This is a genomic window from Haloarchaeobius lipolyticus, from assembly GCF_051208015.1.
In the GTDB taxonomy this organism is placed as follows: domain Archaea; phylum Halobacteriota; class Halobacteria; order Halobacteriales; family Natrialbaceae; genus Haloarchaeobius.
The window spans coordinates 438,133-493,423 of sequence record NZ_JBPKGF010000001.1; the positions used below are offsets into that span (position 1 = coordinate 438,133).

A 55,291-nucleotide genomic window follows, 5' to 3' on the forward strand; every position below is an offset into this window, starting at 1 on the left:
TCGTGGTGGTGGTCGTGTCGTTGGTAGAGCCGTCGACGGTCTCGGTGGTGTCGTCCACCGTCTCGCCGACGGTGGTGGTGGCCGTGTCGTCGGTAGTGGTGGTCGTGTCGTCGGTGGTGGTGTCGACAGTCTGGTCCACAGTATCGGTGGACTCGTCGACGGAATCGGTGCTGTCGGTCGTATCTTCCACGGTGTCAGCCGGTTCGTCTGCCGTTTCGGTGGCACCGTCGGTCGGTTCTTCGGTTGTAGACGTGGTACCGGCCGTCTCGTCGACGGTTTCGTCGGTCTCGTCGACGGTGTTGGCCGTTTCGTCCAGGGTGGTGGAGACCGAGTCGGTGCTATCGTCGACAGTGTCGGTGACCGTATCGGTGCTATCATCGACAGTGTCGGTGACCGTATCGGTGGTCTCTTCAACGGTGTCGGTGGCGTCGTCGGCCGTGTCTCCGAGCGAGTCAGTCGAATCCTCGACCGTCTCGGTTCCCTGGTCGACCGGGTCACCAGTTTCCTCGGCTTCACCGTTCACCGTCTCGTTGACGGTGTCAGTAGTGTCGCCGACGGAGTCGGTGGTGTCGTCCACCGTTTCGTTGACGGTGTCAGTGGTCTTGTCTACCGTCTCGTCAACGGTGTCGGAAACCTCACTCACGGTGTCGTTGACGGTATCAGTGGTGTCGTTGACCGTATCGTCGACGGTGTCAGTGGTGTCGTTGACCGTATCGTCGACGGTGTCAGTGGTGTCGTTGACCGTGTCGTCGAGGTCATCGGTGGCGTTATCGACCTCGTCGGTCGTGTCGTCCACCGTATCCGAGCCGTCGTCCACCACGTCGCCTACCTCGTCCTCAGGGAGCGGTTCCGTGACGTTCTCGGGTTCGTCCGGGAGCGTCTCGTTAGTGTTTCCGGGGAGCGTCTCGTTGACGTCTCCTGGAACGGTGTCGTTGACGTCGCCGGGGAGCGTCTCGTTGACGTCTCCTGGAACGGTGTCGTTGACGTCGCCAGGGAGCGTCTCGTTGACGTCTCCTGGAACGGTGTCATTGACGTCGCCGGGGAGCGTCTCGTTGACGTCGCCGGGGACAGTCTCGTTGACGTCGCCGGGGACAGTCTCGTTCTCGTCCACCGGAAGCGGTTCGTCATCGTCTCCGGGAAGCGGTTCGTCATCGTCTCCGGGAAGCGGTTCGTCATCGTCTCCGGGAAGCGGTTCGGTTCCCTCGCCCGGTGCCGTGACACCGTCACCAGGGAGGGTGGAGTCTCCGTCGTCGCCGTCGCCGTCCGGGATGATGCGAACGCCGGAGTCCCCCCGAACGATGGAGACGGGGAGCTGGGTGGCGAGTCGCGTGGCCGATTCGACCGTGACGACCACGGTCATGCTGTCGGCCGAGGTCTCGTCGAAGCGGAGCCCGTTACCCGGCAGGGCGATGACTGTGTCCCGAAGCGCTGCGCTGGCCGTCTCTACGCGCACAGCATAGGAGTCTCCTACTGTGACGACGGAGAGGCAGAGCTCCGACGTATCGATTCGGGTCGTCTCTATCCGGAACGTATCGTCCGGTGCACCGTCTTCGCTCACGGAACCGACGACCGCGCCGGTTGGCCGCAGGCCGGTGGAGTGTTGTGAATATGCGTCCATGGTCGCCTCCGATAGCGTCACGTCGGCCAGGCAGACCGGTGACCCGTCCGCGGACTGGGTCTGAGTACCGGCGCTACCGGCGCCGCTGGCCCCGCTCGCTGCGGCGACCGGAACCGAGAGCGGCGCGAGGAGGACCACGCCGACGAGGGCGATGGCGACCTGTCGTTCTGTGGGGTGTGATACCATTGATTAGCGGGTGAATCAACAGACGAGGCGATGGCGTGTATGGCTTGACTGATGAATAGCCGGTTCTTTACATACCCTTCCGGACAAACCTATTAGCGTCTAGATAACTAAATGCCTTCAGTGGCTATCACCAATTATGATGCGGTACATCACGTTCACCCTGGACCCTCCCGGACCCAGTGTCCACCCCGCAGGAACTGCCCTCGCCCAGGTCGACGGTGTCAGTCGGAAACGACTCATCCACGTCAACGCCCTCATGGACGGGAACGGTCTCCTGTTCTACCAGCTCGAAGGCGACCCAGATGCCGCTCTCGACGCGCTTGGCGAAGTCGACTCGGTCATCGACCAGGAGCTGATGGACCAGTACGAGGACTGTTTCTACCTCTACGCCTACGTCGAGCCCGGAGAGCCAGCCGGGACGCTGATGTACCTCGCGGAGCGGTACGCCCTCATCGTCGAGACGCCCATCGAGTTCGTCGACGACCGGGCACTCAGGGTGACGGTCGCCGGGAAACAGGCGATGCTCCAGCAGGCGTTCCACGAGTTCCCGGACGAGATCGACGTGACCATCGAACAGGCTGGTCAGTACGGTCCGGAGAACCGCGGGCTGCTCGACTCGTTGACCGACCGACAGCGGGAGGTCCTTGAGACCGCCGCCGAGCTCGGTTACTACGAGGTCCCTCGCGAGGTCACTCGATGCGAAATCGCGGAGGCGCTGGACTGTTCGACGAGTACCGTCGACGAACACATCCGAAAAGCAGAATCCCGACTCCTCTCAGCGCTCGTCGGCTGACGCACCAGAGGACCGCGCCGACACTGCCCGGTCGACGACGGAGTTCGTAGCCCGCTTGACCCGGGTCACGAGACCCGGCCGGTTCTCGCGAACCTCCTCTAACTCCGCGGGCGGTCGCCACGCCACACAGAGCGACCCGCCGAGCGCCCCGAGGAACATCCCGATTAGGAATCCCCCGAGCGCCCCGAATAGGGAGGCGAGCGAGAAGAGGATTCCCGTCGCCCCGGCGGGCGTCGACAGCTCCGGCTTGAACGTCGCGGTCAGCCCACAGATGGTCACGAGGATGGCGAATATCAGCCCGACGAACCCGAAGTGGTTCGGCACGAGCGTGAACCGGAGCGCCAGGTCGAGCGGGATGATGCCGATGATGAGACCGCCCAGGGTGAGGACGGCACCGCCCCAGAACGGCCGCTCAGCTCGCCAGGCCGCGAAGCGTTCGCGTGCGGATGGGTCCCGCGCGTTGGAACCGTCGTCCAGACTGGTCATTGTTCCTCCTCACTGTCGCTGCCGCCAGAGGCGCAGGCCGTCTCCGGGAACTCCGCCTTGTCGTCCGGATTGACCACAGTCTTGACGGTCGAGCCTTCCAGCGTGATGCTGTTGACGAACTGAGACTGGACGTTGATCTCGGCGTTGCTAATGGTGATGCTGTCCGCGTTGATGCCGAAGTCGTTGTCCTTACCGCCGTCGGTGGTGATCTTCTGCCCGTCGTCGAACGCGAGGTCGGCGCGGAGGTGGGTGAACTTCTGGGTCAAACCGCTGAACCTGACCGTCTCGTCCGACGTGATGGCCATCCTGACGGTGTCACCACCACCCGGCATTCCCTCGGGAATCTTCACGTCCTTGTAGAGCTTCAGTCCCTTGATGGTCCCGCTATCGATCTGTGCGACTGCGGAGGGGTAGGCGTCGCATTCGGACGTGTTCTCCACGGTCGCGTACTGCTGGAACCCTTCGCCCTGCAACTCGTTGAACTCGACGGTGAACCCGCCGACGCCGGCGGTGGGGACGGCGACCGCGACGCCGCCGGCGACCACCCCCGCGAGCAGGCCGGTTATCAGTATGTTCGACACGAGGAAGACCGCGATGAATCGGTGTCTATCGATTGCCATCGTTCATCTACAAGAAGTTGGTGGCCATCGGTAACGGTTCTCACGTGAATGCGCGGTCTTTGAAGTGCCCCGAAGAGACGCTCCGAAGATGCCGATATCGATAGTTTTGGCGGCACGAGCGAGGACGAAGCCCTTACCCCGGCACCACCCGTCGGTTTCGGCATGACCGCGGATCTGCACGAGAAGACGAACCGGTACCACGACCTGCTCTCGGAGGCACTGGCCACCTGCGAGGTCGCACCGCCGACGGATACACCGATGGGTGTGGCGGCACTCGACTGTCTGGAGATGGCGCAGTCGTACCTCGACGACGGTGAGCACTTCCGCGAACACGACGACTGGGTGAACGCGCTCGCTGCGTTCTCCTACGGGCACGCGTGGCTCGATGCGGGGGCTCGCGTCGGTCTGTTCGACGTACCCCGCGAAGGTCACCTGTTCACGGTCTAACCCATCAACGACAGAGAATGGACAGAAACCGGCCGTGGTTTCCGGTTCTCTCCCGGTCTGGTCTCACCGCTGTCGATGGAATTACGTTGGGTGGACGTGAGGAGGGAGACGATGGAGGCGGTTCTGTGGTACGTACTGACCGGGACGAGGGGTGGCGAGAACCGCGTCCGCATCTTGAAGACCCTCGACGAACGGCCACGGAACGCGAATCAGCTAGCTGAGGACCTCGACCTTGACTACAAGACGGTGCGACACCACCTAGACGTGCTCGCCGAGAACGGCATCGTCACGGACAGCGGCGACGATTACGGTGCGATATACCTTCCGACCGAGCAGGCACGACACCACTGGGAGACGGTCGAGGACATCATGGAGCGTGTGGAGTGACTATGGTCGAAATTGGGAAAGAGTATATCCACGAAAGCGGCAAAGGAGCGATTAGATGAGCATCTGGGTCTCGCTGGCGAAGGCATCCACCGTCGCCAACGTCGTGCTGTTGTGCGCCCTCGGCTACGTGTGGGGCCGCAACTTCCTGAAGTTCAGGTCGAAGCATACGATGGGCCTGCTCGTCTTCGCGACCCTCTTACTCGCGGAGAACCTGCTCATTCTCTACTACTACCTCATCGACCCGACGCTCTCCGCCTGGTGGCACGACGATAGCTTCGTCCCCCAGGTCGTCTGGCAGTGGCAGATGATACTCCACGCGCTCGAGACGGTCGGGCTCGGGTTCCTCGCGTGGATCACCTGGGATTGACCCCGATAGCGGGCCTTTTCCACCCCATCCTGCCGCACTCACTTCGTCGACTCGTCGCCACTCGTCACCCTCTCCGTCGCCGCTCGTCACCTCCGCGGCTTCCAGTGGTCCGTCCTGGTGCTGCAACCGCGGGAAAGCTACCGCGAGGTATGCGGTATCCTTATATTTCTGCAGTAATCCCCTCGGGTGTCAACTTTTTCAGGCTATCCGAAGTGCTGATAAGCTCTGGTGCGAGAGTATTTAAGCTAATCAATAACTTTAAGTACTTTGCGCCCTTACTTGGAGTGAGTAGTGCCGTCACGTTCGGCCGAGCTTTTCGACCCCACGGGGCGCGACTCACCCACCACGAGGGATACTCCATGAGCGACACGATAACAAAGACATACAGCGGCCAGCGAGAGGCGACCGCGCAGAAGACCGAGACGACTGCCTGCCCCGAGTGTGCGGGGAACCTCATCTACGACGAGGAACACGGTGAGACCACCTGCGCCGAGTGCGGGCTCGTCGTCGAGGACGCGAACATCGACCGCGGCCCAGAGTGGCGAGCGTTCGATTCGAAAGAGAAGGACGAGAAGTCCCGCGTCGGTGCGCCGACGACGAAGATGATGCACGACGACGGTCTCTCGACCAACATCGGCTGGCAGGACAAGGACGCCTACGGCCGTCAGCTCAGCTCACGCCAGCGCCAGAAGATGCAGCGCCTCCGCACCTGGAACGAGCGCTTCCGCACCCGCGACTCCAAAGAGCGCAACCTCAAGCAGGCGCTCGGCGAGATCGACCGCATGGCCAGCTCGCTCGGCCTTCCGAACAACGTCCGCGAGACGGCATCGGTCATCTACCGCCGCGCCCTCGGCGAGGACCTGCTCCCGGGACGCTCCATCGAAGGCGTCGCCACGGCTGCACTGTACGCCTCGGCCCGGCAGGCGGGGACGCCCCGCTCGCTCGACGAGATGGCCATCGTCAGCCGCGTCGACAAGATGGAACTGACCCGGACGTACCGGTACATCGTCCGCGAGCTCAAGCTCGAAATCAAGCCGGCGGACCCCGAGAACTACGTCCCGCGGTTCGCCAGCGAGCTCGGCCTCTCCGACGACGCAGAGCGCCGCGCCCGCCAGCTGCTCGAGAACGCCCGGCAGGCCGGCATCCACTCCGGGAAGTCCCCGGTCGGACTCGCCGCGGCGGCCGTCTACGCAGCCGCCCTGCTCACCAACGAGAAGGTCACCCAGAACCAGGTCTCGGACGTGGCGAACATCTCCGAGGTCACCATCCGCAACCGCTACAAGGAGCTGCTCGACGCGTCCGACCTCGGGCTGACCTCGTAGTCGCAGCCGGTATCCCCCTCCGAGATGGGTGTCGCGCTGTGACGGTTCGATACCGCGATACCTTGCGGCAAAGTTTTTCACGGCTCGCAGTGTTAGAGATTCCCATGGTGGAAACCTACGTCCGCCTTCTGTGTCCAGAGTGCGGGAAAGACTGGGAGTCCCTGCCAGGAGATCTCTCCACCCCGCGCGAGAACTACAGCTGTACGAACTGCCACGCCACCCGACGGCTGGCCGAGTTCATGCGGACAGAGCACGACCTCGAAACGCTCCGCCAGCTCCAGTAACTACGACTGCGGCAGTGCAGTGAGTTCGCCGCACGCGTCACACTTCAGTTCTGTCGTCCCATCGGGACGCAATCGCGTGTCCGGCGAGCCGCAGGCGCCACACCGAACGAACGTCTCGACGTACTCGTCCAGCTCGTCTTCGATTCGGCCGTCGGTGAACGCGCCCGTGAACCGGGCGCCCCCCGCCCCGTCGAGTTCGGCGCTCGTCCCGAACGCGGTCTGTAGTTGTCGAAGGAGGTGCGCCGGCGCACGGTTCAGGGCGTCGACGGTCTCGGCGAAGTTCTCGTAGACGGTAACGCTCCCCTCCTGGCGGACGCTCGGGTCCGGAACGACGAACCGGTCGCCTTCAGCCTGGTCTGCCGACGACGCGTCCATCGCTCTGTCGAGCTGGTCGTCGTAATCCATGTGCGGTCGTTCGTCCGAACCGAGTAAAAGCGTTCATACCTCGATTGGTCCGAGTGCAGCGGGCGCTCTCGGGCCTGACGCGGCCGGTCAGCTCGGTTCGAGTGTCACATATTGACACACCTGGCAAGATATTACATCGTTACCAATAGAGATAAATTCAACAGAATCCATGTATTTCACATGCCCTCTATCTATCTCTACGGGCCATCTATCGACGGAGTGTGCTAACGGGACTCAGGATAATAATATAACCCTTGAACTACAACCCTATTTTGGTTATGAAGAAGCAGGAGCTCATTCACCTTCACGGCCTGCTCGCTGAGGTAAGCAATCACTACGACACACGAACAGACGGCACTCTCTCGCTCGACGAGTACGAGTCGCTCGGAATTCGTCCAACGTCGATTCACAAATCGAAGACTGACCACAAGGCGGCAGTCTTCGCTCTCGCATCGGGCATCACGTCCGACATGCACGGTACGGAAGAAGAGGAGACGGTCGCCGTCTCCGCGGACTGAATCTGCAGGCCGGTTCTACGCTGCAATCTATCTCTCCAGCAGTGACAACCGTCGTCGGCCGTTGACCCAGACTCCGGGACGGGGTATCCTGTCTTCCTCAGCTCGTCCGTAACGCGTTCTCACTCGATGAGGTCTTCGAACTCGGGGAGTATCTCCTCCTCGCTGTTCCCGTCCGCCCGTGCGGCCTCTTCGACGGCGATGGATTCGTCGGACGACTCGTCAGTCGGCGTGTCGGCCGACTCCTCGTCCTCGTCGTCGTCCTCTTCGAGTATCTCGACGTCGAGAATCTCGAGCGGGATGTTCTCGAGCCGCATCCCTATCTCCTTGCGAGCGATACGCGCAGCGTGTTCCTCGCGCTCGACGTTGAACACGGTCATCTCCAGCTCCAGCGCGACGAGCGCCTCGTCCGCCGCGATGAACGCTGGAAGGAGCTCGTCGCCGGAGGGGGACGTACGCGTACCCATGTTTATCTCGACGTAGTTGAGGTCCGGATTCAGCATCTCGCCCGTCTTCGAGATGGCGATGCGGATGGCCTCGTCTTCTGTCGCTACGTCGTAGACCGGCACTGCAGCTTCGACGACTACTCTGCAGTTCATGTGAGCACGTTACACAGGCACGCCCAAAAACCCTCACCTTGAGACGTTGCGACCACCAGGCGGCGCGTCGGTGTGGGCGTCGTCTCTCAACCATCCTACATCGGCTCGTCCGCTTTCCGAAAGCGGGATACGCCGCAGCGCCAACCCTCGGGTGATGGAGTCCGGCACGATACCGCTCTCGTCACTGTCCGGTGGGCTCGACCTGCACGCGACCCTCGAGAGCGGACAGTCCTACCTCTGGCGACGAGAAGACGGCGAGGCCTACACCGCCGGTTCCGACGACGCGGACTCGCCCTGGTACTACACCGTTCTCGACCTCGACGAGAAGGACCGCGACGCCGTCCCCGTCCCCGGCGATTCGCCGGAAGTCGTCCGCGCGCGGGTGAGAGGCGACACGCTCGAATGGGAGGCGACCTGTGACGCACACGACCTGCTCGTCTTCCTGCTGCGGCTCGACGACGACCTCGACGCCATCGTCGCGGACGCCCCCGACGACCAGCTCATCCACGAAGCCTACGACGCCTACCGGGGACTCCGACTGGTGCGCGATCCGCCGTTCGGTTGTCTCGTCTCGTTCATCTGCTCCGCCCAGATGCGCGTCGAGCGCATCCACGAGATGGTCTCGGCGCTCGCGCGCGCCTACGGGACCGAGGTCGAGTTCGACGGCCGGACCTACCACGCGTTCCCCCGCGCCGACCAGCTTGCGGCCACGACCGAATCTGACCTGCGTGACCTGGGCCTCGGCTACCGTGCCCCGTACGTCCAGCGGACGGCCGAGCTGGTCGCGGAGGGAGCTGCGCATCCTGCGGATTTCTTCGACCTGCCATACGAGGAGGCGCGCGACGCGATGACCACCTTCGTCGGCGTCGGCGACAAGGTCGCGGACTGCATCCTGCTGTTCTCGCTCGGCTACCTCGAGGCCATCCCGCTCGATACGTGGATGCAGACCGTCGTCGCCGACTACTACCCCGACTGCGACCGTGGGAGCTACGCCGAGACCTCTCGCGCGCTGCGAGAACGGTTCGGCGGCCGGTACGCCGGCTACGTCCAGACGTACGTGTTCCACCTGCTTCGAACTCGCGACGAGTGAAAGGTTGATAGGGGGTACCGGCGGAACAGTGGTATGCGATACTTCCTCACCGGAGCGACCGGGTTCGTCGGCGGGAGACTCGCTCGACGCTTGCTCGACGAGGGACACGAGGTCGCGGTTCTCGTCAGGCGACCGGAGGACGCTGTCGACCTCGCAGAGCTGGGTGCGGACGTCTACAGCGGTGACATCACCGACAAGGAGAGCATGCGCGAACCGATGTCGGGCACGGACGGCGTGTTCCACCTCGCCGCGTGGTATCGGGTCGGCGCGCACGACTCGACGCTCGCCGAAGCCGTGAACGTCGAGGGGACCAGGAACGTCCTCGAACTGGTGGACGAGCTTGGCATCCCGAAGGCCGTTTACACCAGCACGCTCGCGGTCAACTCCGACACGAAGGGCATCCTCGTCGACGAGGAGTACCGGTTCGACGGCGAGCACCTCTCGGTCTACGACGAGACGAAGTGGCGCGCCCACTACGAGGTCGCCGAACCGATGGCCCAGGAAGGGCTCCCACTCGTGACGGTCATGCCCGGGGTCGTCTACGGCCCCGGCGATACCAGCCAGCTGCGAGAGGTGTGGGTCGACTGGCTCCGCGGCGACCTTCCGGTCGTCCCCCGCGAGACCGCCTACTGCTGGTCGCACGTCGACGACGTCGCCGAAGCGCACGTCCTGGCGATGGTGCGGGGCGACCCGGGTGAGGAGTACATCGTCGCCGGCGAGCCTCACACGTTGGTCGAGGCGTTCGACGTGGCGAGCGAGATAGTCGGACGGAAACCGCCGAGAGCCATCTCACCGCGGTGGTTCCGTGCGCTCTCGCGGGTAGCCAGCGTCGCGGAACGGGTCGTCTCCCTTCCGGAGAACTACAGCTCGGAGGCGCTCCGCGTCCTCGGCGGGACGACCTACCTCGGCGACAACGCGAAGGCGAAGCGCGAGCTGGGGCTCGAGCACCGCCCGTTCGAGACGGGACTCAGAGAGACGCTGGAGCACGAACAGCGGGAGCTGGGCCTGTCGTAGACCCGGGCCGACACTGGCCGATATCGCGGCCACCGCAACCCCCAAGTTCCCGACCGTAGTCCGGTGTGACATGGACGGCCACGGCCGCGCGACCGCCCCCGCCGCGGGCACGGTACTCAACGCCCTCGCGACGGGTCACGGAAGCGCCTTCGCTATCGACCTGGAGACGACCGCCGAGGTCGACCTCGACGGCTCGGGGACGTTCGCGGGCGAGGTCGCGGACCACCCCGACGCCGATACCCGACTGATAGAACGGTGCGCCGAGCTGGCCGTCGACCGCTGGGGCGCCGACCGGGAGGAAGAGACCGGCGCACGCATCCGGACCGAGAGCGAGGTCCCGATGGCCGCCGGCCTCAAGTCCTCGAGCGCGGCCGCGAACGCGACCGTGATGGCGACCGCCGCGGCACTCGGTGTCGACCCGGACCCCGTAGACGCGTGCCGACTCGGGGTCCAGGCCGCGAAAGACGCCGGCGTCACCGTGACCGGCGCGTTCGACGACGCCAGCGCCAGCATGCTGGGCGGCGTCACCGTCACCGACAACTCGCGGGACGAACTGCTCGCCCACGAGGCGCTCGACTCGCACGCGCTCGTCTGGTGGCCCGACCAGCAGGCGTTCAGCGCGGACGCCGACGTCGACCGCTGCAAGCGCGTCGCGCCGATGGCGCAGCTTGTCGAAGAGCTCGCGCTCGACGGCCGCTACGGCGAGGCGATGACGGTCAACGGCTTCGCCTTCTGTGCCGCGCTCGGCTTCCCGACCGACCCGCTCGTCGAGGCGCTGCCCGCCGTCGACGGTGTCTCGCTGTCGGGAACGGGACCGAGCTTCGTCGCGCTCGGCGAGAAGGACGCACTCGAATCGCTCGCAGACATCTGGAACCAGAGAGAAGGTACGACATGGCTCACGACGACACGACAGACCGGCTGCCAGACGACATGACCCTCGACGAGCTCCGCGAGGAGATCGAGGAGATAGACCGCGACATCGTCGAACTCATCGCGAGACGGACGTACGTCGCCGACACCATCGCGCAGGTCAAAGCGGAGCGGAACCTGCCGACCACGGACGAAGCGCAGGAGCAGGCGGTGATGGACCGCGCCGGCGCGAACGCCGAACGGTTCGAGGTCGATTCGAACCTCGTGAAGGCCATCTTCCGGCTGCTCATCGAGTTGAACAAGGTCGAACAACGAAGCGAACGTGGCAACTGAATCTGAAACAGCGGCATCGGTGTGATTTTGGTATCGTACTGAACTGCTGACGTTATGGGGCTAACTGTCGTTCGCGCTGAGCAACAACATGTCGATGGTATATGTCGCGTCTGTGCTGACGGATGGCGTGAGACGTATGCTGGTATCCTCCCTGACGAGGAAATCGAGGCGACTATCGAGGAGTTCTACACTCCCGTGCGAGTCGAACAGGAGGTTCGCTCGCCAGAGGACTGGGACGGCTGGCTCGTCGCGCTTGATGACGAGGAAGTCGTTGGTGCGGGTGGTGGTGGCCTCACTGAACCGACTGTCGGCGAAGTGTTTGTTCTATACGTTGACCCGGCAGAGAAGCGGCGAGGAATCGGTTCACGGTTGCTTGATGTGATGACGGAACAGCATGAACGACGGCATAGTTAGAAGCGGCGAAGTAGCCGAAATCTGTAACGCCAGTCTCAGACCTGAACAGGGTGGAGCAGCGGGAGTCCCGCTGAACCCCCAATCCTACTCCTCGTCGGTCGGTTCCAGCGGCACTCTCGACACCTCGATGGGCTCGTAGTCCTTCTCGGACGAGAGTACGTCCATACTCCGCGTTTCCGCAGTCGCCGCGTGGAACGCATCGAACGGCGTCATCCCTTCGTCGTAGTAGTTGACGGCTTTCAGCACCACCTGTTTCTCTTCTTCGTCTCGCACGGGGACGAGTTCGAGCAGGTTCGCCACGAGCGGCACGTAGTCGAACTCGTAGCGTTCTCGGGCGAGGACGAGTTCGAGATACGAGAACGGCGACGTCTCAACCTCGTACTCGTCGAGCGCTTCCTCCGCCGACCCCTGCAACCAGTCGGAGTCCTTGGCGAGTGCGAGCAGGAAGTCCGTCTCGACGTACACCGTCATTTATCCGCGTCCTTCTCTCGGGCGTCGGCTTTGGCTTCGGCTTCGATGTCCTCTCGAATCTCCTCGATAGACGCATCCCGGAGACCACCTGCCGCCTCCCGAATGGCGGCGAGCGGGTCGTCTGCGACCGGGATGAGTTCGATCCTGTCCTCGTAGGTCACGATGTGATACTTGTCACCGTACTTCTCCCGCACTTCCTTGGGGATGTACAGCCGACCCTGCCGGTCCGTCTCCGCTGACATGGAGTAGACTATGATGGAACAAAATAAGAATCTTACCACTGAAGGAACCTCTATGGCACGACACAGACAATTTCGTAGCAATCCATGGTGGATTTTGTCGAGCTGAACAAGGTGGAGCAACGGGAGAGTAGATAGTCGGAACCGGTGGTTTCCTCGCTTCTATTGTGGGTTGAATGACCAAGTTCCTCTTCCGATACTGGATACCTCTCGCCTTCTTCTTGCAAACCCTGTCAAAATCACCCGAACGGTGAGTCCGTTCACGACCCAACCGTCCTCTTCTCCGACCGACCCCCGAACGGCACCACCAGGCCGCAGTCGAAAGGGTGCTCTCTCACTCTCCTCGTGAGAAGAACAAGGCACGGCGTGGCCGAGCTATAATTTTAACCACATATCGGTAGTATGGCAACAAGAGACTAATCAAACGTGGACCCGTAGGGCTAGGCCCTCGAGAGTCACAATGGACGACCACAACCATCACGACCACGGTAACCGAGACGATGAGAGCTCACGGAACCGGATAGGCGGCGTAGAAGAGGACGTCCGGAATATCGAGCAGCGGAGGGAACAATCAATTTTAGAAGACGAAGCCGGCGCAGCCGTTGCGGAAGACGAGTTCGAGGCCCGGTTCGCGCACGGTGGCCACGGGGGGATGGACCACGGGAGCCACGGAGACCACGGTGACGGCGGAATGCACGAGGGTCACGAACAGATGTTCCGACGGCGCTTTTTCGTCTCGACACTCCTCTCCATCCCGGTACTCCTCTACAGCGAGATGCTTCAGGAGTGGCTCGGGTATTCGGTTCCTGCGTTCCCCGGTAGCGAGTGGATCAGTCCTGTCTTCGCGGTGATCGTGTTCGCCTACGGCGGGGTTCCGTTCCTCGAGATGGCCGTCCCGGAACTCCGGGATCGCTCGCCCGGGATGATGACGCTCATCTCGATGGCGATCACGGTCGCGTTCGTCTATAGCCTGGCGAGCGTCGTCTTCCCGACGACGTCGGAGTTCTTCTGGGAGCTAGTGACGTTGATAGACATCATGCTGCTGGGCCACTGGATCGAGATGCGTAGCGTCCGCCGTGCTTCCAGCGCGCTCGATGAACTCGCCAAGCTGGTCCCGGACACCGCCGAGCGCGTCGTCGACGGCGGTGGAACCGAAGAAGTGCCCGTCAGCGACCTCGAGGAGGGAGATCTCGTTCTCGTCCGGCCCGGTGCGAGCGTCCCAGCGGACGGCGTCGTCGAGGAGGGCGACTCGGACGTCGACGAGGCGATGGTCACCGGCGAGTCGCGGGCCGTCTCGAAAGGGCCCGGAGACGAGGTGATCGGCGGAACGATAAACGGCGACGGGAGCCTCCGCGTCCGGATCAGCGCGACAGGCGAGGAGACGACGTTAGCGGGTATCATGCGGCTCGTAGATGAGGCCCAGCGGAGCAAATCGAAGACGCAGGCGCTCGCGGACCGGGCGGCGGGCTGGCTCTTCTACGTCGCCGTCGCGTCAGCCGCGGTCACCGGCGTCGCGTGGACGGTCGCGACCTCCTTCGGCGCACCGGTCATCGAGCGCGTGGTGACCGTGCTGGTGATCGCTTGCCCCCATGCACTCGGACTCGCAATTCCGCTGGTGGTCGCCATCAACACGTCGCTAGCAGCCCGGAACGGGATGCTCGTCCGCGACCGTATCGCGATGGAGCGAGCGCGCGAACTCGACACGATCATCTTCGACAAAACCGGGACCCTCACGGAGGGTGAACAGGGCGTCGTGGAAGTTGCGACAACGAGCGAAGTCACCGAAGCGGAAGCCCTCGCCCTCGCCGCGGCCGTCGAGAGCGACTCCGAGCACATGATTGCGGAGGCGATCCGGGAGGCAGCTGACGAACGCGGCGTTGCGAGCCCCAGAGCATCGAACTTCGAGGCGCTCAAGGGGCGCGGCGTGAGGGCAGTCGTGGACGATGACACGGTGTACGTCGGCGGACCGAATCTCCTCTCACATCTCGGCAGTGGCGTACCGAACGAACTCGCTACGTTCGCAGACCGGGCCGGTGAGAACGCACGGACAGTCGTGTATCTCGTCCGGAACGACGAACCGGTGGCCGCCTTCGCGCTCGCTGACGTTATCCGCGAGGAGAGCTATCAGGTCGTGAACGCGCTTCACGACCTCGACATCGAGGTCGCGATGCTGACCGGAGACTCAGAGGACGTTGCCCACGCGGTAGCCGACGAGTTAGGAATCGATACGGTGTTCGCCGAGGTCCTCCCGGAGGACAAAGACGAGAAGGTCCGTGAACTCCAGAACCAGGGCAAACTCGTGGGGATGGTGGGTGACGGAGTGAACGACGCTCCAGCGCTCACTCGAGCCGATATCGGTATCGCCATCGGGAGCGGCACGGACGTCGCCGTCCAGTCTGCAGACATCATCCTCGTGCAGAACAACCCACTCGACGTCGTTCGCCTCGTCAAACTGAGCAAGGCGAGTTACCGGAAAATGCAGGAGAACCTCGTCTGGGCAGCCGGGTACAACGTCTTCGCCATTCCGCTCGCCGCGGGCGTTCTCTCGCCGATCGGAATCCTCCTTTCACCCGCTATCGGAGCGATCCTGATGTCGCTCAGCACGGTCATCGTCGCTATCAACGCACAGTTCCTCCGCCGCGTCGATCTGGACCTCCCGTCCCTTCCCGGAGTCCCATTGCCCGGAACCCCCCACTCGGCAGACTGACCGAAGCTCTCTCGCCAACACGTCGTTTTGGCTGTCCCTGTTCAGACCAGGACACGACGGTAAGCGATGGCGAGCGCACATCGCCCGTGGCCGACGAACATCGCGAAACGGAGTTTTCGAAGGTTCTTCACGGGCAGGACGTCCCACACGGGCAGTCACGTTCGCCCAGAGGGACTGACGATGAACCCACGAGCCGAGTCCGAACCGGTCCCTCGAAAGTCCCGCATCGCTCCGGGTCGTGATAGGAACTCGCCTCCGCCTCAATCGACGTGGGGTGCGAACAGGTTCGCATACGTCGTCTCTCGCTCGAGCGCCTCCTTTGCCTTATCTCGTAGCACGGCGAGGCCCATGTCCCACGAACGCGATTCGTCGGGATTCGGCATCTCCCGTAGCGAGTGGCTGGACGCCGCGAACGCATCGGGCGTCCAGAAACGGGCGTCTGTAGCGTCGGAGCCCGCCTGGAGTCGTCCCGTCGTCTCGGAGCGTTCAACTGCGTAATAGATGTGCATCCGGAACATGTCCTCTTTGACTTCCTTTCCGACGTCGTAGAGATAGACGAGGTCGTCCGGGTCGACCGAAATGCCGGTCTCTTCTTCGAGTTCCCGAGCAACACCTTCACGGGGGGACTCCGGTATCTCGGGTACCCCTTCCGGAATCTTCCACGTGCCCCGACCGCGAAAATCCTCGACAAGCAAGAGACTATCGCCGTCTACGACGACGACTCCGCCGCCGAGAACGGCGTTGTGGAACACATAATCCTCGCAGGAGTCGCACCGATAGACGGTGGGACTCTCGACCAGCTCCAGTAGTGAACCGCAGTACGGACAGTGGCGTGGTGGGAAGTTAACCATCGACACGATACAGGCGGCGAAATACTGTAAATCTACCGTCAAATAAAACGTGAGGAACCGGGACCGGAGTACCCGGTCAGTCACTACAAGGGCCCGACTACCGCTCCGAGGAACGCCGGTCGACCGGCCGTCGCGCGCCTCAGTTCCGACGCAGTGCCGCGCGTGCGTTACCGATCCACCACTCCAGTTCCTTGTACGCAGTGGGCCAGCTCGTGAGCAATCGGTCCTCGGCTGCCTCCAGTTCCGAAGGTGTCCAGAACCGAGCCGCGGCGACTTCGTCGTCCGCCTCCGGTGACCCATCAACGTCCGCGAAGTCGACCGCATACGCTAGAACCGTCTTGTGTGTCGTCCCGAACTTCGCGTACGACCGAGCGTCGAACAGAACGAGGTCGTCGGGGTCGACGCCGAGGGTCGTCTCCTCTTTCAGTTCGCGTGCACCCGCCACATCCGGGTCTTCACCGGCTTCGACCATCCCTCCCGGCGTCCCCCACAGCTTTTCGTCGGGGAGATCCACCTTCACGAGTAGAATCGATTCCCCGTCGAGGACGGCGAGGCGTGCAGTGGGTATCGGGTTGTAGAAGACGTAGTCATCACAGGACTTGCAGTGGTGTGTGGTCGGTGGATCGATGGGCGAGAGCCCAGTTCCACAGTACGGACAGAAATCGGGCTGTCTGTTGACCATACGTCCGTGGTCGACCGGCGAGTAGATGAATCCCATATATAATTACACATATTGTATCTCGTATCTTAGTAGCGGTCAACCGGTAGCCGCTGCCCTCACCAGCGACGTCGAACTGTCCCATCTAGATAGTGGTGGGACGGCACCCGTATCCCGGCACTCTTCGTTCGGGTGTGGTACGGATTTTTGTGGACGGGCGGAACGGCGGTTCGAGGGATCGTCCCTCGGGACGTCCCCTCCTCTCGGGCGGCGCTTCCCGAGAGACGGACCTGAACACGGTAACCCGTCGAAAGCCGGACCATCGATTTCCATCGATTCGCTGCAGACGTTCGACGTTCGTCCGATTCACTTTGGGACAGATACCTTACGAGTCCCCCTCCGAGGGTGTGTCTGTGACACCCAACATCACTCGACGACGCGCCCTTTCCAGGTTTGCCGCTGCGGGCCTGGTGGCTGCCGGCGTGAGCGTCACCGACGCGAGCACGGCCGCTGCAGACGCATCCTACACGCGAACGGACTTCACCACCGCATCCTGGGACGGTACCGACCTCGTCGGGTCGCTCTACGTGCCCGATTCGGACGGTCCCCACCCAGTCGTCCTCGGGACGCACGGCTGGGGCGGCGACCACGGGAGTCCCGCGGTCGCACGCCGCGCCGACGTCTTCGCGAGGAACGGCTACGTCTTCTGTGCGTACGACTCGCGCGGGTTCGGCGAGTCGGGCGGCGAGGTCGGCGTCGACGGTCCGAACGAAGTCGCCGACGCGCTCACCCTCCTCGACCAGCTCGCGAAGGGCGACGTGGGTGGCGTCTCTGTCGACGTCGAGCGCTCGACGAACGGCCCGGTCTGTGCAATGGACGGACTCTCCTACGCCGGCGGTATCCAGCTCAACACGATGGCCGTCTCGACACCCGACGCGGCCGACGCGTTGCTCCCCGATTCGGCCACGTTCGACACCATCGACTTCACCGAAGGGAGTCCGCTCGACGCCGCAGTGCCTCGCTGGGCGTGGCACGACCTCCGGTTCTCGCTCGCACCCCGTGATGTCGTGAAGGCCGGCTGGGACTCGCTGTTGTTGGCGACGGGCATCGCCGGCGCTCGCGGTCTCACATCCGGCGACGGCCAGCCGTCCATCTACGACCTCGAGTACGGCGTCACCGAGGACGTACCCGAGGCGTTCGTCAAGTCGACTGCACAGAACGAGTTCGACAGCGAGACGGCGGCGTTCTACGCGTCCCGCTCCCCCGTCTCGAAGACGGACCTGCTCGAGACACCGACGCTGCTCGTCTCGTCGTGGACCGATACGCTGTTCACTCCGAACGAGGCGATCTGGAACTACCACGCCATCCGCGACAACGGCGCGGAGGCGAAGCTACTGCTGTTCCGCGGGGGCCACACGTTCGAGGAGACAGCCGACGCGGAGATGAACGCACGGCTCGATTCCCGGGCGCTCGAGTTCATCGACGCGCATCTCCGGCGCGACGAGGAGTCTGGCTTCCCGCAGGTGGAGTACTACGAGACCCAGACCGGCACGTGGTCGACGACGAACGACATCGACCCACGGAACAGCAAGGAGTGGACCGTGGCGTTCTCGGACGCGAAACTCGACGAAGAGACGGTAGTGTACAACAGCATCGCCCCCAGCTCGACGAGCCAGTTGACGAGCGAGGAGGAGGACCTCCTCGACGGTGTGACGGCTGTCCACTTTGACTACCCCGTCACGGAGGCCCGGGAGCTCCTCGGCGCACCCACCCTCGAACTCGACCTCGAGCCGCTCGGGACCGATCCGCGGCTGTTCGTGAAGGTGTATCATCGTACCGCTGACGGCGAGACGCTCGTCCACGACCAGGTCACGCCGGTTCACCAGACCGGGGATGGACGCCGAACCGTGGAGGTGGAGATGACGGCCCTCCAGCGCCGCCTCGCCGTCGGTGACACGCTCCGGGTGACGGTCGCCGCGACCGACGCAGGGTTCTACTCCTCGCGGAAGGCTGCCGGAGCACGGATCTACCACGGTAGCGACGCCGACTCGCGGGTGACGTTCCCGGTCCAGCCGAACTGACTCCGTCTCGGCGGTCTCCCGCGTGACTGGGACGGGGGTCGGTCGGCTCGACGCTGTTCACGTCGAAGGAGAGTCGTCGTGGGCGGGACCGTCAGTGGCAGGAAGTCACGGTATCGGTCGTCGGGAGGAACTCTTCGAAAAAGGAACCGCGCTCGACCCGCCTCGTCCGAGCGGTCGGGTGTCGAAATCACCCCACGACGACGACTGCACCCTTCATGCCCATGCCCCGGTGCGGCGTACAGTAGTACTTGTAGACACCGGGTGCGTCGAACGTGTGGGTGAACGTCGTCTCCGCACGGTCGGTGAGCGGCGACTCGAACCCACCGTCCAGGGCGACTACATCGTGTGCGCCGCCCTTCCCGGACCATCTCCACGTGACGGACGTGCCAGGGGAGACGGCGACGGCGGCAGGACCGAACTTGAAGTGCCCGAACACGTCCTTCGCGCCGACGGTGACCGTCACCGCGGACTGTTCGCGCAAGTCGTGCGTCGCACGGTACGTGCTCACGTTGTCGAACCAGCCGTCGTAAGCCGGTTCGGTGGGCAGGTACGACACGTCGGTGGGATCCGGGTCGGGATTGGCCAACAAGGTGGTGCATCCCGAGAGCCCGGTCGTTCCGACGAGCGCCAGGCTGCCGGTAGCCAGCAGGTACGCCCGGCGAGTCAGATTCACGTTCTCACCTTCCTACCGACCCGTCGCGACCGATGCGACGGAGCCGGACGGAGCCTGAACCCGGGCGCGCTTCACGCGGCGCTCGGTCACGAACAGGTACGCGAGCGAGGCGATGAGCGCCACCTGGACGGACTTGTCGGCGACGCCCAGGACGAACTCGGGCATGCCCTGGACGACCCAGACTGCGATCTGCGACGCGGTGAACGGGATACCGACCGCGTAGAGCAGTCGGCGGTTCACACCAGCGACGAGCAACGCGACGGCCCCGAGGAACCCGAGGCCTGCGAGCAGGAACGGGATGAACTCCTGCATCCAGTACAGATACAGGTGCACGATGCCCGTCGTTACAGCGAGCACGATGGCGACCCAGTGCAGCCGGGTCAGGGGCTCATCGCGGGACGCGAGTACGATGCCACGTATGTAACTGAATGAAGTTTCCATGATTACTAGAGTGTTTGCTCAGGATATCATCATTCGCGCTGATACGTTATCCAGGCGTGAGTCGGTGCTCACGGCGTGAAACGTCGTTCGAGGAAGGACCTGTCGACGCCCGGTCTCCCGCAGCAGGGAGAACGTCCGTCGAGACTCACTGCGAGACGTCTTCGATTCGCAGTTCCGTGGCCGCTGAACGATATCGCTCGTAGGTCGCGTCGAACCAGGAGGCGATGGCGCTGTCCGCGGTCTCGATGAGGGCGACGGGCGTTCCCTGGTCGTCGACGACGTACATAGCGATCACGTCGTCGTGGGAACCGACTGCGATGGGGACGGATTCCTGGTACCAGAACAGCCGACCCGACGGGTGAGAGACGAACTCACGGAGGAGACTGCCCACGGACTCGTCGCTGAGGAACGGTTCGAGCGCCGGAGTGGTGAACACGAGCTCGAACTCACCGCCATCTTCCAACGCCTCCAGAATCGCCTCCAGTATGACCGAGGAGAACCCCTGTGTCAGCACGTGTCCGGTCTCCGTGGTCCGGTTTCTCCGTACCGCCGCGTCGAAGTGTGCGGTACTGTTCGTCGCGGTGGGGTGGACGATTCGGGCGTCCGCGAGGAGTCGAAGGTCGAAGTCGAGGTAGTCGTCCGGAAGGTGGTCCACGACGCCGGCCAATCGAGACGACATCTCCACGGTCCGGACCAGTCGGGAGAAGTCAGCGGCGACCAGCTTTCCGGTCGCCGTCGCCCGGTACACCCCGCGCTCTTTCCGGATCCAGCTTCGTTCTTCGAGCCCCTCCAGAACGCGACCGAGTGTGGCCCTGGAGGTGCCGAGGGAGTCACGCAGTTCCGCTCGAGACGCAGCCCGCTCGGTGAGGGCCTGAAGGACCGCAACCCGGTTCTCCGAGAGAGCCAGGAATTCGAGGTGTTCGAGCGAGGAACTCATTCACCAGAATATCGACTCGCACACGGATAATACTCCTGTTGTGTCTCGGGTATTGAACTTCGCACGCGGTGGCGAATCGTCGACGTGACGGGAACCGTATCGGTCGGTTGGACCCACCGAGACCCCTCTACGGGTTGAACCGGCTGGGGCGTATTGATGCTCTCTGCCGCCGTCTAGTCACCTGTGCAGACAGTTCCGACCAACGGCATCCTTACCCACTACGAACGGCGGGGCTCCGGACCCGCCGTCGTCTTCGTCCACGCGTCCATCCTCGACCACTCGATGTGGGACGAGCAGGTCGAGGCGCTCGCCGACGATTACACCACCGTCGTGTACGACGTTCGCGGCCACGGCCGCACCGGCGGCTCCGACCTCGACACCTACTCGATTGGTCTCTACGCCGACGACCTCCACGAACTTGTCACGGCGCTCGAGCTCGACCGCCCCGTCATCTGCGGGCTCTCGATGGGCGCCATGGTCGCCATGACCTACGCAGTTCGGTACCCGGACGACCTCTCCGGGCTGGTCCTCGCCGACGCGTTCACCCCGGAGATCGTCTCGAAGAGCGACTGGCTCGTCCGTCGAATCGTCCTGAACGCGCTGATTCCGCCGGTTCGGCTCTTCGGCTACCAGCGTGTCGAGCGGGCGAACGTCTGGCTCACCGAACGGTTCGCCCGCGGCGCTGGCGGGAACTACGAGCGAATCGAGCAGCTCCGTGCCGACGGGCCACCGATGGCCACCGACGAGTTCGTCAAGGTCGTCAGGTCGATGACCCGGTTCCACGACGAACCCGTCGACCTCTCGGCCATCGCGGTTCCGACGCTGGTCATCTACGGTGAGAACGAGCTACCCTCGGTGAAACAACACGCCGCGGAACTGGCGGCCAGGGTTCCGGACGTGACGGTCGACGTGGTTCCGGACGCCGGCCACGCATCGAACCTCGACCAGCCCGCGTACTTCTCGAACGCGGTTCGAAACCTCGTCGAGCGCGCGTATGGCACCGGCGGGCTCGTTCGGGACGTGTCGTCGCCGTGACCGTCAGTACTCCCAGAGCCGGTGGATCCGCGACTCTATCTCGGGATGCGCCGTCCGGAGCGCCTCCGTCTCGCGCTCGCCGTCGACGTTGATGACGTGCACCTCGCCCCGGCGGCCGCCGTAGACGTCCTGGAAGTCGTAGACAGCACCGACGACGGTCACCTCCTCGGGGACCTCGTCGCTGTCGAGCAGGAACTCGACCTGCCGGTCGACGTTGTACTCGACGAGTCTGTTGATCGCGTCCTCACGGTCACAGTCCGCGGGGAGCGACTCGACGCCGGGCTCGAGGTGGGGCTTCAGCAGGCCGATGCAGTGCTCGATACCGGCCGGCTCGGAGAGGCCGTCGGTCAGGTCGTCGTACGTCGCCGTCACCGCGCCACAGCCGGTGTGGCCGACCACGACGACGGTGTCGGTCCCCGTGTGTGCGACCGGATAGAGGACGTCGCCGGAGACGACCTCGCTCCCGCCGGTCTGCTGGACGACGCGGTTGCCGATGTTGCTGCAAGTGAAGATGCTGCCCGGCTCGTCGTTCCCCCACATGTGGTCCTGCAGGACGCGAGAGTCCGAACAGCAGACGGTCACGACGCCCGGATGCTGTGACTCCTGTACATCGTCGAAACGGGACTGGAACTGCTCTGCGTGCTCGGCGTTCCGTTCTAACATATCGACGAACGTCGGGTCCATATCTAGAGTGACAGACCGCCGTCGATATATCTCTTGATGGTCACGACCGCCGACGAGGACGGACGGACACCCTCCACCGGCGCACAGATTGCTGACTGGGAGCCATTTAATAGGCTGATGTCGCTAGTCCCGCTGTGGACTCCCCGTTCGAGATACTGCACGTCGACCCGGACGCCGACGAGGACGAGATTCGTCGAGCCTACCGCCGACGGGCGAAGGAGACGCACCCGGATCAGGGTGGGTCCAGACGGGAGTTCCAGCGAGTCAAGGAAGCCTACGAAGAGCTGACCGCGAGCGGAGGTGGCGGCGATGGCGACCAGTACGGGCCGGAACGGCCGGGGCGGAGTCGTCCGCCGAAGCCGCCCGAACCACCCGAGCCCGAAGGGTCGCTCGTCACGTACCTCGACTACGCCGTGCTGGACGAACGAGGCTGGAACCTGGACGACGAGGACCTGTTCGAGAAGGCGGCCGGCGCGGGACTCTCCAGCGAGCTGTACGGTGAGTTCCGGGTCGCAGGCGACGACTCTCTCCTCGAAGCCGCCGAAGACGAAGGGCTCACGTGGCCCTTCTCCTGTCGTGGCGGCGCGTGTGCGAACTGTGCCGTCGCGGTCGTCGAGGGTGAGCTCGAACACTTCGTCGACCACGTCCTCTCGCCAGAGCTGGAGGAGCGAGGCATCCAGCTATCGTGCATCGGGACGCCGGCGACGGACGAGGTGAAGGTCGTGTTCAACGTCAAGGACCTGCCGGAGCTCGAGGAGTTACAGTTACCGCCGCGGCCGGGATGACGTGGCCGGCCGGCCCGTGGGCGATGCTCAGTCGCGTCGTGCGCAGTAATCAGGTGCGTCGTGCGCAGTAATCAGTCACGTCGTGCGCAGTAATCAGTCACGTCGCGCCCGCCAGATGGCGAAGCTCCCGAGGAAGCCCGCGAATGCTGCCGTCGCGGTGAAGCCGGGAAGCGAACCCTCGCTTCGTCCTCCGTCCCCGGCACCAGATGGTGCCGTGGCAGAATCCGTCGTCGACCCCGAACTCGCCGTTCCGGTCGTCGGCTCCGGCGTGTTGATGAGCGACTCGGTGGTCGCCCGGGCGTCCTCGACCTTCTTCGCCCGGAAGCGCGAACTGACCAGTTCGTCACCGACGCGGACCGGCTCGTCCGGTGGTGCGCCGAACTCGCCGTCGCCGTTCTTCTGGTAGATCACCGCTTCGAGGCTGAACGTCTCACCCGCGTTCACCGCCGTGAAGAAGTCGGACTGGAGCGAGACGCGAACGTCCTCGTGGTGGCCGGGCTGGACGGAGGTCGTCCCGACGACCGGGCCGCGCGACCCGTTCTCCGTTACCTCGTGCAGGACGACGTAGCTCGACTCGGCGGCGTCGACGCGACGGATGGAGACGCTGGCGGAGTCGACTTTCTGGTCGGTGAATCCTGAGGTCAGCACCCGCGTCGACCCGTCGTCCGACTTCCGCACCGTGACGGTCTGGCCGGCGTAGCCGCCTACAATCCCCCGGAGCGGTTCGTCGGTTCCTTCCTCGAACTCGCCGTCGCCGTCGTCGCTGTGGAGGACGAGCCAGTAGCTCTCGTTGCCGGACTGCTTCCGCCAGAACTCGTCGTCGATGGTGACGCCGACGGTCGTGTGGTAGCCCCGCTCGATGGCGACCGAACCGAGGGCACGGCCGGGGCTGCCGCCCTGGTTCTCGTGGACGACGAGATGTCCTCCGCCCATGGTGAACAGGGACTCGACGACGATGGTACCGTCTGCGGAGAGCTGGGCGTCGGCACTGAGGTGGTTCCCGTGCGCGGCGACCGGGTATGCGGCGGGAAGGGTGGCGACCACGACGAGGATGGCCACGAGGAGAGCGGGAGGGCGTCGCATACCGAGTACCTGTGAAGGCGAGGAAAAAAGGCCTGTCGCCTACCGCTGTGCGGGACCTTCGTCGGTTTCAGCGCCGTCTGATGCGTCGGTCTCACCGTCGTCAGATGCGTCGGTCTCACCGTCGTCCGACGCCGCCTACACCGTGAACGAGACAGGTTCGTCCATCTGCAAGAAGGCGGTCTCGTAGCCCTCGTGGCGGGCGACCTGCGGTGGAGTGACGACCGCGAGCGTCACCTCGTCTCCCGAGGCGAGCGCGTCGACGGTCGCGCCGTAGTGGTAGTTCAGTTCGGTATCGATGGCTCTCGATAGCGGGCCCTCGAAGACGGTCTCGCCGTCTCTCGTCACGGTCGCATCGAGCCCCATCATGGGGATGACCAGGTCGTTGTACGGGGTCCGCGCCGAAACGTAGAGGTACGACCTTCCCGAGTCGGCGAACCGCCCGCCGTCGACGTAGCGAGTGACGAGGTCGGCGTCGTCGACCCGCTTCGTCCCGATGGCGGTCCCCGGCATCGACTCCGGCTTCGGGGCGATACCCACCGGGAGCATCCCCATCTCCATGGGCTTGATGGCGCCCTTCGAGCCGGCCGCGTCGAGTTCCTGTACGGTCAGCTTCTCGCGGACCTGGTCGGTGAACTCGAACGGCACCTCCGCCGTCTCCGGTTCGTCGAACAGTCCCTCGAACTCTCCCATTCGTCGGATGGACAGCGCGGCGACGGAGAGCCGGGCGGTGTAGCTCCCGTCGCCGGGGAGCGAGAAGTTGCCGCCGTAGTGAAAGCCCATCCGCTGTGAGAGCATCGGGTAGATGACCTCCTCGCTGACGGTCTCGCCGTCGCGCAGAATCTCGACCGACATGTCCGTGTCCGGGAGAATCTGTCCGGTCGGTTCGTGCCACACCTGCGCCATGAGGTGAACGGACTGCGCGTCGGTCTTCTTCGTCAGCGACCGGTCAGTGCCGGTGACCGTCCAGAAGTCGTGCGGGACGGCGAGCAGGAGGGTGAACGTGTAGTCGCCGACCGTCTTCGGGCCGAACGTGGCCATCCCCTCCAGATAGGACTGGACGTAGACCCCAGCGGGTTCGTCGGAACCGTCGGCGTCATCGGAGCCGGTCGTCTCACCGGAACCGGCCGTCGTTCCGGTTCGGTCGCGTGGGGTGCTGGAATCCTCGCTGCCGCCGAGACAGCCGGCGACGGGGACCAGCGTGGCTGCAGGGAGGGCGCGGAGGAGCTGGCGGCGTTGCATGCTGTCGTGTACCAACATCCTGCAAAAAACGGTTGTGGTTCGACCATCGAATCGACCCGGGAGTCAGCCCGCAATCGGCCGCGAGAGCACCCACAGCGACAGGACCGTGTAGCCGACCATCAGGACGACCAACGGTGCGTGACCGCGACGGGCTGCTGCAGGGCCGTCGAACAGCCGCATCGAGACGGCGTGGGCGGCCAGGACCGCGGCGACGTGGCCGAGGACGATGAGGAGGACCTCGCTCCCCCAGAACGCCGACGCCGACAGCCAGCCGAGTGGAGCCTCCACGAGGGTCGTCCCGGCCGCCAGCTCGACCAGCTCGACCAGGTTCCGCACGACGTAGGGGTAGTTGTGCGCCACGTCGTACCCGACCGCGATGGGGAGCAGGGTCGAACCGAACGCGAGTGCGCACGCCCGCGTCCGGCCGCCGCCCAATCGCGCCGCGAGGTGGACCACGAGCCAGAACGAACCCAGAAACGCGAGGAAACCGCCGACGTACAGGGCGATTCCGGCGTAGGCACCGACGATGGAACGAGCGTCGAACAGGAGCGACTGGAAGGACGACGTCTCGACGAGTCCGTCGAAGCTTACGGTGTAGACTGCGGCGACCGCGAGCGCGGCCGCTCCCGAGTCAGAGAGCGGTCTGCTGCAGGCGTCCCACGGCGAGGTTCGGACGAAGGCGTATCCGGACGGTTCGCTGGTCGGATGGGACGAATCGCTGGTCGGATGGGACGAATCGCTGGTCGGATGGGACGAATCGCTGGTCGGATGGGACGGCTCCCGGGTCCCATCAGCCCGCTCGCGACGGACTCGAAGGGGCGCGACCCGTCCGACCAGTCGGTAGAACGCTCCCAGTGGGTCGGCGCGCTCGAACCACGCACGGCCGAAGACGGCCGCCCCGCCGAGCATTACGACCGCGTAGATGGCGACGAGCGCGGCCGTCAACCGCGGACGGGTCGGGACCACGGTCAGGTTCTCGACGACGCCGACGAGCAGGAGGAACCCGACCGCAGCTGGCCAGGTGCCGAGCCGTTCCGGATAGTCGGCGAGCGAGACGTCCCGACCTTCCAACCACGAGAGCAGGTCGTACGCCGTCGCCCAGGGCGAGAGCCAGCGCCACGGGCTCCCGACGAGCGCGGAGACGACGAGCACGCCCTTGAACCAGACCGGCCAGACGAACACCGTCGCGAACTGGACGGGCTGCTGTGGCCCGGTAAGTCCGGCGACGATGGCCCAGCAGAACCCGAGGAGGAAGCTTCCCCGGGCCAGCCAACCGAGTCCGCGGGCGGTCGAAGCCGGCAGGGCGAACAGGACCGACTCGTCCGCCGTCGGCATCGACTCCATGCGACCCAGTACGGCCGCGGTCAGCGCGACCGTCCCAGCGGCCCCGACCAGCAGCAGCGACGTCGGAATCGGAGGTGCGAACGTCGTCACGCCGTGGGCACTCGCCGTCCCGACCAGCAGGAGCAGGGCGAACGAGGCAGTAGCGAGGGCGCGCCGGAGCCGTCTCATCGGTCTCGACTCGTCCGTCCGGTGCAAAAGCGCCGTTGGTTCGGCGCTCGAAACCGCCGCCCAGACGGGCACCTTTTTTACGGGCTGTCCCTACCTCTCGGCGAGATGCGTCCACGTACCGTCCTCGCTCTGGTCGTCGTCCTCGGCGGACTGGTCGGCGTCGCCTACGTCGGACTCTCCGGCGGGGGCGGCGACCTGTCGGTGACGTGGACGAGCGACACCGCGGTCGCGAAGGGCGGCAACCATCACGAGCCAGCCGTCGCGACGGTCGACGGCCAGGCGCTCGTCTTCGCACCACTCAGCTCCACCCGGGACCTCGACCAGTGCGCGCTGGTGGCCCTCTCCGCCGAGACCGGAGACGAGCGCTGGCGTTACCGGATTCCGCAGGAGCACTGTACCATCCACTCGGTCGCCGACCCCGCAGTCGCGGACGGAGACGGCGACGGTGACACCGAAGTCCTCGCGGCCACGACCGAGCAGGAGGTCGTCGCCTTCACGCCCACGTCGGGCTCGGTCGAGCGACGTTACCCGCTCTCGGCGTACGGCTACACGACGCCCATCGTCGCGGACGTCGCCGGCGGGTCCGAACCGGAACTGCTCGTCGTCGACGTCAACGGCTTCGTCCAGGCGTTCGACCGCGAAGGCGAGGTCGTCTGGTCGGTCAACCGTTCGACCTACGTCTGGGCGACGCCCGCGGTCGCGGACCTCGACGGCGACGGCCAGACAGAGGTCGCCGTCGGCGGCAGGGACGGACTCCTCGCCTCGTACGGAGCGAACGGCTCGGAAGAGTGGGAGACGAGGGTCGACGAGTCGATGACGTGGCTGACGACGGGCCAGCTCGACGAGGACGACGCGCTCGAACTCGTCGCCGGCACGCAGGGCGGTTCCGTCGTCGTCTGGGACGGGGCGGCGGGAGAACGAGAGTGGGTGTACGGGCTGCCGATACTCTCGGCAGTCCACGCAGTCGGCGAGGTCGATGGCCAGCCGACGGTGTTCGCGACGGCCGGTGACGGGTCGCTCGTCGCTCTCGACGGCGAGAGTGGCGGGGTTCGCTGGGAGACGACCGTGACGACCGAGCAGGTCCAGATGATGCCGCCGCCGGTCCTCGGCGACGTGACCGGGGACGGTGACGAGGAGCTGGTCGTCGCCGCCAACGACGGAACCGTCTCCGTGCTCGACCCCGCGACCGGTGACGTCCTCGCCAGTCACGAGCGTGACGTCGACGTGCTGGCCCACCCGGTGCTCGCGGATGCGGATGGAGACGGCACGAAGGAGATATACCTCATCTACGCGGACGGACGAGTCCAGCGGCTGGAGTACGACGCCTGAGAGGAGGGGGCGACGCCTGACCGGGAGGGGCGACGCCTGACAGGGAGGGACGACGCCTGACCGGGAGGGACGACGCCTGACCGGGAGGGGCGACGCCTGACAGGGAGGGACGACGCCTGACCGGGAGGGAAGACGGTAGACGAGCGAGAATCGTCCGTTTCTACTCGTCTGCCAGCGGCTCGTCGGGCCGCGGGAGTTCGTAGGTGTCGCGCATCGTGTCCGCGAGCAGGCCGCCCTTCGCGAGGACGATGTAGACGACGACGAACTCGCCGCCGGCGGGACGGAGGACGAACACCTCGCGCGGGTCGTCTCCCTCGCTCTCGTTCACGCGGGCGACCAGCGGTTCGAGGGGCCGTTCGCCCGAGGCGAACTCCTCGTACAGGTCGCCGGCACCCGGGGCGTTCCCGAAGACGTAGAGCACGCCGTTGACGTCGCCGTCAGTGTTCTGGGTCACGCGAGAGTTCATCGCGTCGCCCTGAAGTTTCGCCTGCTCCCACGATTCCGTGGCCGCCTCGAACAGGTTCGTCACGCCATCGGCGAAGGCGTACAGGGACCGTTGTTCGACCGTGATGGACTCGACGGTCGGCCCCGCGGTCTCCCAGGAGAGGGTGGCGTCGACGACGTAGCCCGGGCGAAGCCCCGCGACGGTCTCGCCGTGGTCGCCGTGACCCGACCGCGGTACGTCGATTCGCTCGTAGGCATCGCTCGTCTCCGGGTCCGCGTCCACTCCGTCGAGAAGCGCGAGGAACGTCCACGCGTCGTCGTCGTGGGCGCTGTCGAGCACGCGGAACCGCCCGCTCGTGGTCGTGTTCACGCCCGTGCGTTGCCGGCCGTGGTAGTTAACGGTCGCGCTCTCGCCCGCACCTCAATCGAGCGTCACGCTGACCCCCGTCGTCCGGGCCGTCCGGTCGGGATTCCGGTCGTTCCACCACGGTTCTGTACTGACGACCATCCCGTTCGTCACGGTCTCGCCGCTCGCACAGGCTCCCGTGTGCAGGTTCAGGAGGAGGTCGTACGCCTCCCCCGGACGGATGGTGGGAATCTCCCAGACGCCGTCGACGGGGTCGTACAGGTCCCCGTAGGTTCGCCCGTCTCTCGCGTGCCACCGCGTCACTTCTGTCAACTGGCCGCCGACCTGCCCCCGCCTGATACGCATCGCGCGGAGCGCGAGCGCGCCGGTACCGTCGCGTGTACAGGCCGCGAACACGGGTTCACTGGCCGTGCCCGTTTTCGTGTCCCGTTGCCACTGAACGGGCTCGACGAGCACGTTCGTCGCCGGGGCGTCCCCATGGTTCTCGACCCGCAGGACGTAGATGAGCCGGTTCCGCCCCTGGGTCCACGCCCTGCTCGTCAGGGACAGGCTCGCCCCGGCCTCCTCGCAGGCGACGGCGACGAACCCGAGGTCGAACGTGACAGGCTCCGTCGAAACACGCCGGCCGGCGCTCCGTGGAAGCGCCCAGTCGAAACGGACGGCGAGGATGTCGGCAGGCGTCGTACACCCGACCGTGGGAGAGGACGGGTCGCCGTCGAGGAGTGCAGGTTGGAGGGCGAGTTCGGTCAGCACCGAACCGAGCGACCCGCTGGCGAGCGGTCGCTCGTCTCGGAACCCGCGCTGGGTTCGGACGAGCTGGACCACGGTGAGTTCGACGGCGTCGGCCAGCGGGACCGTTCCGGCGGCGGTAGTCCGAGCCGCGCCACCCGTCTCCTCCTGGATTGCGCCCGTGACGCCGACGAGCCCCGTTCCTTCGGCGAGGTTCAGATAGACGGTCACCGAACCGCTGTCGCCGGGGCGGACCGCAGAGAGGTCAAGCAGGGGTTCACTCCCGTCGCCCAACAGCGCGTCGATGTCGGTGAACTGGGCGTCGAACCGCGCCTCGATGGCGTCGGCGTCGAGGTCTGGATACCGCGCTTCGAGCTGGTCACGGGACCAGATGACCGCCTGCTCTTCGGGGCGCTCCCCCGGCGGGAACGCGTCGACCGGGAATCCGTTGATCGTCTCGGCCCAGGCGACGCGCAGGTCGAGCTCCGTCTCGGATGCCGTCTCCCCGCGTGGCGGACGACTCCCGTCGTCGACCGCGATGCGGTTGCCGCTGAACGTCTCCCCGTCGTCGCCCATCGGGGCTGCGACGACGCTCGTCGCCGTCAGGGCCGCCCCGGTCCCGCCGGCGACCAGTCCGAGTATCTCTCGTCGCGTCAATGTCTTCGTACGCATGGTTTGTCCCTCGTATCCGCCTGGCGACGTCTCCCGGGCACGAGCGCCGCTCGCGGTGCTGGTCGGCCGTCGTCAGCGGAGTCTAGGTCGGCATCGGTGATATGGGAGACGCGTACCTGCTGAGTCCCGCGAAACGACCGGCGAGAACGGTCCCGGCGGGTACTTCCCAACCGTCGCGGAACCCTCATCGTTCGAGACCGATTCATTCAAAGCCTGAACGACCGTTGTTCGACCGAATGACCATTCCGACCTTCGTCATCGGCATCGCGGGTGGGACGGGGGCGGGCAAGACGACCGTCGCCCGCGAGGTGGCCGACACGGTGGGCGAGGCCGTGACCCGCATCCCGCTCGACAACTACTACGAGGACAACACACATCTCGAGATGGAAGAGCGCGAGCAGGTCAACTACGACCATCCCGACGCGTTCGAGTGGGAGCTGCTCGTCGACCAGCTCGATTCGCTCCTGATGGGCCAGTCGATAGAGATGCCTCAGTACGACTTCTCGATTCACAACCGCAAGGAGGAGACGGTGACCGTCGAACCATCGGACGTCATCGTCGTCGAGGGGATTTTCGCGCTGTACGACCCGGACGTCATCGACATGTGTGACCTCCGCGTCTACGTCGAGACGGATGCCGACGTTCGGATCCTGCGGCGCATCCGCCGGGACGTCATCGAGCGCGGCCGCGAACTCGGCGGCGTCATCGACCAGTACCTCTCGACGGTCAAACCGATGCACGAACAGTTCGTCGCGCCGAGCAAGAAGAACGCCGACGTCATCATCCCGGAAGGGGCCAACCGGATGGCCGTCGACCTGCTCACCGAGAAGGTCGAAGCCGAGACCGGGACCGTCAGCGAGAACTCGACCACGACCGTCGACGGCCACGGCTGGGAGCGAGACGGCGAGGGAGACCGGACGACGGTCGAACCCTCGGAGTCCGCGACGGAGTCGCCCGATTCACCATCTCCCCACTGAGCCGAAGAAACAGGCAATTTTTATCTGCGTGCGGGGTTGTAGTTCGTTCACATGAGCACCACTACGGAACAGGCCGCCGACCGTGGCCGCCCCGAGGAGGTCGAAGACGGTTTCTTCTCCCGGAACGCGTGGATCAAGCCCTTCCTGTTCGTCGAGGGCGCCTTCGTCGCCATGCTGATACTGCTCGACATCGCGAACGACGTGTTCCCGTCGATACGGGGCGGATTCAGTCAAGCCATCTTCGGGATGATACTCGCAATCATCTTTCTCTCGGCCGCCGCCGCCATCGTCACCCTCATCCTCAGCGGTATCAAACAGCTGACCCAGTCGTAATCCCCCGCTTCTTCTGGGAACCATCGCCGCGCGAGAGTCGTCGCTCCAGCGGTCGAATTACTGCGGTGCTCGGAACCATCGGTGTCCAGTCGACTCAGGCGACGCCGGCCAGTAGACTGCCGACCAGGTAGGCGACGCTAGCCGCCAACATCCCGACGACCAGCATCTCTCCCCCGTTCCGATACCACGAACGTTCGGTCACCAGACTTCGGCCCGCCCCGACGGTGAAAAACGCCAGACCGGTCACGACGATGGACAGGGCAAACAGTGGCTCGAACCCGACGATGTACGGGAGCAGCGGGGTCCAGCCAGCAGCGACGAAAGCGAGGAATGTCGCGACCGCCGTCTTCCCTGGTGTCTTCCCGTCACCCGCTGGATCCTCTCCGGCCGCGTCCCGGTAATCGATTTCGGAGCGACGGCTGAGGTAGTTGCTCATGCCCATCGAGAAGCCGTCGGCGAACAGGTTCGCGGAGCCGAGAACGAGGACGATACGTGGGTCGAGCGCCGCCCCGGCAACTCCGGACACGACCGCGAACGTGGTCACGATTCCGTCGTTCGCACCGTAGATGACCTCGGCGATGTACCGACCGGGCTCGTCCAGTTCGTCACCAAGCAGTACGTTCAGCATCGTCTCTCTGTTCGAGTCGATGACAGAAGAGTGATTCCGGTTCCATCTACCTTCCGTCCGTAGAGAGACGCTTTGCTCGTCGGGAGAGTAGTTACTGATATGAGAATCCTCGTGCCACTAGATGGCTCCCCTCTCTCCGAGAGGGCGCTCACGTACGCGATGGACACGCAACCGGAGGCGACCATCGTCCTCTTGCACGTCATCGACCCAGTCGAGGCGATCTACGTGGCCGAGGCGGGGGGCCCCAGGAAGGGACAGTCGTTCGTCGCCGCTGCACGTGAACGCGGAGAGGAGATCTGTAATGCCGCTGCCGACATCGCGACCGACCTGGGCTTCTCGGTGACCACAGCCGTCGAATCCGGGAATCCAGCCCGTGAGATACTCGCCGCCATCGACGACCACGATGTGGACGCCATCGTCATGGGAAGCCACGGCCGGGACCGACTCACGCAGGTCTTCCTCGGGAGCACGGCCGAGACAGTCGTCCACCGCTCGCCCGTGCCAGTGACGGTCGTCCGGTGACTACGTGGCGGACGGAGCCTCGTCTATCAACACGGTCACCTCACCGGTGATGACGAGTTCGCCGTCCGTATCGAACACCTCCGCGGTGAGGCGGTACCGTCCGCGGCCGACGTTCTCGATTACCCGACACACCGCCCGAACGCGGTCGCCGATGTGGACCGGTGCCTGGAAGCTGAGTGTCTGGTTGAGGTAGATGACCAGCCCCGGCAGCCGGGCGAGCGCGGCGCTGACCGAGCTCGACACGAGCGCCCCGTGGACGATCCGTCCCTCGAACCGGGTCTGCGCCGCGTACGTCTCGTCGAGGTGAAGCGGGTTCGTGTCTCCGCTTATCTCCGCGAACCGGCGAACCTCCTCCTCGGAGATGGTCTGGGAGAAGTGGACGACGTCGCCGACGCTGAGGCCGGTGCCGTCTACGTCCTCGTAGCCACCCTCCCACTCCGCCCCCGTGTCGATGACCGACTCCAACAGGAATCGAGGGAGGTAGTACGACAGCTCCCGCGTCGAGAGCACGCCTTCGAGCCGGTCTCCGTCGGTGACGATCACCTGGTCGATGGCGGCGTCGCGAAGCGCCGTCGCAGCCGCTTCGACCGTCACGTCCGGCTGGACGCTCCGAACGGGCGACGACATGAACGACGAGACGGCCGCGCTCTCGAGCGCCACACCGTCGGCGACCAGCCGAACGAGGTCACTCTCGGTCACGATTCCGGTCGGTTCTCCGTCGCGCGTGACGACGATCGACCCCACGTCTGCATCTCGGAACCGCTCCGCGACCGTCCGTGCGGTCGCTCCCTCCGAGACGCTCTCGACGCGCTGGCGCATCACGTCCCGAACGAGTGTCTGTATCTGCATAGCTTCCAGTACAGTCGGGGAGCTGATAGTACTACCCACTGGATTCGGTGAGAAGGGGGGGATTGGGGGGTCCGCTACGAGTGCCCAGTCGCCGTTCGAGAGGGATGATGGGTGTCGTCCCTCCTGTGCGAGTGGCGGTAATCACCATTCGCTCGGACACTCTGTCTGTTCATTGGTGGGGAGTAATATGAACCCCCACCAGCGTTTTCTGAACGTGAGAAAACCCCTTCGGGCCGAAAGAATTCGAGAACAACTACCCCAGAAGTGAATCCGGGAGATCCGAGGCGACGCCACGTACGGGACTCGGCCCGCCGCTTCGCCCATCGAGAGGCTCGCCGCTTCTCGTCGATGGTCCGTAGAGAAGAGCCGGTGGAGGGATTTGAACCCTCGACCTATTCCTTACGAAGGAATCGCTCTAGCCAGTCTGAGCTACACCGGCGCGTACCTGCACGCGTTCGCCCGCTCGAACGCATTTTCACGTAGCGCGATGACTACAATAAGGGTTGCGAATCGAGTCGGCGTCACCGTCTCGTCAGGCGAACGTCGAGGCAGACGTTGTACTCGTGAGGTGCGTACGACCGGACGACCTGACGGTTCTCGACCGACACATCGTACTCGGGTTCGGCGGCGGCTCTGATGGCTGCCTCGCCGGGGCCGAACGGGTCGGATTCGTGCTGGATGTCGTAGAGGTGTATCACGCAGTCGTCGCCCGCGAGGGCGACCGCCGTCTCGACGAACTCGTTCGCGCTGTGAGGAAGATTCATCACGATGCGGTCGGCCCACCCCTCGTAGTCCGCGCTCACCTCGCGTACGTCGCCCTGGAGAACCGTTACCCGGTCAGCTGCGCGGTTGCGTTCTGCGTTCTCCCGACAGTACTCGACCGCGTGTTCGTTCAGGTCGACGGCGACGACCTGTGCTCCGCGCTTCGCGGCCGGGATGGCGAACGGACCGACGCCCGCGAACATGTCGAAGACGTGCTCACCGACCGTGACCTGTTCGACGATGCGGTTCCGCTCTGTCGCGAGCCGCGGCGAGAAGTAGACGTGCGCGATGTCGAGCGCGAATTCACAGCCGTACTCGCGGTGGACCGTCTCGGTCGGAGCCTCATCGCGCTCGGTCGCGAGTACGTCCCAGTCGCGCACCCGCAACTCGCCCTTTATCTCGGAGGCTCGATTGACGACCGTCGAGACCGGCAGGTCCGAGGCGAGCACCGCGTCGGCGATCTCCTGTGCTCGCTCGTCGTCGTCCTCGTCGATGATGACGATGTCGCCGAGCCGCTCGAGGCTCGGCTCGTACCCGAGGATGTCGGCGGGCGTGGTCTGTGTCCGCCGTGGCGATGCGTCCCACTCGACGACTTCGAAGTCGTCCGGGACCGCGTCCGGATTTGACACGGGGATGTACAGCCAGCCGTCGTCGTGGCCGATCTCGAACTCGTCGGTGAGGCAGTCCGCCTCGGCGAGCGCCTGCCGCGTCTCCTCGCCCGCAGACCGCTCGACTCGCACGCAGGGGACGTCCATGCCGCAAGAGAGCGGTTCCCCGGCCCTAACGGCTTCGCTTCACCCGCGACACGCTACCCCCAGCCGACCGCGGCCTACAGTTTCCACGAGGCGCCCGGAACGCGAGTCGCTTATCGGCCCCCGCGTGCGAGTGGGCGTATGCTCACCTTCATCGGTCTCGGCCTGTACGACGAACGCTCCATCACGGTCGAAGGAGCCGACGCGCTTCAGGCGGCCGACCAGGCCTACGCGGAGTTCTACACCAGTAAGCTTCTCGGCGCGGACGTCGACGACCTCCAAGCGTACCACGGCACCGACATCGAGGTCCGCGACCGACCCGGCGTCGAACAGCACCCAGACGACATCCTCGACGCAGCCGAGTCTGACGACGTCGCGTTCCTCACGGCAGGAGACACGATGATATCGACCACCCACGTCGACCTCCGCCTGCGTGCCCACGAGCGCGGCATCGAGACGCGCATCATCCACGGGACCACCGCCCAGACCGCGACCAGTTCGCTCACCGGCCTGCAGAACTACCGCTTCGGCAAGGCGACGACGCTCCCGTTCGAGTACGCCCACGGCGGCGACGACGTGCCCGTCAGCGTCCGCGACACCATCGACGCGAACCGCGAGCGCGGCCTCCACACCGTGGTCTACCTCGACATCAAGGTCGGCCGCGGCCCCGACGGCGACGACCCGGAGCACGAGGAGTACATGACCGCGGACTACGCGGCGAACCTGCTCGCAGCGTACTACCCCGACACCCTCGGTGTCGTCGTCGCTCGTGCGGGCAGCCCGGAGCCACTCGTCGCCGCAGACAGCCTGTCCGAACTCGCGACACGCGACTTCGGCGACCCGCTTCACCTGCTCGTGATTCCCGGCGACCTGCACCTCATCGAGGTCGACGCGCTGCGAGACCTCGCCGGTGCGCCCGCTGCACTGCTCGAAGAATAGACGCGGATCAATTTCAACGTACGACCAGTAAATCGAGGCCGTTCGGGTGGTCCATTGGATCTACGTCGACGACAGTCCGGGAACCGGCCATTTCGTTCAGTTCCTCAACCGTATACCGGAAGTTCACAGTCTGGAACTTCGGTTTATGAACTTCTCCTCGGTAGTAGGAGATCCACGCTTCGCCGTCGTCTGAAAGAAGCTGATCGAGACTGCTGAAGAACTCTCTTGCCTGCTCTCTCGGTAGGTGGGTCACGACACTCTGACTCCATACGATGTCGATTTCTGGCACATCTTGGAATCGAAGGTCTTCGTTCTGCCAGATGCGTCCGGCACGGGCTGGATTGACGCCGTTGTTCTTCAGTCGCTCCCGTCCCGCCTCAAGTGCACGTTCTGAGATATCACACCCATAGTACTTCCCCTCATCGAGGAACTCGAGAAGGGGGAGACCAGCTCTAAAAATCCCACAACCCACATCCAACACTCTATCATCTGGTTTCACCTCGATACGATCGAATAGTTGGGACTTCTGCCATTCGAGGGTCTGTTCCCAGGTGTCGAGCGGCCCGACGAGTGAACGAGGGTCATTTCCTCGTTTGGTATGACGCAGGTAGTACTCGGTGTAATTGTCGGACCGGGCTCGGTCGTAGTGACTCCGACACCACTTCCAGACCAGTCCCATCGTTTGCGACGGGTTCCGAAGACGTGCGCCGACGTCGATTGATTCCGAAGTACTACTCATTGCTGGTGGGCCCTCCAGATTACGTTATACGTTTTGGGACGCATCGGTCTCGTTCAGTGATACTCCCATACAGATATTATCGATTCTGTTCGACTCAGTCCTCGATTCGGGCGGTGAGTCCAGGTCTCCAGGAATAGTAAGAGCTTGGCTAGTTCAAGCTAGTTGGCTGTCGCTGTCTGGTGTTGCGTCCGAAAGAAAGGCGAAATCAGGGACCGGAGCGATTCCGGTTAGTTAGCGATTTAGTTCTGACGGCGGACTGCGAGGAGCGCAGCCGCGACGAGTGCGACGAGAGCGACGCCGATGCCGAAGCCGGGCTGGCCTTCGGACTCGCCACCCTCACCCTCGGTTGCCGTGGCGGTCTCCGTGGCCGTTTCCGTGGCCGTTTCCGTGGAGGTTGCCGTGGCGGTCGACGTTGCCGTCGACGTAGCCGTGGTCGTGGTGGTCGTGGTGGTCGTCGTCGTGGTCGTCGTGGTCGTCGTCGTACCCGAGTCTGCCTCCTGGACCTGACCCGTGACACCGGAGACGAGCGCCGTGTTGCCGTCCTGCGTGTCGCGGACCGTCATCGAGAAGTTCGTGCCTGCGGGCACGTCGCTGAAGTCCATCTGGGCTTCCCACGTACCGTCAGCCTGCACCGTTGCGGTGCCGGTCTTCAGGAACGGGTTGTCGTTGTCCTCGGAGTTGACGCGGACGTTCAGCTTGGAACCGGCGGCGAGCGAGCTCGTACCGGTGACAGACTGGTTGTCAGCTGCGCCAACGTTGACTTCATCGTTCGCGTTCGCGTCGACGGTCGCCGTGCGGGAGACGATGCTCCACGTTGCGGCGACGGACTCGTCTTCAGCAGCGAGCGAGGAGTCACCGTCGACGGTGAAGATCGCCTGGTAGCGCTCGCCGGACTTGACGTTGGAGAGACCCGACGTCGGGGTGACGAGGTAGTAGGTGTCGTTGTCAGCGTCCGAGATGACCTGCGTGTTGCTCGCGCTCAGCGTGATCTGCTTCGGCTGCTGGTTCTGACCGGGGTTCTGCTGCGTGACGGAGAGGGTGACCTCCTGACCAACCATGTTGAAGAACTGGTTGGTGACTGCGGAGCCACTGCCACTCGCGTTCTTCGAGCTGATGACACCCTCGAGGCCGCTGGCGTCGACCTGGTGGACCAGGACGTCGCCTGCCGCGATCGTGGAGTCCTCGGAGATGGTGCCTGCTTCGACTGCAGCAGCGATGTCAGCGGCGGACGAGACGGACGCGCCCTTCGGGGCCGTCCAGGTCTTCAGGTCGTCCGTGCTGCGCGCGTTGATGTCGAGCGTCGCGACGTCCTCGGTGTCGGCGCTCGAGCTGCGTGCGATTGCGAGGTCGTACTGACCCTGGTCGATGAGTGCGCTGAGGTTCGAGCTCTCGGTCGACTCGAAGCCGGTTGCGCTGTCCTTGCCGGCAGCGTCGTACGTGTTGTTGCTCTGCGTACCCATCAGGTACGTGTTGACGAGGAGCGTGACCTTGCCGTCACCGTCGTTGTCCGTGACGGTGCCGTTGGTCACGTAGCCTGCGTCCTCGGAACCGACCGTAACGTAGGCCGAGTTCGTGTTCTGGAGCGCGATGGTCACGGATGCGACGTCACCGATCTCGTCGGACGCGATGTCCTGGGAGAAGGCGACGGCGCCCGCGCCTGCCTCGTTGACGGTGATGTCGACCGTCGAGGAGACGCCGGTGTCGGAGACCGTAACCTTGAGCGTGTAGTTACCGGTGTCGATGTCCGAGAAGTTGGCGGACTTGACCGTGTTCGTGGAGCCACCGCTGAAGGTGACGTAGCTCTCGCCAGACGGAGTCGACGCGCCAGTGAAGATGCTGGCGAGCTCGGACTGCGTCAGACCTTCGGCGGAGATGCGGTAGTTGTAGCCGTCACGGTTGGAGTCCAGCGTGATCTCGGTCGTGTCGGCGGAGCCGCCGTTCTCGACCGTTGCCGGGTCTGCCGTGACTGCGAGCGTCTGTGCGGTGACACGGAACGTCTTGGTGTAGTTCGCTGCACCACCGTCCGTGACACGGTACTTGCCCGTCTCGAGGCCAGACGTGTCGACGGAGATGTTACCGGTGTCGTCCGTGGGGACGTCGGTAACGAACTGGAAGTTACCGCTGCTCGTTTCCTTCTGCAGTTCGACGTCCGAACTGTTGTTGTACGTCGTCGTGTCGGTCAGCGTCTGGCCGGCCCAGTAGCGCTTCCCATCCACGATGTCAGGGGTCGCAGCTGCCCCACCGGAGAACGCGATGACGCCCGCGAACACGGACGTGACCATCAGCGCCGCCAGCAGCAGGCTGCGTGCCTTGTCTTTGTTTCCTGTCATGGTTTGTGTGTTAGGTTCGTTTCGGCGGCAACAGCACCTTTGATTCCCACCGCCTGTGGGGGGCGTGGGGCCCTACTCAGTACTGTCACCATGGGTAGGGGTACATCGAAAGTGAAAGAACCATTGTTATAAATGCTTTGTGGTAGACGGTTCTGTTGTGACGGTATCGCACACGCCCTCTACGGCGAAGATTGCGGGTATCGCTCGATTAGGGTCTACGTCAGACACCGGCACAAAGTACTTAAAGAAACCAGTGATTACGAGTTCCAGAAAACGGACCGAAACGGTGGTAATCGGTGGTTACCGACGGAATCTGTCCGGTTTCGGGAACGCGGTCAGTCGCGCGTGATGAGCTCTATTTCGTGGCCCTCGGAATCCTTGGTGAAGGCGTATCGGTCGTTACAGCTGGCCGGGTCGCGGTAGTCCTCGGCGTCTCGTACCATGAGCGTCTCCCAGGCGTCGTCGAGGTCGTCGACGCGGGCCGCGACGTGTCCCCAGGAGTCGCCCATCTCGTAGCTCCGTCCGTCGTAGTTCCAGGTCAGCTCCATCGTCATCGCCTCCTCGGCGGCGTCTCGCGGCTTCATGAAGTAGAGGGCGAAGCTGTCGTGCTCGGAGCGGCGGACGAGTTCGTAGTCGAGCTTGTGCGCGTACCAGCCGATGGCCTCGTCGACGTCCTCGACGCGAATCATCGTGTGGTCGAGGCTCCAGCGCGCGCCGTAGTCTCGCTCGACGATCTCGACCTCGTGGCCGTCCGGGTCCTTCACGAACGCGTAGGAGCCGCCGCAGGAATCGGGGTCGCGGTAATCCTCGACGCCCTGTTCCATGAGCTCGTCGTACGCCTCGTACACGTCGTCGACGCGCACGGCGATGTGACCCCACGCGTCGCCCTGCTCGTAGGTGCGGTCGTCGTGATTGTGGGTCAGTTCGAGGACGGCGCCCTCGTCGTGGGCGTCCTCCGGACCGAGGTAGACGTTGGTGAAGGTATCGGCCTCCCAACGGCCCTTCTCCTCGTAGTCGAGGTACGTCTGGTACCAGTCGAGCGAAGCCTCCATGTCCTCGACGCGCATCATCACGTGGTCGAGCGTGTAAGACATGGGGGAGCGTACGATCGTAACGGGAAAAGGGATACCGGAAGCGGAACTGGCCGTGTCGGTTTCGCACGCGAGGGTCGCGAGACGACAGGCGGAGCGTCGAACAGAGAGATGACGAACGCTCTCGCGTGCGCGGTGAAAAATATTCTCCGCAGAAGCCATCCCCATCACGATTCAGTCGAGCCGCGCAGTCAGTCGAGCCGCGCAGTCAGTCGAGCCGCGCAGTCAGTCGAGCCGCGCAGTCAGTCGAGCCGCGCAGTCGCTGGAGGATGGTCGAAGAAGTTGGGCGACGACGTGAAACGGTGCAGTCACCGACCGGCCGCGAACAGCGTCACTTCCGAAGAATCAGCTTCAGCACGTCTTCGTCCTGCAGCACGTGGTCGTCGCCGACCTGCTGGCCGTCGTGTTTGGCGCTCGGGCCACGGACTCGGGCGAAGCGGAACCGCTTCTCGATGTCGCCGCCGAGTTTGGGAAGCGCTTCCCCGATGGTCGAGCCTTCGGGCACGACGAGCGGCTCGTCCCAGTCGATGCCGCGGCCAGGCTTGTCCATGTAGACGCGGATGAGGCCCAGGTTGTTCCAGATGCGCTCTTTGAGGGATTCGAGGCCCTTCTCTTCGACGGCAGAGATGAACGTCGCACGCTCGGGGTCGATGTCGCGCTTCTCGAGTTCCTCGTCGACGTGCTCCTTGTAGCTCGGGTCGATGAGGTCAGCCTTGTTCACCGCGACGATGGACGGCACGTAGACCCGGTTGTCCATGATTCCGTCGATGAGCCGGTCGAGGTCGAGCTTCTCGCCGAGGTTGATGTCCGCGTTGACGTACCCGTGTTCGCGGAGAATCTGCTTGATCGTGTCGTCGTCCATGTCCTGGTCGACCGTCGAGGTGACCTTGATGCCGTCTTTGATCTTCTTCCGGATGGTCACCCGCGGGGGCGTCTGGTCGATGCGGATCTTGTTGTTGTACAGCTCCTCGCAGAGCCGGTCGTACTGCTCTATCTCGAAGACGGAGAGAACGAAGACGAGGAGGTCGGCGCTCCGGACGACGGAGAGGACCTCCTTCCCGCCACCGCGACCGTCGGCGGCACCCTCGATGAGGCCGGGAACGTCGAGGAGCTGGATGTTCGCGCCCTTGATGTCGACCATCCCGGGGTTCACCGTCAGTGTCGTGAACTCGTACTCGCCGGTCTCGGACTCGGCGTTGGTCATCGCGTTGATGAGCGTCGACTTGCCGACGCTCGGGAAGCCGACGAGGGCGACCGAGGCGTCCCCGTGCTTCTCCACAGCGTAGCCCTGACCCCCGCTGCCACCGGACTGCTGTTTCTCGAGCTTCTCCTTCTTCTGGGCGAGCTTGGACTTCAGCCGGCCGATGTGCGCCTCCGTCGACTTGTTGTAGGGCGTGTTGGATATCTCCTCCTCGATCGATTCGATCTCCTCTTTCAGCCCCATTGTATCGTTTCACACTCCGCCGTCGGTACCGAAAAACCTGTCCACTCGCGCGCGAGCTCGAGACGGACCCGCCCCCATACAGATACTTCGATACGTTAATACCTGACGGCCGTCACGTGTCGAACGACGAATGCCAGACCCGTCCGTGCTCAGAGACAGCACCCAAATCGTCCTTCCCGAGGGCGCTCTGGATGGGTTACGAGACGAGCTCGACGAACAATTCATGCTTTCTATCAGACACGAAGGAGAGTGCCACCGTCTCGTTGGCAGCCCGGTCGAGATAAAACGGGCGAGCAACTTCCTGGCCCGGAACGGCATCTCCCTGCCGTGAGCCGACCTACCCGTTCCCCACCGCGACTACTGTTTCTTCAGCGAATCGAGTACTGACAGCGTGCCTGCCGCGTGCTCCCCGTCAAGCACCACGTCGGCCGCCGCTTTCGCCGCGTCGTCCGCGTTCGCCGTCGCGTAGCTTCGTCCGACTCGCTCGAACGTGGAGACGTCGTTCTCGGAGTCGCCGACGGCGACGAACTCGGTGACCTCGTAGCCGAGCCGAGGAGCGACCTGCTCCAGCATCGCACCCTTCGAGAACCGGCCGTCCTTGACGTGGAGGGCGTAGCCCGTATCGACGACCTCGACGCCGTGTTCGGCCGCGATTCGCCGGAGCAACGTCTCGTCCACGTCACGCCTGAGAGCGACCTCGGTCTCGCGCCAGCGGTTGACGAGGTCCGACGCGCCCCAGCCGAGGTCACCGCCCGACTCGAGGAACTCGTCGACGGCGTCGAACGCTGCCGTTTCGTCGCCGCTGACGAGTATCTCGTCATCGACGTAGGCGATGCCCCCGTTCTCGGCGATGACGCACTCGTCGATACCGACGAACTGGCAGAGGGCGATCGGATACGGGAAGGCCTTCCCGGTCGCGATGACGACCGGTGCAGGCCACGAGCGGAGCGGGTCGAACACCCGGGGGTCGATGCCGTGATCCGGGCGCGTCAGCGTCCCGTCGATGTCGAGGGCGAGGGGCGGCAGGTCGGTCATTCTCGTTCTCACTTCGGGACAGTGCCGATAAAGGCCTCACGCCTCGACTCGGCAGTCGACGGGGCGGTGAATAGTAACACGCTTACTCGCTCTGGAGTTCGTACAGCCGCCTGAAGACGAGCGTCGGGAACCGCGGCTCCAGGCGACTCGGCGGCCTGCCGGCGCCGTCGGCCGCGTCGGGAGCGGTCACTCGGTCGAGGATACCGACCTCGGACAGTTCGTACAGGAATCGGCGAACGGTGCCGGCCGACAGGTCGACCGCCGGGTCGGCAGCGATGGCCTCGGCGGCCGCACCGACCGACTCCGCCGCCGCTTCGTCTACGTCGAGGAGCGTCCTGAGGACGAGCTGACGGTTCGCCGGGAGCGTCATCACCCTGCCGAGAGCGACCGACGGACGAGGGACGCCCGCCATCCCCGCGTCGAGGTCGCGTTCCTGGATCCGGTCGTGTCGTGCCCGCGAGGCGGTGTCCGCCGCGCCGAACAGGGCCGCGAGGGCATCGTGCGCATCGCCGTCCGCCCAGTCGGCCAGGTGTCGGACCTGTTCGTGAGAGACCCCGTGCTGGGCGAGTCCCTCGGACGCGCGAGCCGTGAGCACGTCCACGAGCGCGTGATGGTCGTACGCCGGGACCTCGATCCGCTCCGGTGGCGCCGACGAGTCGGTCGCGGGGTCGGTACGGCCGACGGCCAGCCAGCTGAGCGCGTCGGAGACGGGGTCGAACGCGTCGGCGAGGTCGTCGAGGCTGGGCGTCTCCGGCTCCCCGACGTGGTCGACAACCACGACCGCAATCTCGCCGGGCGGCCTGAGACGGTCCTGGAGTCGGGACCTGAGCGCCTCGGTCCCGACCCCCTGTTTCGGAATCGACTCCTCCGCGAGTCCGTCGAGGACCGCGTGGTAGAGCGACGTCTCACTCTCGGCCCGCCGTCCGTCGACGTAGACGAAGGCCGGCATCGTATCCGAACGTGCGCGCGTGGTCGTCTGTATCGTGGAACCACTCCGACCACACAGCCGGTCGAGGTGCGTCACGAGCGCGGTCACGACCGCGGATTTTCCCGAACCGGCCGGTCCCCAGAGGGAAGCGTTCGGTGGCAGGGACCCCTGGAACACCGGATCGAGATAGTCGAGTAACCGTTCCAGCACGGGGCCGCGGCCGGTCGGCTCTTCGAGGTGGGCGACCGGACTGATAGCGTCGTAGTCGACGACGAGCGCCGCGGTCGACCCGGGGCGTTGTCTCCGACGAATCCGGGTTTTCAGGTCCATCGTGTACGTGTGTGTATGGAAGTCGCGTCGTATCGAAACGGTGTGGAGAGGCTGACAGGGCTGCGAGCGGGGTTCACCGGGGTGCGGTCACAGGTCTTCCCGACCGGGTCTACGCGACCCAGCCAGCGGACGGCAGGATGCCCACGAAGTAGCACACCGCGATGAGCAACGTCCCGAAGACGATCGCCGCGGCGGGCGGGTCCACGTGGGTGTCACCGTGCGCGTAGAAGATACGCTGGAAGACCTCACCGAACAGTGCACAGAGCATCCCGAACAGGCCGCCGACGATGAGCGCCAGCACGGGCATCTCCGCGGCCGGGAGACCACCCGCGACGGGGGCGGCACCGACCGCAGACAGCAGCGCACCGGAGTTCAGCGCCGACCCGCTCGCACCGACGCCCAGCACGGCGAGTGCGCTGGTACTCGCGGGGAGTGAGATGTGGTGCGTGACAGGGATGTTCTCGACGCCACAGTTGAGGAACACGAGGCTCGCCGCGCTGATACCGAACGCGAGGAAGAAGCTCCCCGTCCGAAGTGCGACGAACGCCGCGAGGATACCGACGAACAGGCCGATGGCCGCGACGTTCACCCACTTGTACTGGTGGGGGAGCCACGGTTCGACGACGAAACGGTTGGACTGTGCCGTCCCACCGTCGGTGGCAGCGTCACCACTTCCACCGGCCGTCCCCGCGTCGCTGATGACGCGCATCTCCTCGCGCTCGAATGGACTCATGTCGAGGATTCCGCCCTTGACGTCGCCGACGATGCTGTAGCCGAAGGCGGCTCGGTGGATGAGCGCCGAGAGGACGACGGCCAGCGCGATGGGGTCCCACGGTGCACTGACGGCGATGGAGATTCGCGTCAGGACCAGACCGAGGATACCGAAGACGCCACCGACCACGAGCACGTCGGGTCTCGTTCCGAGCGCGAAGCCGATGTCCTTGGCGTTGTGATAGTCGAAGCCGCTGTCGATGTAGCCCTTCTTCGCCGCGTAGGCAGCCGCGGCCGCACCGCCGGCGAAGCTGATGGCCGGCGAGAAGACAGGGCCGAACGCGATGGAGCCGGTGATACCGACCGAGCCGAGCGTCGCGGCGTCACCGCCGGTCGACTGCCCGACGGTTCTCCCGAGAATGTTCACCGCCTCGCCGGCAATGACCATGAAGCCCGTGAAGATGAACGCTGGTAGCGCACCGAGTGAGGCACCGAAGGCGCCGCCGGCGAACGCTGCGATGAGAAGCACGACCCACGCACTCGGTTCGAGCCCGAGCACCTGCAGGGGGATGAACGGATCCATGCTCACTCACCTTCGTCACGGGCCCAGTCGAGCGACCGTTCGACCGCCGTGTGCCAGCGTTCGTACTGCCGGTCCATCTGGTTCGAGTCGGCCTCGGGCGTGAACTCGCGGTCTATCTTCCAGTTGTCGCGAAGCTCGTCCACCGTCTCCCAGTAGTCGACTGCGAGCCCGGCCGCATAGGCCGCTCCGAGAGCGGTCGTCTCGTCGACCTCGGGTCGGACGATGTCCGTCTCGATGATGTCGGACTGGAGCTGACAGAGGAAGTTATTCTTGACCGCGCCACCGTCGACGCGCAGGCTGCTCATGTCGATGCCGGCGTCGGCCTCCATCGCTTCCGCCACGTCGCGGGTCTGGTACGCGATGGATTCGAGCGTCGCCCGGACGATGTGCTCGCGACGGGTGCCGCGAGTCATGCCGACGATGGTGCCGCGAGCCCGGCCGTCCCAGTGGGGCGCACCGAGACCGGTGAAGGCGGGCACGACGTAGACGCCGTCCGTCGAATCCACGCTCCGGGCGAGCTCTGCCGTCTCGGCCGGGTCGTCGATGAGGTCGACGTCCTCCAGCCACTCGATGGCGGCACCGGTCACGAAGATGGAGCCCTCGAGCGCGTACTGGACTGGTTCACCGGAGCGCTGGAAGCCGATGGTGGTGAGCAGACCGTGGTCGCTCGAGACGGCCTCCTCGCCCGTGTTCATCAGGAAGAACGAACCCGTTCCGTAGGTGTTCTTCGCGTCACCCTCGTCGAAGCAGGTCTGGCCGAACAGTGCGGCCTGCTGGTCACCGAGCGCGCCCGCGACGGGAATCTCGGCACCGAGGAAGCCCTCGGGGTCGGTCGTCCCGTAATGGTCGTCGTCGCTGGACGGCCGGACCTCGGGCAGCATCGACGACGGCACGTCGAACTCCTCGAGGAGCTCGTCGTCCCACTCCATCTCGCGGATGTTGTACAGCATCGTCCGCGAGGCGTTCGTGACGTCGGTGATGTGGTTGCCCGTCAGCTTGTAGATGAGCCAGGAGTCGATGGTCCCCATGCGGAGCTCACCGGCTTCGGCCCGGTCCTGCACGTCCTGCGGACGCGAGCGCTCCATCTTGATGGGGTCCGCGTTCTCCAGCAGCCACTCGACCTTCGTCGCCGAGAAGTAGGCATCTGCCTCCAGTCCGGTCTTCTCGCGGATCCACTCCACCTTCTCGTCGGCCTGCAGTTCCTCGACGCGGTCCGTGGTGCGTCGGTCCTGCCAGACGAGGGCGTTGTGGATCGGCTTACCCGTCTCGGGGTCCCAGACCAGCGTCGTCTCGCGCTGGTTCGTGATGCCCAGCGCGGCGAGCTGTTCGGGGTCGAGCCCCGCCTCGGTCAGCGCGCGCCTGACGACCGTCTTCGTGTTCTCCCAGATCTCCATCGGGTCGTGTTCGACCCAGCCCGGCTCTGGGTAGATCTGTTCGTGTTTTTCGTATGCGTTCGCGACGACCTGCCCCCCATGGTCGAACACCATGAATCGGGTCCCGGTCGTCCCCTGGTCTATCGCACCGACGTAACTGTTTCCTGTCATGGTCCGTGTCTGACCACCAATGTTTACCTCTGGCGTGCCAGTGCGAGTAAAGTTCACCGTCCATCATGATAAAGATTGGGAGTGGCTCGCACGGACGCGGTTTCGAGGCGACTCCTTCGGCGTCCAGTCAGGCGATGCCGGGCCGACTTCCCTCTCCTACCGACTGGAGCCATAATCGTTACTGGCGGTGGTTCGGTGAGGGTAAACAATCAAGTGACTACGGCACGCAGTGACGGTATCTGGATGGAATCGAGAACAGAGGTACTGGTCGTCGGCGGTGGCTCGACGGGGACCGGCATCGCACGTGACCTGGCGATGCGCGGCCTCGACGTGACCCTCGTCGAACAGGGGAACCTCACCCACGGAACCACCGGCCGGATGCACGGCCTGCTCCACAGCGGTGGCCGGTACGCCGTGGCCGACCAGGCCAGCGCGACCGAATGCATCGAGGAGAACCGCGTCCTCAGGGACATCGCGAGCCACTGTGTCGAGATGACCAGCGGACTGTTCGTCAAGCGGCCCGAGGACTCAGAGGACTACTTCGAAGAGAAACTGCAGGGCTGTCACGACTGCGGCATCCCTGCAGAGGTCCTCTCCGCACGCGAGGCCCGCGAGGTCGAGCCGTACCTCGCGAAGGACATCGACAAGGCCATCGAGGTCCCCGACGGTGCTGTCGACCCGTTCCGCCTCGTCGTCGCGAACGCGCTCTCGGCCGAACAACACGGCGCGCGCATCGAGACACACGCCGAGGTCGTCGACCTGCTCCGCGACGGCGACCGCATCACGGGCGCGCGGGTCAAACACGCGACGGGCCCGGGCAAGCGCGAACACGGTCGCCCCGGACAGACCGAGGAGATCCACGCAGACTACGTCGTGAACGCGACCGGCGCGTGGGCCGGCCACCTCGGCGAGATGGCGGGCGTCGACGTCGAGGTCCGCCCCTCGAAGGGCGTCATGGTCGTCATGAACGTCCGGCAGGTCGACACCGTCGTCAACCGCTGCAAACCGAAAGGCGACGCCGACATCGTCGTCCCCCACGAGACGACCGCCATCCTCGGGACGACCGACGAGGAGGTCAATCAGCCTGAGAACTACCCGGAGGAGGGCTGGGAGGTCGACCTGATGATAGACGAGCTCTCGAAGCTCGTCCCCATCCTCGGAGACGCACGGACCGTCCGGTCGTTCTGGGGCGTCCGCCCGCTGTACGAGCCGCCCGAGACCGGCACGTCGGACCCGACCGACATCACGCGCGACTTCTTCCTGCTCGACCACGAGGACCGCGATGGTCTCGACGGCTTCACCAGCGTCGTCGGCGGGAAGTTCACCACCTACCGGATGATGGCCGAGGACGTGGCCGACCACGTCTGCGACCAGCTCGGCGTCAGGGCGTCCTGCCAGACCGCGGACGTTCCGCTCCCCGGGAGTGAGGACCCGGAACGACTCGACCAGGGGATGAATGCGTACGGGCTCCGGTCGCCGGTCGCCCGCCGGAGCAAGCAGCGCCTCGGTTCGCGTGCGGACGACGTCCTCTCCACGAGCGAGCCGAACCCGGTCCTCTGCGAGTGCGAAGCCGTCACCCGCGCCGAGGTGCAGGACGCCATCTCCCAGTCCGGAACTGACCTCAACGCGGTCCGCATCCGGACCCGCGCCTCGATGGGCAACTGCCAGGGCGGGTTCTGCTGTCACCGGCTCGCGAACGAACTCCACCCCGACCACGACTCACGTAAGGCCGTCGATGCCTTCGACGAACTCTGGCAGGAGCGCTGGAAGGGCGAACGACACGCCCTCTGGGGCGAACAGCTCCAGCAGGCGATGGTCAACCACGCGCTCCACGGTGCGACGTGGAACCGGGGGCACGACCACCGGAGCGGTGGTAGTGACAGAGCCGACGATGACACTGACGGAAGCGCAATCGACTGGGACGCCTTCGGAACCAATCCGTCTGGTTCGACCTCGGGAGGTGCCGACTGATGCTCGACACAGACGTTCTCGTCGTCGGGGGCGGGCTCGCCGGCTCGACTGCCGCGCTCGCCGCTGCAGAGACGGGCGCCAAGGTCCGACTCGTCTCCGCGAACGAGAGCACGCTCCGGCAGGCGTCCGGCCTCGCCGACTGCCTCGGTTACGTCGACGACGACCTGGTGGCCGACCCCTTCGAACACGTCGACGAACTGCCCGACGACCATCCGTACCGCGTCGTCGGAACGGACGCCATTCGCGCAGGATTCGACCTGTTCGACGCGGTCACCGGAGACATGTACGGTGGCGACGACCGGAACGTCCTCGTTCCGACCACACAGGGGACGGTCAAGCCGACCGCTCGCTACCCGAGAACGGTCGAGCCCGGCATCGTCGGTGACGGTCAGGAGACGCTGCTCGTCAGCTTCACCAGCGACATCGACTTCGACGCACCACTCGCCGCCGCCTCGCTCGACGAGACGGTTCCGGGAACCGTCCGTGGCGTCGAACTCGAGTTCCCCGTCGACCTGCGCGACGACGTCGAACTGACGCGGATCGCGAAGCTCCTCGCCGAGGATGGCGGCGTCCGCGGCGACCTGGCGCGCACCGTCGAACCGCATCTCGGAGACGCGGATCGCGTCGGGTTCGCCGCCGTGCTCGGCCGCGAACCAGGTGAACCGGCGGAGGTCAAGCGGTCGCTGTCGAAGGCACTGGGAGTCCCCGTCTTCGAACTACCCGGAGCACCACCGAGCCTACCGGGCGTCCGACTCCGTGACCGGTTCCGGGCCGCACTCGATGACGCCGGCGTCGAGGTGACGACCGGCTGTCCGATGGTCGGCTTCGAAGCTGCCGAGGCCAGCACTGACGAGGGGAGACGCATCTCGGTCGTCGAGATGGACCGAAAGGGCGCGACCATCCCCCACGCACCGGAACAGGTCGTCCTCGCGACCGGCGGTCTGGTCGGTGGGGGAATCGAGACCGACCGCGAGTCGGTCCGCGAACCGCTGTTCGACCTCCCCGTTCACCACCCCGACGACCGGTACGACTGGGCCGAGGCTGCCGCCTTCGGCGACCACGCGTTCCCCCGGTTCGGGGTCCGAATCGACGAGGACGGCCGACCGCTCGACGAGTCCGGGTCGGTCGTCTACGAGAACGTTCGCGCCGCCGGCAGCGTCGTCGCCGGCGCGGATTTCGCCGCGGAGTGTTCCGGCAGCGGCATCTCGCTCGCGACCGGCTGGCTCGCCGGCGCGCGGGCAGGAGGCACCCTATGAGTACCGACGATACCAGCACAGACGACGAGTTCGAACCGATACAGGTCTTCCCCGAGGGCGAAGCCGACCTCCGTCCCGGGGCCGACAGCTGCTACAAGTGCTCGACGTGCGATACCTCGTGCCCCGTCGCCGAGGTCGACGACGAGTTCCCGGGTCCCAAGTTCCAGGGTCCCGAGCAGTGGCGGCTCAAGCGCAAGGAGGACGAAGCGGTCGACCCCTCCATCATGAAGTGCTCCAACTGCATGCGCTGTGACGGGGCCTGCCCGACCGACGTCCCGCTCAGCCAGATGCACAACACCGCTCGGGCCGAGTACGTCGACGAGGAACTGTCGACGTTCTCCCGAGAGTACGTTCGGAACAAGATACTCGCGAACTACGGCCGTCTGGGCAAGCTCGGCTCGACGTTCCCCCGCCTGACCAACGCCATCATGGGGAACTCGCTCGTCCAGAAACTCAACGAGAAACTGCTCGGTATCACCGCAGAACGTGACTTCCCCGAGTTCGCGACCGAGTCCTTCCGCGAGTGGTTCGCAAAGCGCGGCGGCGCGAAGGTCCAGAGCGAGGAGAAACGCGTCGCCTACTTCCACGGCGACTACGCGAACTACAACACGCCCGAGGTCGGCAAGGCGATGGTCCGCGTGTTCGAGCACTTCGGCTACGAGGTCGCCGTCCCGGAACAGCGCTGCTCAGGCACGCCGATGTTCGCGAACGGGATGCTCGACGACGCCCACCGCGCCGCGAAGTTCAACGTCGAGACGTTCGCCGAGCTCGTCGACGACGGCTACGACGTCATCTGTTCCTGCACGTCGTGCTCTATGGCCCTCCGTCAGGAGTACCCCGAGCTGTTCGACTTCGACGACACGGAGCGAGTCGCCGCGAACACCTACGACGCCGTCGAGTACCTGCGCACCTTCGAGGACCTCGAAGAGGAGCTCGCAGCGGCCGAGCCTGGCAAGCAGGACGACTACGCCTACCACGCCCCGTGCCACGCGCGGAACCAGGGTCTCGACGGCCAGACCGTCGAAGTGCTGGGCAACGTCGACGGCGTCGACGCCCACGACGTGGGGGAGTCCTGTTCCGGCATCTCCGGGACCTACGGCTGGAAGGAGGAGAACTACGAGAACTCGATGGCCATCGGCGAGGAGATGTTCGAGCACATGGAAGACGCCGACGCCGAGACCGGGCTGACCGAGTGTCCGACGTGCGCCATGCAGATGGAACACGGCAGTGGACAGGAGGTTCGGCACACGTTGGAGGTAGTCGAAGAAACAGTAGTAGCGAAAGAGTAGTCTCAATCCCATCCTTTTTTAGCCTGAACCGGAAATTTAAGTGTCCCGCTCGTAATCATTGCTCTGAAGACTGACCAAGTGTTTGAGCACTTGGGAGCTAGCATAACTTGGACGTCGAACAGTATTCGTAGTACCTGATATCGAGTGAATGTACCGACAACACCGGAAAGCTCTAACAACGCCCTGCCGATATTCCCTATGTTCGATAAGAACCAGTATTGGAGTCACTGAGCAAGATGAAGAGTGGTGAGTTTCCTCCGATGTCACTGAACTATTCCGCTACCAAGGAACCCAACGGGGTTGAGATCACGGACAACATCAAGCAGCGGAAGCTCCAGATTTACTCGGACAGAGAGGTAACTCCAACCCCGACGAATTCTCAGCTCTTCGAATTTCCGGTGGATGCTGCGTTCACGATCGAAGCCAGAAAACTATCGATGAACCGTTCGGATGAAGTATACATTCGCAGTATGGATGGAGAGTTTGACGGCCCTATCGGTGGCCGTCAAACGGTCAGCCTCAAGAAGAATACATATAGCTTCGACATCAGTTCGCCGGTAAAGATATATTTGAAATTTACCGGAGCTCCGACGATCATAAAGGGGACGGGCTCTCTTCAGGTTACCTTTCCCGAGCGTACGTCGGTCGTGTTTGGCGTACGGACGTATCATAAACACCCCTCCGGCACAGTTACCACAACGTCCCATCCGGAGGACATGATGGCAGCGATCAATACACTACCATCTGCTCTTAAAACGATGAGTTGTGAACGGTCGTATCCGACACTTAGAGGATATCCACCATTGATACAAATTGGAGAGGAGCTGAATATACCCGACGACCTCGTCGCTCCAGAGACAGGTCTGGTATTCGAAGTCCCCCGGAAGCTATCCTACATATACACCGCTGCCCCGCTCGCTTTTTATCTAGGAGCGGAACTGGTCCCCGGTAAGTCCCCAAAGCTGGTTACTCCGGACTTTACCTACGATTTCGAAGATGGTGAGTGGTTCGAAGACAGCGTCGCGAAGCTCCTTCAAAAGGTACTATTTCTTGACTGTGTCGTTCGGACGATTGGTATTCATCAAGTAGAATTGTATGAGCGGAAGAAAATAGAACAAAAACTGCCGTTCGAAGTTGAAGAGGCGTATGATATCCCGTTATCGGATCAGTTCAAGCTGTATACAGCGGTTGACTTTGAAGATATCCGTCCGTATCTCCCACGGTGGTGTCTTACTGCATACCTACCCGATGTGCCAGAAAGCGCGGAAGCGATTCCACACATCGTGAACGACCTTGGTATCGTCCGTGAAACTAAAGCGTCGACCAGGACCATATCACGAGCCGTATCTGACGCACCCAAACGGTTCATGGAGTCTGGGGTCGAATCTTGCAGGTCGAGTGATGAGCCAGTAGAAATGACGATTGCTGAGCCGGTTAGAAAGGATACGTCCATCGAACACGCCTGGTTCGGTAATCAAATCCCCCTGGGGGCGTCTAAAGCATCTGTCGATTCGTTTGATCATCAATTGAGTCAGCGAAACAGAAATGAGTCCATCGACATCACGGTCATCTGTAATGACCCGCATATGGTTGACGAGCAGCATACACTGGACAACGTGTATGGGGATAGAGAAGACCAACCGTACAACGTCGACTCCTATTTTGGAGTCTCGAGAGATGAACTCGAAAGTATCCTCGTAGAGGATTCATGCGACTTCCTTCATTATATCGGACATGCAACTCCCGAAGGGCTCCGATGTAACGATGGTAAATTAGACATAAGAGAACTTTCGAATATCGGTGTCAACGTTTTCCTATTGAATGCGTGCCGCTCTTTCGAGCAGGCGGAAGCACTCATCGAGAAGGGGTCGTTCGGTGGCGTTGCAACACTCGGTGACGTGGTCAATGAACAAGCAATAGAGATTGGACAAGCTGCCGCTCACCTGCTCAATCTCGGATTCCCACTCCGTGCTGCTGCAGAACTGATTCATCAACATCATAGTATCGGAGAGCAGTACCTCATCGTCGGAGATGGATCGGTCGATATCGTTCAGACAGACAGTGGTGTTCCGATAGTCAATCAAGTGAACCAAATCGACGACGAACGATACGAATTAACTATCTCGTCATTCCCAACCAAGAAGTTCCAGCTCGGATCTCGTGCAACTCCTTCGCTGGAAGGGGTGAACGAATATTTCTTGCTACCTGGCCCGATGAAGGCGTTCGAGGTCTCTCGAGAGGAGTTGGTTGAATACTTGACGTGGACGATGTACCCATTCGAGATTAACGGTAGAATCAAATGGAACGATACTCTTGGTATCGTGGATTTGTGAGAATTAGAAATCCGATCGGCGATCACGTGCTAAATTGTAACTTTACGGTCCTGCGCTGCCATCTGCCGCGATGACCGGACTCGCCTGCATGAGCAGGAGGCCGATCATGAACAGGACGCCGATCATTCGCGGGTGGTCTGCCAGGTAGTTCTTCAGCGTGTTGTTGTCTTGCATGACAATAGCGACGATGAGGGGCACTACCATCAAATTATCTTAATGTTTCTTATAGAATAAAACGATTTTTAATTATTTGAGAGAACGTACGTGTTCAGAGAACATTATTCTCGGGACGCATGTCTACATCTTCATCATTGATGTTGCATATGTCGGGAGGAAATCACCAATAATTATTTCAAATGTCCAACTCCTTCTTTCAGACTCATTGACATCCGGTCTAGGGAACAAACAGGAGCTGGCTATGCGTACTCCAGGTCGTCGGTCACGAAGTCGACGCCGATGACGAGCACGGCGCCGACGAGCGCGATGACCGCGACCGCAGCCATGCTCTCCGTGGATGAGAGCGCTCCCTCCTCGGTGATCGTCGTCATCGGGAGCCGGAGACCCCCCACCATCAGACTCACGAGGAACGTCAGGGTGGCCTCCCTGTAGTGCTCGAACGCCCACTTGACCGCGCGCGACATGGAGAGAAGCCCGACGACTGCACCCAGGCAAAAGACGACGACGACCCCGACAGAGTCGAGTACCGGCTGGAGGTCGCCGCCACTGACGAACGAGAGCAAGCCGTTCGTGAACCGCTTGAGCGTCCCCGTCATGAACTCGTACTGCTGGAGGACGTAGAGGAAGAACGACCCCGAGACGCCAGGGAGGATCATCGCACAGATGGCGATCATCCCTGACGCGAAGATGACCGGGTACGTGTGACCCAGCGTGCTCGCTGGGACCATCGTGATACCTGCAGCGAGAACGATTCCGAGAATCGCGACGGCCATCCGACCAGGAGTCGTGATGTCTACCTCGCCATAGAGCACGAGCGCCGAAGCCGCGATGAGCCCGAAGAAGAACGCGGCCATCAGGGCGGGGTAGTTCTGGAGCGCATCGTGGAGGACCCGCGAGAGCGTGACCACCGCCGTCACGATACCGAGACCGAGAGCGACGAGGAACGGCGCGTCTACCTCCTCGAGTACGGTCACGAAGCCATCGCGGCCCGAGAACAGCTCTCGGACGAGGCCAGCGTCGACGGCCGTGATGGCCCCGATCAATCGCTCGTAGATGCCAGTTATGAGCGCGATGGTTCCGC

At 64.1% G+C, this 55,291-nt stretch carries 57 protein-coding genes and 1 tRNA gene (2 of these 58 running past the window's edge); 26 read left to right on the forward strand and 32 right to left on the reverse strand.

The window, feature by feature from the left end; all coding sequences use genetic code 11:
* A protein-coding gene (locus ACSC1Y_RS02380; protein WP_435332993.1) for a hypothetical protein crosses the window boundary here: on the reverse strand, positions 1-1,804 show its 5' portion. It extends 77 nt beyond the left edge of the window; 1,804 of the gene's 1,881 nt are visible here — the first part of the coding sequence; it begins with the start codon at positions 1,802-1,804; its stop codon lies beyond the left edge, outside the window.
* 136 nt (positions 1,805-1,940) lie between these two features.
* Between ACSC1Y_RS02380 and ACSC1Y_RS02385 the strand changes: the two genes are divergently transcribed.
* Positions 1,941-2,597, forward strand: a complete 657-nt coding sequence (locus ACSC1Y_RS02385) for a helix-turn-helix domain-containing protein (RefSeq protein WP_435332994.1) — start codon at positions 1,941-1,943, stop codon at positions 2,595-2,597.
* On the opposite strand, the gene ACSC1Y_RS02390 is transcribed toward ACSC1Y_RS02385, so the two are convergent.
* Entirely contained in the window at positions 2,580-3,083 is a 504-nt protein-coding gene (locus tag ACSC1Y_RS02390; protein ID WP_435332995.1) for a DUF6114 domain-containing protein, read from the reverse strand. The two genes, ACSC1Y_RS02385 and ACSC1Y_RS02390, sit on opposite strands and share 18 nt — an antisense overlap.
* Positions 3,080-3,703 carry a DUF6230 family protein gene (locus ACSC1Y_RS02395; protein ID WP_435332997.1) on the reverse strand — a complete coding sequence of 208 codons (624 nt, stop codon included), beginning with the start codon at positions 3,701-3,703 and terminating at the stop codon, positions 3,080-3,082. Before ACSC1Y_RS02395 ends, ACSC1Y_RS02390 begins: the two co-directional genes overlap by 4 nt.
* Positions 3,704-3,865: 162 nt before the next feature.
* On the opposite strand from ACSC1Y_RS02395, the gene ACSC1Y_RS02400 reads away from it, so the two are divergent.
* From ACSC1Y_RS02400 to ACSC1Y_RS02420, 5 genes are all read left to right on the forward strand, one after another.
* Positions 3,866-4,150 carry a DUF357 domain-containing protein gene (locus ACSC1Y_RS02400; RefSeq protein ID WP_435332999.1) on the forward strand — a complete coding sequence of 95 codons (285 nt, stop codon included), beginning with the start codon at positions 3,866-3,868 and terminating at the stop codon, positions 4,148-4,150.
* 75 nt (positions 4,151-4,225) lie between these two features.
* Positions 4,226-4,537, forward strand: coding sequence for an ArsR/SmtB family transcription factor (locus ACSC1Y_RS02405; RefSeq protein WP_435333001.1), 312 nt, complete (start codon positions 4,226-4,228; stop codon positions 4,535-4,537).
* A gap of 55 nt (positions 4,538-4,592) precedes the next feature.
* Positions 4,593-4,904, forward strand: coding sequence for a DUF8036 family membrane protein (locus ACSC1Y_RS02410; RefSeq protein WP_435333002.1), 312 nt, complete (start codon positions 4,593-4,595; stop codon positions 4,902-4,904).
* 359 nt (positions 4,905-5,263) lie between these two features.
* Complete coding sequence (locus ACSC1Y_RS02415) at positions 5,264-6,226, forward strand: transcription initiation factor IIB (RefSeq protein ID WP_435333003.1); 963 nt, start codon at positions 5,264-5,266, stop codon at positions 6,224-6,226.
* Positions 6,227-6,330: 104 nt separating this feature from the next.
* Positions 6,331-6,510 carry a DUF7836 family putative zinc-binding protein gene (locus ACSC1Y_RS02420; RefSeq protein WP_435333004.1) on the forward strand — a complete coding sequence of 60 codons (180 nt, stop codon included), beginning with the start codon at positions 6,331-6,333 and terminating at the stop codon, positions 6,508-6,510.
* Here the strand turns inward: ACSC1Y_RS02420 and ACSC1Y_RS02425 are convergent, their stop codons facing one another.
* Entirely contained in the window at positions 6,511-6,915 is a 405-nt protein-coding gene (locus ACSC1Y_RS02425; RefSeq protein ID WP_435333005.1) for a translation initiation factor IF-2 subunit beta, read from the reverse strand.
* Positions 6,916-7,193: 278 nt separating this feature from the next.
* Here ACSC1Y_RS02425 and ACSC1Y_RS02430 point away from each other — a divergent pair, with 278 nt between their 5' ends.
* Positions 7,194-7,433, forward strand: a complete 240-nt coding sequence (locus ACSC1Y_RS02430) for a UPF0058 family protein (protein ID WP_435333006.1) — start codon at positions 7,194-7,196, stop codon at positions 7,431-7,433.
* 119 nt (positions 7,434-7,552) lie between these two features.
* Here the strand turns inward: ACSC1Y_RS02430 and ACSC1Y_RS02435 are convergent, their stop codons facing one another.
* Positions 7,553-8,029, reverse strand: coding sequence for a DUF555 domain-containing protein (locus ACSC1Y_RS02435; RefSeq protein WP_435333008.1), 477 nt, complete (start codon positions 8,027-8,029; stop codon positions 7,553-7,555).
* Between the two features lie 154 nt (positions 8,030-8,183).
* On the opposite strand from ACSC1Y_RS02435, the gene ACSC1Y_RS02440 reads away from it, so the two are divergent.
* The 5 genes from ACSC1Y_RS02440 (at position 8,184) to ACSC1Y_RS02460 (ending at position 11,750) form a co-directional block, all read left to right on the forward strand.
* Positions 8,184-9,119 (forward strand): DNA-3-methyladenine glycosylase family protein, encoded by a 936-nt coding sequence (locus ACSC1Y_RS02440; RefSeq protein ID WP_435333009.1) that lies wholly within the window; start codon positions 8,184-8,186, stop codon positions 9,117-9,119.
* Between the two features lie 33 nt (positions 9,120-9,152).
* On the forward strand, positions 9,153-10,133 hold the full coding sequence (locus ACSC1Y_RS02445; protein WP_435333010.1) for an NAD-dependent epimerase/dehydratase family protein: 981 nt from the start codon (positions 9,153-9,155) through the stop codon (positions 10,131-10,133).
* 70 nt (positions 10,134-10,203) lie between these two features.
* Positions 10,204-11,067 carry a shikimate kinase gene (locus ACSC1Y_RS02450; protein ID WP_435333012.1) on the forward strand — a complete coding sequence of 288 codons (864 nt, stop codon included), beginning with the start codon at positions 10,204-10,206 and terminating at the stop codon, positions 11,065-11,067.
* Positions 11,025-11,336, forward strand: a complete 312-nt coding sequence (locus ACSC1Y_RS02455) for a chorismate mutase (protein ID WP_435333013.1) — start codon at positions 11,025-11,027, stop codon at positions 11,334-11,336. The genes ACSC1Y_RS02450 and ACSC1Y_RS02455 overlap by 43 nt, the downstream gene beginning before the upstream one ends.
* Positions 11,337-11,390: 54 nt before the next feature.
* Positions 11,391-11,750 carry a GNAT family N-acetyltransferase gene (locus ACSC1Y_RS02460; protein ID WP_435333014.1) on the forward strand — a complete coding sequence of 120 codons (360 nt, stop codon included), beginning with the start codon at positions 11,391-11,393 and terminating at the stop codon, positions 11,748-11,750.
* Between the two features lie 84 nt (positions 11,751-11,834).
* Here ACSC1Y_RS02460 and ACSC1Y_RS02465 read toward each other — a convergent pair whose 3' ends face one another.
* Positions 11,835-12,221: a PIN domain-containing protein gene (locus ACSC1Y_RS02465; RefSeq protein ID WP_435333017.1), complete on the reverse strand. Its 387-nt coding sequence runs from the start codon at positions 12,219-12,221 to the stop codon at positions 11,835-11,837.
* Positions 12,218-12,463, reverse strand: coding sequence for an AbrB/MazE/SpoVT family DNA-binding domain-containing protein (locus ACSC1Y_RS02470; RefSeq protein WP_435333018.1), 246 nt, complete (start codon positions 12,461-12,463; stop codon positions 12,218-12,220). The genes ACSC1Y_RS02465 and ACSC1Y_RS02470 overlap by 4 nt, the downstream gene beginning before the upstream one ends.
* 457 nt (positions 12,464-12,920) lie before the next feature.
* On the opposite strand from ACSC1Y_RS02470, the gene ACSC1Y_RS02475 reads away from it, so the two are divergent.
* Positions 12,921-15,167 carry a copper-translocating P-type ATPase gene (locus ACSC1Y_RS02475; RefSeq protein WP_435333019.1) on the forward strand — a complete coding sequence of 749 codons (2,247 nt, stop codon included), beginning with the start codon at positions 12,921-12,923 and terminating at the stop codon, positions 15,165-15,167.
* Between the two features lie 260 nt (positions 15,168-15,427).
* Here ACSC1Y_RS02475 and ACSC1Y_RS02480 read toward each other — a convergent pair whose 3' ends face one another.
* Together ACSC1Y_RS02480 and ACSC1Y_RS02485 are read right to left on the reverse strand one after the other, a co-directional pair.
* A complete protein-coding gene (locus ACSC1Y_RS02480; RefSeq protein WP_435333020.1) occupies positions 15,428-16,102 on the reverse strand; it encodes an NUDIX domain-containing protein in 675 nt (224 codons plus the stop codon).
* Between the two features lie 55 nt (positions 16,103-16,157).
* Positions 16,158-16,700: an NUDIX hydrolase gene (locus ACSC1Y_RS02485; protein WP_435333022.1), complete on the reverse strand. Its 543-nt coding sequence runs from the start codon at positions 16,698-16,700 to the stop codon at positions 16,158-16,160.
* A 458-nt stretch (positions 16,701-17,158) separates the two neighbouring features.
* On the opposite strand from ACSC1Y_RS02485, the gene ACSC1Y_RS02490 reads away from it, so the two are divergent.
* Positions 17,159-18,757 carry a CocE/NonD family hydrolase gene (locus ACSC1Y_RS02490; protein ID WP_435333023.1) on the forward strand — a complete coding sequence of 533 codons (1,599 nt, stop codon included), beginning with the start codon at positions 17,159-17,161 and terminating at the stop codon, positions 18,755-18,757.
* A 187-nt stretch (positions 18,758-18,944) separates the two neighbouring features.
* Here ACSC1Y_RS02490 and ACSC1Y_RS02495 read toward each other — a convergent pair whose 3' ends face one another.
* From ACSC1Y_RS02495 to ACSC1Y_RS02505, 3 genes are all read right to left on the reverse strand, one after another.
* Positions 18,945-19,430 (reverse strand): halocyanin domain-containing protein, encoded by a 486-nt coding sequence (locus ACSC1Y_RS02495; protein ID WP_435333025.1) that lies wholly within the window; start codon positions 19,428-19,430, stop codon positions 18,945-18,947.
* A 12-nt stretch (positions 19,431-19,442) separates the two neighbouring features.
* A complete protein-coding gene (locus ACSC1Y_RS02500) occupies positions 19,443-19,871 on the reverse strand; it encodes a DUF7475 family protein (RefSeq protein WP_435333027.1) in 429 nt (142 codons plus the stop codon).
* A gap of 145 nt (positions 19,872-20,016) precedes the next feature.
* Positions 20,017-20,808 (reverse strand): helix-turn-helix transcriptional regulator, encoded by a 792-nt coding sequence (locus ACSC1Y_RS02505; RefSeq protein ID WP_435333028.1) that lies wholly within the window; start codon positions 20,806-20,808, stop codon positions 20,017-20,019.
* A 183-nt stretch (positions 20,809-20,991) separates the two neighbouring features.
* Here ACSC1Y_RS02505 and ACSC1Y_RS02510 point away from each other — a divergent pair, with 183 nt between their 5' ends.
* A complete protein-coding gene (locus tag ACSC1Y_RS02510; protein WP_435333030.1) occupies positions 20,992-21,843 on the forward strand; it encodes an alpha/beta fold hydrolase in 852 nt (283 codons plus the stop codon).
* Positions 21,844-21,846: 3 nt separating this feature from the next.
* On the opposite strand, the gene ACSC1Y_RS02515 is transcribed toward ACSC1Y_RS02510, so the two are convergent.
* On the reverse strand, positions 21,847-22,527 hold the full coding sequence (locus tag ACSC1Y_RS02515) for a carbonic anhydrase (protein WP_435333031.1): 681 nt from the start codon (positions 22,525-22,527) through the stop codon (positions 21,847-21,849).
* 134 nt (positions 22,528-22,661) lie between these two features.
* On the opposite strand from ACSC1Y_RS02515, the gene fer reads away from it, so the two are divergent.
* Positions 22,662-23,312: a ferredoxin Fer gene (gene fer, locus ACSC1Y_RS02520; RefSeq protein WP_435333033.1), complete on the forward strand. Its 651-nt coding sequence runs from the start codon at positions 22,662-22,664 to the stop codon at positions 23,310-23,312.
* Between the two features lie 93 nt (positions 23,313-23,405).
* Here fer and ACSC1Y_RS02525 read toward each other — a convergent pair whose 3' ends face one another.
* From ACSC1Y_RS02525 to ACSC1Y_RS02535, 3 genes are all read right to left on the reverse strand, one after another.
* On the reverse strand, positions 23,406-24,395 hold the full coding sequence (locus ACSC1Y_RS02525; protein WP_435333034.1) for a DUF7282 domain-containing protein: 990 nt from the start codon (positions 24,393-24,395) through the stop codon (positions 23,406-23,408).
* A 135-nt stretch (positions 24,396-24,530) separates the two neighbouring features.
* Positions 24,531-25,634 (reverse strand): DUF7350 domain-containing protein, encoded by a 1,104-nt coding sequence (locus ACSC1Y_RS02530; RefSeq protein ID WP_435333035.1) that lies wholly within the window; start codon positions 25,632-25,634, stop codon positions 24,531-24,533.
* Positions 25,635-25,697: 63 nt separating this feature from the next.
* Positions 25,698-27,146, reverse strand: a complete 1,449-nt coding sequence (locus tag ACSC1Y_RS02535) for a hypothetical protein (protein WP_435333037.1) — start codon at positions 27,144-27,146, stop codon at positions 25,698-25,700.
* A 105-nt stretch (positions 27,147-27,251) separates the two neighbouring features.
* On the opposite strand from ACSC1Y_RS02535, the gene ACSC1Y_RS02540 reads away from it, so the two are divergent.
* The gene (locus ACSC1Y_RS02540; protein ID WP_435333039.1) at positions 27,252-28,475 is read left to right on the forward strand and encodes an outer membrane protein assembly factor BamB family protein; all 1,224 of its coding nucleotides are present in this window, start codon (positions 27,252-27,254) and stop codon (positions 28,473-28,475) included.
* A gap of 160 nt (positions 28,476-28,635) precedes the next feature.
* Here the strand turns inward: ACSC1Y_RS02540 and ACSC1Y_RS02545 are convergent, their stop codons facing one another.
* A complete protein-coding gene (locus tag ACSC1Y_RS02545) occupies positions 28,636-29,289 on the reverse strand; it encodes a DUF6663 family protein (RefSeq protein WP_435333041.1) in 654 nt (217 codons plus the stop codon).
* A 51-nt stretch (positions 29,290-29,340) separates the two neighbouring features.
* Positions 29,341-30,687: a hypothetical protein gene (locus ACSC1Y_RS02550; protein WP_435333042.1), complete on the reverse strand. Its 1,347-nt coding sequence runs from the start codon at positions 30,685-30,687 to the stop codon at positions 29,341-29,343.
* Between the two features lie 236 nt (positions 30,688-30,923).
* On the opposite strand from ACSC1Y_RS02550, the gene udk reads away from it, so the two are divergent.
* Both udk and ACSC1Y_RS02560 read left to right on the forward strand, forming a co-directional pair.
* Positions 30,924-31,664, forward strand: coding sequence for a uridine kinase (gene udk, locus ACSC1Y_RS02555; RefSeq protein ID WP_435333045.1), 741 nt, complete (start codon positions 30,924-30,926; stop codon positions 31,662-31,664).
* 51 nt (positions 31,665-31,715) lie between these two features.
* Positions 31,716-31,997: a hypothetical protein gene (locus tag ACSC1Y_RS02560; protein WP_435333046.1), complete on the forward strand. Its 282-nt coding sequence runs from the start codon at positions 31,716-31,718 to the stop codon at positions 31,995-31,997.
* Positions 31,998-32,091: 94 nt separating this feature from the next.
* On the opposite strand, the gene ACSC1Y_RS02565 is transcribed toward ACSC1Y_RS02560, so the two are convergent.
* Positions 32,092-32,625, reverse strand: a complete 534-nt coding sequence (locus tag ACSC1Y_RS02565) for a VIT1/CCC1 transporter family protein (RefSeq protein WP_435333048.1) — start codon at positions 32,623-32,625, stop codon at positions 32,092-32,094.
* Positions 32,626-32,724: 99 nt separating this feature from the next.
* Between ACSC1Y_RS02565 and ACSC1Y_RS02570 the strand changes: the two genes are divergently transcribed.
* On the forward strand, positions 32,725-33,147 hold the full coding sequence (locus ACSC1Y_RS02570; RefSeq protein WP_435333050.1) for a universal stress protein: 423 nt from the start codon (positions 32,725-32,727) through the stop codon (positions 33,145-33,147).
* Here the strand turns inward: ACSC1Y_RS02570 and ACSC1Y_RS02575 are convergent, their stop codons facing one another.
* The 3 genes from ACSC1Y_RS02575 to ACSC1Y_RS02585 all read right to left on the reverse strand — a co-directional run bounded on the left by ACSC1Y_RS02575 (position 33,148) and on the right by ACSC1Y_RS02585 (position 35,513).
* Complete coding sequence (locus tag ACSC1Y_RS02575; RefSeq protein ID WP_435333051.1) at positions 33,148-33,996, reverse strand: MaoC/PaaZ C-terminal domain-containing protein; 849 nt, start codon at positions 33,994-33,996, stop codon at positions 33,148-33,150.
* Between the two features lie 364 nt (positions 33,997-34,360).
* Positions 34,361-34,435 (reverse strand) — tRNA-Thr (locus tag ACSC1Y_RS02580).
* 82 nt (positions 34,436-34,517) lie between these two features.
* On the reverse strand, positions 34,518-35,513 hold the full coding sequence (locus ACSC1Y_RS02585) for a class I SAM-dependent methyltransferase (RefSeq protein ID WP_435333054.1): 996 nt from the start codon (positions 35,511-35,513) through the stop codon (positions 34,518-34,520).
* A 138-nt stretch (positions 35,514-35,651) separates the two neighbouring features.
* Between ACSC1Y_RS02585 and dph5 the strand changes: the two genes are divergently transcribed.
* Entirely contained in the window at positions 35,652-36,449 is a 798-nt protein-coding gene (dph5, locus tag ACSC1Y_RS02590; RefSeq protein WP_435333057.1) for a diphthine synthase, read from the forward strand.
* A 13-nt stretch (positions 36,450-36,462) separates the two neighbouring features.
* Here dph5 and ACSC1Y_RS02595 read toward each other — a convergent pair whose 3' ends face one another.
* The 4 genes from ACSC1Y_RS02595 to ACSC1Y_RS02610 form a co-directional block, all read right to left on the reverse strand.
* Positions 36,463-37,128 carry a class I SAM-dependent methyltransferase gene (locus ACSC1Y_RS02595; protein ID WP_435333058.1) on the reverse strand — a complete coding sequence of 222 codons (666 nt, stop codon included), beginning with the start codon at positions 37,126-37,128 and terminating at the stop codon, positions 36,463-36,465.
* A gap of 299 nt (positions 37,129-37,427) precedes the next feature.
* Positions 37,428-39,518 (reverse strand): DUF7827 domain-containing protein, encoded by a 2,091-nt coding sequence (locus tag ACSC1Y_RS02600; protein WP_435333059.1) that lies wholly within the window; start codon positions 39,516-39,518, stop codon positions 37,428-37,430.
* Positions 39,519-39,853: 335 nt separating this feature from the next.
* The gene (locus ACSC1Y_RS02605) at positions 39,854-40,612 is read right to left on the reverse strand and encodes a VOC family protein (RefSeq protein WP_435333060.1); all 759 of its coding nucleotides are present in this window, start codon (positions 40,610-40,612) and stop codon (positions 39,854-39,856) included.
* 328 nt (positions 40,613-40,940) lie between these two features.
* Positions 40,941-42,053, reverse strand: a complete 1,113-nt coding sequence (locus ACSC1Y_RS02610; RefSeq protein WP_435333061.1) for an OBG GTPase family GTP-binding protein — start codon at positions 42,051-42,053, stop codon at positions 40,941-40,943.
* A 130-nt stretch (positions 42,054-42,183) separates the two neighbouring features.
* Here ACSC1Y_RS02610 and ACSC1Y_RS02615 point away from each other — a divergent pair, with 130 nt between their 5' ends.
* Positions 42,184-42,384, forward strand: a complete 201-nt coding sequence (locus ACSC1Y_RS02615) for a VNG_1110C family protein (protein ID WP_435333062.1) — start codon at positions 42,184-42,186, stop codon at positions 42,382-42,384.
* A gap of 26 nt (positions 42,385-42,410) precedes the next feature.
* Here ACSC1Y_RS02615 and ACSC1Y_RS02620 read toward each other — a convergent pair whose 3' ends face one another.
* From ACSC1Y_RS02620 to glpK, 4 genes are all read right to left on the reverse strand, one after another.
* Entirely contained in the window at positions 42,411-43,088 is a 678-nt protein-coding gene (locus ACSC1Y_RS02620) for a phosphoglycolate phosphatase (RefSeq protein ID WP_435333063.1), read from the reverse strand.
* Positions 43,089-43,170: 82 nt separating this feature from the next.
* The gene (locus ACSC1Y_RS02625) at positions 43,171-44,346 is read right to left on the reverse strand and encodes a Cdc6/Cdc18 family protein (RefSeq protein WP_435333066.1); all 1,176 of its coding nucleotides are present in this window, start codon (positions 44,344-44,346) and stop codon (positions 43,171-43,173) included.
* 109 nt (positions 44,347-44,455) lie between these two features.
* Positions 44,456-45,640: a DUF7973 family transport facilitator gene (locus tag ACSC1Y_RS02630; RefSeq protein WP_435333068.1), complete on the reverse strand. Its 1,185-nt coding sequence runs from the start codon at positions 45,638-45,640 to the stop codon at positions 44,456-44,458.
* A gap of 2 nt (positions 45,641-45,642) precedes the next feature.
* Positions 45,643-47,184, reverse strand: coding sequence for a glycerol kinase GlpK (glpK, locus tag ACSC1Y_RS02635; RefSeq protein ID WP_435333069.1), 1,542 nt, complete (start codon positions 47,182-47,184; stop codon positions 45,643-45,645).
* A 243-nt stretch (positions 47,185-47,427) separates the two neighbouring features.
* Between glpK and glpA the strand changes: the two genes are divergently transcribed.
* The 4 genes from glpA to ACSC1Y_RS02655 all read left to right on the forward strand — a co-directional run bounded on the left by glpA (position 47,428) and on the right by ACSC1Y_RS02655 (position 54,033).
* Positions 47,428-49,155, forward strand: coding sequence for an anaerobic glycerol-3-phosphate dehydrogenase subunit GlpA (gene glpA, locus ACSC1Y_RS02640; RefSeq protein ID WP_435333070.1), 1,728 nt, complete (start codon positions 47,428-47,430; stop codon positions 49,153-49,155).
* The gene (gene glpB / locus ACSC1Y_RS02645) at positions 49,152-50,411 is read left to right on the forward strand and encodes a glycerol-3-phosphate dehydrogenase subunit GlpB (RefSeq protein WP_435333172.1); all 1,260 of its coding nucleotides are present in this window, start codon (positions 49,152-49,154) and stop codon (positions 50,409-50,411) included. The genes glpA and glpB overlap by 4 nt, the downstream gene beginning before the upstream one ends.
* Positions 50,408-51,700: an anaerobic glycerol-3-phosphate dehydrogenase subunit C gene (locus ACSC1Y_RS02650; protein WP_435333071.1), complete on the forward strand. Its 1,293-nt coding sequence runs from the start codon at positions 50,408-50,410 to the stop codon at positions 51,698-51,700. Before glpB ends, ACSC1Y_RS02650 begins: the two co-directional genes overlap by 4 nt.
* A gap of 236 nt (positions 51,701-51,936) precedes the next feature.
* The gene (locus ACSC1Y_RS02655; protein WP_435333072.1) at positions 51,937-54,033 is read left to right on the forward strand and encodes a hypothetical protein; all 2,097 of its coding nucleotides are present in this window, start codon (positions 51,937-51,939) and stop codon (positions 54,031-54,033) included.
* Positions 54,034-54,075: 42 nt separating this feature from the next.
* Here the strand turns inward: ACSC1Y_RS02655 and ACSC1Y_RS02660 are convergent, their stop codons facing one another.
* Complete coding sequence (locus ACSC1Y_RS02660) at positions 54,076-54,237, reverse strand: DUF7503 family protein (protein ID WP_435333174.1); 162 nt, start codon at positions 54,235-54,237, stop codon at positions 54,076-54,078.
* Between the two features lie 212 nt (positions 54,238-54,449).
* On the reverse strand, positions 54,450-55,291 hold the 3' portion of the coding sequence (locus ACSC1Y_RS02665; RefSeq protein WP_435333073.1) for a DUF368 domain-containing protein. Its footprint extends 73 nt past the window's final position; 842 of the gene's 915 nt are visible here — the last part of the coding sequence; its start codon lies off the right edge, out of view; it ends in the stop codon at positions 54,450-54,452.

Coding starts and splice junctions, on each gene's coding strand:
- ACSC1Y_RS02630 (WP_435333068.1), bottom strand. CDS start 45,640: ATGGATCCGTTCATCCCCCTGCAGGTGCTCGGGCTCGAACCGAGTGCG.
- ACSC1Y_RS02465 (WP_435333017.1), bottom strand. CDS start 12,221: ATGACGGTGTACGTCGAGACGGACTTCCTGCTCGCACTCGCCAAGGAC.
- ACSC1Y_RS02445 (WP_435333010.1), top strand. CDS start 9,153: ATGCGATACTTCCTCACCGGAGCGACCGGGTTCGTCGGCGGGAGACTC.
- ACSC1Y_RS02610 (WP_435333061.1), bottom strand. CDS start 42,053: ATGGGGCTGAAAGAGGAGATCGAATCGATCGAGGAGGAGATATCCAAC.
- ACSC1Y_RS02450 (WP_435333012.1), top strand. CDS start 10,204: ATGGACGGCCACGGCCGCGCGACCGCCCCCGCCGCGGGCACGGTACTC.
- ACSC1Y_RS02500 (WP_435333027.1), bottom strand. CDS start 19,871: ATGGAAACTTCATTCAGTTACATACGTGGCATCGTACTCGCGTCCCGC.
- ACSC1Y_RS02570 (WP_435333050.1), top strand. CDS start 32,725: ATGAGAATCCTCGTGCCACTAGATGGCTCCCCTCTCTCCGAGAGGGCG.
- ACSC1Y_RS02655 (WP_435333072.1), top strand. CDS start 51,937: ATGAAGAGTGGTGAGTTTCCTCCGATGTCACTGAACTATTCCGCTACC.
- ACSC1Y_RS02660 (WP_435333174.1), bottom strand. CDS start 54,237: ATGGTAGTGCCCCTCATCGTCGCTATTGTCATGCAAGACAACAACACG.
- ACSC1Y_RS02405 (WP_435333001.1), top strand. CDS start 4,226: ATGGAATTACGTTGGGTGGACGTGAGGAGGGAGACGATGGAGGCGGTT.
- ACSC1Y_RS02550 (WP_435333042.1), bottom strand. CDS start 30,687: ATGCGTACGAAGACATTGACGCGACGAGAGATACTCGGACTGGTCGCC.
- glpA (WP_435333070.1), top strand. CDS start 47,428: ATGGAATCGAGAACAGAGGTACTGGTCGTCGGCGGTGGCTCGACGGGG.
- ACSC1Y_RS02615 (WP_435333062.1), top strand. CDS start 42,184: ATGCCAGACCCGTCCGTGCTCAGAGACAGCACCCAAATCGTCCTTCCC.
- ACSC1Y_RS02620 (WP_435333063.1), bottom strand. CDS start 43,088: ATGACCGACCTGCCGCCCCTCGCCCTCGACATCGACGGGACGCTGACG.
- ACSC1Y_RS02650 (WP_435333071.1), top strand. CDS start 50,408: ATGAGTACCGACGATACCAGCACAGACGACGAGTTCGAACCGATACAG.
- ACSC1Y_RS02565 (WP_435333048.1), bottom strand. CDS start 32,625: ATGCTGAACGTACTGCTTGGTGACGAACTGGACGAGCCCGGTCGGTAC.
- ACSC1Y_RS02505 (WP_435333028.1), bottom strand. CDS start 20,808: ATGAGTTCCTCGCTCGAACACCTCGAATTCCTGGCTCTCTCGGAGAAC.
- ACSC1Y_RS02425 (WP_435333005.1), bottom strand. CDS start 6,915: ATGGATTACGACGACCAGCTCGACAGAGCGATGGACGCGTCGTCGGCA.
- ACSC1Y_RS02625 (WP_435333066.1), bottom strand. CDS start 44,346: ATGGACCTGAAAACCCGGATTCGTCGGAGACAACGCCCCGGGTCGACC.
- glpK (WP_435333069.1), bottom strand. CDS start 47,184: ATGACAGGAAACAGTTACGTCGGTGCGATAGACCAGGGGACGACCGGG.
- ACSC1Y_RS02460 (WP_435333014.1), top strand. CDS start 11,391: ATGGGGCTAACTGTCGTTCGCGCTGAGCAACAACATGTCGATGGTATA.
- ACSC1Y_RS02390 (WP_435332995.1), bottom strand. CDS start 3,083: ATGACCAGTCTGGACGACGGTTCCAACGCGCGGGACCCATCCGCACGC.
- ACSC1Y_RS02535 (WP_435333037.1), bottom strand. CDS start 27,146: ATGAGACGGCTCCGGCGCGCCCTCGCTACTGCCTCGTTCGCCCTGCTC.
- ACSC1Y_RS02540 (WP_435333039.1), top strand. CDS start 27,252: ATGCGTCCACGTACCGTCCTCGCTCTGGTCGTCGTCCTCGGCGGACTG.
- ACSC1Y_RS02420 (WP_435333004.1), top strand. CDS start 6,331: ATGGTGGAAACCTACGTCCGCCTTCTGTGTCCAGAGTGCGGGAAAGAC.
- ACSC1Y_RS02525 (WP_435333034.1), bottom strand. CDS start 24,395: ATGCGACGCCCTCCCGCTCTCCTCGTGGCCATCCTCGTCGTGGTCGCC.
- ACSC1Y_RS02600 (WP_435333059.1), bottom strand. CDS start 39,518: ATGACAGGAAACAAAGACAAGGCACGCAGCCTGCTGCTGGCGGCGCTG.
- ACSC1Y_RS02530 (WP_435333035.1), bottom strand. CDS start 25,634: ATGCAACGCCGCCAGCTCCTCCGCGCCCTCCCTGCAGCCACGCTGGTC.
- ACSC1Y_RS02415 (WP_435333003.1), top strand. CDS start 5,264: ATGAGCGACACGATAACAAAGACATACAGCGGCCAGCGAGAGGCGACC.
- ACSC1Y_RS02585 (WP_435333054.1), bottom strand. CDS start 35,513: ATGGACGTCCCCTGCGTGCGAGTCGAGCGGTCTGCGGGCGAGGAGACG.
- ACSC1Y_RS02385 (WP_435332994.1), top strand. CDS start 1,941: ATGATGCGGTACATCACGTTCACCCTGGACCCTCCCGGACCCAGTGTC.
- ACSC1Y_RS02455 (WP_435333013.1), top strand. CDS start 11,025: ATGGCTCACGACGACACGACAGACCGGCTGCCAGACGACATGACCCTC.
- ACSC1Y_RS02475 (WP_435333019.1), top strand. CDS start 12,921: ATGGACGACCACAACCATCACGACCACGGTAACCGAGACGATGAGAGC.
- ACSC1Y_RS02410 (WP_435333002.1), top strand. CDS start 4,593: ATGAGCATCTGGGTCTCGCTGGCGAAGGCATCCACCGTCGCCAACGTC.
- ACSC1Y_RS02515 (WP_435333031.1), bottom strand. CDS start 22,527: ATGGACCCGACGTTCGTCGATATGTTAGAACGGAACGCCGAGCACGCA.
- ACSC1Y_RS02430 (WP_435333006.1), top strand. CDS start 7,194: ATGAAGAAGCAGGAGCTCATTCACCTTCACGGCCTGCTCGCTGAGGTA.
- ACSC1Y_RS02400 (WP_435332999.1), top strand. CDS start 3,866: ATGACCGCGGATCTGCACGAGAAGACGAACCGGTACCACGACCTGCTC.
- ACSC1Y_RS02485 (WP_435333022.1), bottom strand. CDS start 16,700: ATGGTCAACAGACAGCCCGATTTCTGTCCGTACTGTGGAACTGGGCTC.
- dph5 (WP_435333057.1), top strand. CDS start 35,652: ATGCTCACCTTCATCGGTCTCGGCCTGTACGACGAACGCTCCATCACG.
- ACSC1Y_RS02560 (WP_435333046.1), top strand. CDS start 31,716: ATGAGCACCACTACGGAACAGGCCGCCGACCGTGGCCGCCCCGAGGAG.
- ACSC1Y_RS02470 (WP_435333018.1), bottom strand. CDS start 12,463: ATGTCAGCGGAGACGGACCGGCAGGGTCGGCTGTACATCCCCAAGGAA.
- ACSC1Y_RS02595 (WP_435333058.1), bottom strand. CDS start 37,128: ATGGGACTGGTCTGGAAGTGGTGTCGGAGTCACTACGACCGAGCCCGG.
- ACSC1Y_RS02575 (WP_435333051.1), bottom strand. CDS start 33,996: ATGCAGATACAGACACTCGTTCGGGACGTGATGCGCCAGCGCGTCGAG.
- ACSC1Y_RS02435 (WP_435333008.1), bottom strand. CDS start 8,029: ATGAACTGCAGAGTAGTCGTCGAAGCTGCAGTGCCGGTCTACGACGTA.
- ACSC1Y_RS02605 (WP_435333060.1), bottom strand. CDS start 40,612: ATGTCTTACACGCTCGACCACGTGATGATGCGCGTCGAGGACATGGAG.
- udk (WP_435333045.1), top strand. CDS start 30,924: ATGACCATTCCGACCTTCGTCATCGGCATCGCGGGTGGGACGGGGGCG.
- ACSC1Y_RS02395 (WP_435332997.1), bottom strand. CDS start 3,703: ATGGCAATCGATAGACACCGATTCATCGCGGTCTTCCTCGTGTCGAAC.
- ACSC1Y_RS02440 (WP_435333009.1), top strand. CDS start 8,184: ATGGAGTCCGGCACGATACCGCTCTCGTCACTGTCCGGTGGGCTCGAC.